Here is a 55,219-nt window from a genome sequence, read left to right as displayed (position 1 = left end):
GCCGCGCTCGACGCCCTGCCCGACGCGCGCGTCTTCGCGTTCACCGCGCACGCCGACACCACCTACACCGACGTCGAGTACCGCCGCGGCGACATCCTGCTCTTCGGCCCCGAGCCGACCGGCCTGCCCGACGAGGCGATGGACCATCCGCGCGTCACCGACCGCGTGAAGATCCCCATGCTGCCCGGTCGGCGCTCGCTCAACCTCACCAACGCCGCGTCCATCGTCGTCTACGAGGCGTGGCGGCAGGCGGGCTTCCCGGGCGCCGTCTGAGCGCGACGCGGCGCGTCTCGCGGCGCCGTCACCCGGGCAGGACGTCGATGATTCCCCGGTACTCCAGCGGCGCACGGTCGTGCACGTTCGCGCCCGGCCCGGTCATGCGTCCACGCCGACGACGCGGACGAGCTCTCCCAACCTGGCCATGACGTCGGAGCCCGGGTCGGCGTCCGTGACGACGCCCGCGACGGCGTCGAACCCGATCACCTCAAACGGCGACGCGGCCCCGACCTTCTCCGACGAGCCCAGCACGAAGGTCTCCGCGGCGCGGCCGGCCAGCGCCCGCTTCATGGCGGCCTCGTCCGGGTCGCCGGTGGTGAGCCCGGCGTCGGGGTGGATGCCCGTGACCCCGAGGAGGAAGACGTCGGCGGAGATCCGCCGCGCGGCCTCGACCGCGGCCGCGCCGCTCGCCACCGCGGAGTGCTTGAAGAGCCGGCCGCCGAGGACGAAGACCTCGGCCACGGGGTGCTCGACCAGCGCCGTCGCCACGGTCGGGCTGTGCGTGACCACGGTGCACCCCAGGTCCGGCGGGAGCGCCCTTGCCACCGCGAGCGCCGTCGTCCCGCCGTCGAGGATCACCGTGCTCCCCGGGTCGATCAGCCGCACCGCCGCCGCGGCGACGCGCTCCTTGCCCGCCACCTCGACCCGCTGCCGGCCGGCGTAGTCGACGACCGCCGGGGACACCGGCAGCGCGCCTCCGTAGACGCGCTGGCACAGCCCCTCGGCCGCCAGCTCGCGCAGGTCGCGCCGGATGCTGTCCTCCGACAGGCCGAGCTCCGCCGCAGCCGTCTTGGCCACGACCTTGCCGTCGCGACGGAGGGTCTCGAGGAGGTGGTCACGCCTCTCGGCAGCGAGCATCGCGCTTTCTCGTTTCTTCGTAGTCCTGCATGTTTATGTCTAGTCTACGGGCATGACCCGACCACTGCTCATCCTCGTCGCCGGCCCCTACCGTTCCGGCACCGACGGCGACCCCGCCGCGATGGAGGCCAACCTGCGCCGGCTCGAGGAGGCCGCCTGGCCCGTCTTCGCCGCCGGGCACGTCCCCGTGGTCGGCGAGTGGGTGGCGCTGCCGGTGCTGCGCTCGGCCGGCGCCACGCTGGACGACGACCTCGCGGACGACGTGCTCTACCCGACGGCGCAGCGGCTGCTGCAGCACTGCGACGCCGTGCTCCGGCTGCCCGGCGAGTCGACCGGGGCCGACCAGGACGTCGCGATCGCCGAGAGCCGGGGCATCCCCGTCTACTACGACGTCGCCGACGTGCCGCGTCTCGCGGACGCCGACCGGTGAGCGGCCTTCCCGGCGTCGACGTCCCCGACCACCGCGGCCGGACCGGCCTCGACCGGGCCGGACGGGACCTGCGCCGCAACCCGGACGTGGTCGTGCGCGACGTCGAGCTCACCTCCCGGGGCTGGCACGTGCTGCGCCGCACGACGTTCGACCATCGCCGGCGTGACGGGAGCTGGCGCACCCTCGAGCGGGAGACCTACGACCGCGGGGACGGCGCCACGATCCTGCTGCACGACGACGCGCGGTCCACCGTGCTGCTCACCCGCCAGTTCCGGTTCCCGGCGTACGTCAACGACCACCCGGACGGGATGCTGATCGAGACGGCCGCGGGCCTGCTCGACGACGACGACCCCGAGACCGCGATCCGCCGCGAGGTGGCCGAGGAGCTCGGTGTCGCCGTCGGCCCGGTCGCGCACGTCTTCACCGCGTACATGAGCCCCGGCTCCGTCACGGAGAAGGTCCACTTCTACGCCGCGCCCTACACGCCGGGCGACCGTGTCGGACCCGGCGGCGGGGTCGCCCACGAGGGCGAGGACATCGAGGCCGTCGAGCTCCACCGCGACGACGCCCTGGCCATGGTCCGCGACGGCCGCATCGTCGACGGCAAGACCATCATGCTGCTCCAGTGGTGGGCACTGCGGGGCTGACGACAGGATGTGCACCATGCGCAGCAGCCTCTTCCACCACACCGAGCCGCAGGGCGAGCCCGGCAGCTTCCAGCTCGTCAACCCGCGGATGCTCAAGGTCGACCTCGCCGGCTCCGGTGGGTTCTTCTACGCCAAGCAGGGGTCGATGGTCGCCTACCAGGGCGACGTCGACTTCGCCTACGAGGGCGCGGGCGGCATGACCAAGCTCTTCAAGAAGGCGTTCACCGGCGAGGGCATGTCCCTGATGAAGGTGTCCGGCAGCGGCGACGTCTTCCTCGCCCAGGACGCCGACGAGGTGTTCGTGCTGTACCTGGAGAACGAGAGCGTCACCGTCTCGGGCAGCAACATCCTCGCGTTCGAGAGCTCGCTGACCTGGGACATCAACCGCGTGCAGGGCGCGTCGGTGCTCAGCGGCGGGCTGTTCAACACCACGTTCACCGGCTCCGGCGCGCTCGCCGTCACCGCCTACGGCACCCCCGTGGTGCTCGAGGTCGACGAGCCCACCTACGTCGACATGCAGAGCGTGGTGCTCTGGTCCACGACCCTCACCAGCACCGTGCGCAAGACGGCGAAGCTCGGCGCCGCCATCGGCCGCGGCTCGGGCGAGGCGTACCAGCTCGGGCTCACCGGCCAGGGCATCGTCGTCGTGCAGGCGTCCGAGGGCCACCCGCTGCCGAACCAGAACTGACACCGGTCCCGGCGGCGCCCGGCCGTTGGCGCGTCCCGGCACGCCTGGGATGCTCGGCCCATGACGCCCCGCGACCGTGCGCTGCCGAGCGATCCCGAGCATTCCCGCGGACTGGTCCTCCGCTGGGCCGGCCCGACGGCGGCGCAGCCCGACATCGAGCTCCTCGCCGTCGACCTCGTCAACGAGGGCACCGAGCTCTGGACCCCGCGGGAGGAGGACCTCATCGTCGCGGGAGGCCTGCTGCTGTCTCCCGGGGAGGAACGCGCGTCCTTCGGCTTCGGCTTCTTCGGGAGCCAGGGGGCCGCCGTCCCCTTGGGACCCGGCGACTACGCACGCCTCCCGGTGTCGATCGGCGGCTCCGAGTGGGCGCGTGCGAAGCCCGGCCCAGCGCACGTCCGCGCCGTGCTCCCCACGCTCAGCCTCTGGACGGAGGATCTGCTCCCCGTGGACTTGACCGCCGACGTCATCGACCGACACCGCCTGGAGGACCTGCCTCTCGCGGAGCCGGAGTAGGGCGTCCTGGCCGTTCACCGGCGTCAGGCGGGCGCGAGCACCTCGACGCGGTTGCCCGCGCCGTCGCGGGTGTGGAACCTCAGGTACCCCGCGAAGGTCGTCCGCTCGGAGCGGTCGACGGCGAAGCCCGCATCCTCCAGCCGGTCCGCCGTCGCGTCGAGCGCGGCGACGTCGTCCACCACCAGGGCCGGGTGCGCCTTGCGCGCCGGGACGAACGGGTCCTCCACGCCGACGTGGATCTCCGCGACGACGGCGCCCCGCGCGTCGACCCCCCGGAACCAGCAGCCGCCGCGTCCCGCCAGCTCCGGCGGCTTCGCCACCTCGGTCAGGCCGAGCCCGGCGCCGTAGAACGCGCGTGCCGCGTCTTCGCCGCCCGGCGGGCAGGCCACCTGCACGTGATGCAGCCGCATGTCGTCTCCTCGTCTCCGAAAAGTATCTCGACGTCAAGATATCCGGTCGCGTGCGCGCTCTCGACGACGGCGCTCCGCGGCAGCCCGGACGGCCCACCCGTCGCCCATGAAGATCGGCACATCGACCAGGAACCGGCCGAACGGAGCGAGGTCGGGCGCGAGCGCCTCGATCGCGTAGACCGACGCGCCCGCAAGGGTCACGAACAGCGCAGCGACGAGGACGACTCGCACCGCCTCAGCCCTCCAGGAGCCACGTCGCGGCGCGGCGCAGGAGCTCGGCGTGGGACGGCGAGTCGTAGGCGCGGACGTCGTGCCCCAGTCCGCTGTACACGGTGCGGCCGCCGTGCGCGTCGGCGACCCACACGGCGGGGTGCCGCTCCCCGTCGTCGCCGATCACCCAGCCCAGCACCTGCGACGACGGCGCCACGCGCAGGTGGCAGTACCGCTCGTCGACCACCTCGACGGCCCCGATCCCCTCCGTGATCGCGTGCGCCCCCACGGCCAGCGGCACCGTGGTGGGACCCAGCGGCGGGTGCATCGACTCCCCTGGCACCCACCGGCCACCGAGCACCTCCTCCCACTCCGGGTGGTCGCCGAACGCGTTCGCCGCCTGGTGCACCGCGAGGATCCGTCCGCCGGCGCGCGCCCACGCGTCGAGGCGCGCGTGGAACGGCGCCCAGGCCGCGTCGTCGGGGCCGATGCCGGCCTCCCGGAGCCCCGGCCACGGCGTGCCGGCGTTGACGACGAGCAGGTCGATGTCGTCCAGGTCGTCGAGGGCGTCGGGGAACGTCGAGCGGACGACGACGTCGGGGGCGCCGCCGTCCGGGTCCAGCCCGGAGAGCACCAGCGCCAGCCGGTGCGACGTCGCCGCGTGGTCGTGCCAGGGGTCCTCGTGGCGGCCGCGGCCGGCGAGGATCAGGATGCGGGGAGGTCGGGAGTCGCGCGTCGTCGTCACGACGCCCCATCCTGCCGGTCGGGACCCGCCGGGGGCCACCGAACGATCGGGATCGATCGCGCCGTCGGGTCAGCCGACGACGAGCCGCACGAGCGCGTCGACCCGACGGTCGTCGTTGCCGGCCGACAGACGCCCCGCCCGGTGCAGCGCGACGAGGCCGTGCACGGCGCCCCACAGCACCTCGGCCGCGGTCGCCGGGTCGGAGGGCGGCGCCTCGAGCCCCGCCAGCGCCCCCTCGATCGCCGCGAAGCCCGCGCGGAGGGTCTCCGGCGTGTCGTCCGAGGCGAACGGGACCAGCACGGGCAGGAGGAACATCGCGTCGTAGGTCGCGGGGTGCCGCGCGGCGAAGTCCAGGTACGCCGTCACCAGCGCGCGCACCCGCGCGGCGTCCGTCCCTGTCTGCCCGGACGTCGCGGACGAGAGGACGTCGGCCAGCTCCTCGAACCCTGCCAGGGCGACCGCGGTGACGATCTCCGTGCGCCCCTGCGGGAAGTGCCCGTAGAGCACCGGCTGGCTGTACTCGATCGCGTCCGCGAGCCGCCGGGTCGTCACGGCCTCCCACCCCTGCTCCTCGGCGAGCGCGCGGGCGGCGGCCACGATGCGATCCCGGCGCTCGGCGACCTGGCGGGCTCGTCGTGCAGCGGCAGCGGTCGTCATGCCAGCGACTCTAGCACTGCTAGACGATCGCTGATATGTTCTCTAGCGCTGCTAGATCTAGCGGCGCTAGCCCACGGAACGGAGCAGGGCCATGGAGTGGTTGCCGATCGTCGCCGTCGTCGTCACCGGGCTGATGGTGGGGGTGGAGCTGTCCGTCGCGTTCGTGATGAACCCGATCTTCGACAGCCTGCCCGACGGCGCCGGGATCCTCGCCCGTGCCCACGGCGGCCGGATGCTGGGGCGCCTCATGCCCTTCTGGTACATCGGCTCGACTCTGCTGGTCGCCGGCACCGCGCTGGTCGTCCCCGATGCCGCGGTCGTGGCCTGGGCCGCCGTCGGCCTGCTGCTCGTCAGCGTCGTCCTGTCCGTCACCCTGCTGGTGCCGATCAACGACCGGGCCAAGACCTGGACCGCCGAGACCGCCCCCGCCGACCACCGCGAGCAGGCCACGCGCTGGGACCGGCTGCACCTGGTGCGCCTCGCGGTGATCGTCGCGGCGTTCGTCCTGGTGACGGTGGCCGCCGCCCGGTGACGGCCACCGTCCGCGCGCCTCAGGCCTCCAGGAGCACCGCGGACCCCTGGCCCCCGCCGCCGCACAGCGCGGCGGCGCCCACCGAGCCGGGCCCGAGCAGCTCCAGCCGCCGGGCGAGGTGCCCCACCACGCGCGCGCCGGACGCCCCGATCGGGTGCCCCAGCGCGATGGCGCCGCCGTGCGCGTTCACCAGCTCCGGGTCGAGGCCGAGCCTGTCCACCGACGCGAGCACGACCGCCGCGAACGCCTCGTTGATCTCGAGGGCGCCGAGGTCGCGCGGGGACAGGCCCGCCCGCTCGCAGGCGGCGGCGATCGCGTTCGCAGGCTGCGCGTGCAGGCCGACGTCGGGCCCCGCGACGAGCGCGTGGGAGCGCACGCGGACACCGGACAGCCCGCGTGCCTCCGCCACGTCGTCCGCCACGAGCACCAGGGCCGCCGCGCCGTCGGAGATCTGCGACGCGTTGCCGGCCGTGATGGTGCCGTCCTCCCGGAACGCCGGCCGCAGCCGGCCGAGACCGTCGAGCGTGGAGTCCGGGCGCACGCCGTCGTCGGCCTCCACCCGCACGGTGCCGCGCCGGCCGGGGACGTCGTAGGGCGCGATCTCCTCCGCCAGCAGGTCGGCCGCCTTGGCGGCCCGCGTGTGCGACGCGACGGCCAGCGCGTCCTGCGCCTCGCGCGTGTTCCAGGCCGCGGCGGCCATCGCCTCGCCGTGCCGCTCGGTGCTCAGCCCCATCGAGTCGTGCTCGAAGGCGTCGGTGAGCCCGTCGTGCGCCATCGTGTCGATCAGCTCGACCGGGCCGAACTTCTTCCCGGCGCGCGAGCCGACCCAGGCGTGCGGGGCCAGCGTCATCGACTCCATCCCGACCACCGCGACGATCGTCGCCTCGCCGCCCGAGATCAGCCGGTGCGCCTGCACCACCGCCTCCGCCCCGGACAGGCAGACGGCGTTGAGCGTCACGGCCGGCACGGTCATCGGCACTCCTGCGCCGACACCCGCCTGCCGGGCCGGGTTCTGCCCCGCGCCGCCCTGCAGCACCTGCCCGCCGACGACGACGTCCACCTCCCCCGGCTCCACGCCCGCCGCCGCGAGCGCCGCCGCCAGCGCGTGCGCGCCCAGCGTCGTCGCCGGCACGGACGCGAACGCCCCGTTCGAGCGCACGAACGGCGTCCGCCGGTATCCCGCGATCACGGTCATCGTCGTCCCTCCTCCACCGCCGCGGCCGAGCCGTCGCCCGTCCCGGCGTCGTCCTCCGGATCGTCCTCCAGCTCCACGACCAGCTCGGCCTCGGTCGCCTCGCGCACCTCGTCGACGGTCACGCCCGGCGCCAGCCGCCGCAGCACGAACGCGGCCTCGAGGCCGTGGTCGGTCACGTCGAGCACGGCCCGGTCGGTGACGATCCGGTCGACGACGCCCTCGCCCGTGAGCGGCAGCGTGCAGCGCCGACGCAGCTTGGGCGACCCGTCGCGGGCCACGTGGTCCATGAGCGCGACGATGCGCCGCGCCCCGACGACGAGGTCCATCGCGCCGCCCATGCCCTTGACGAGCTTGCCGGGCACGGTCCAGCTCGCCAGGTCGCCGGTGGCGGACACCTGCAGCGCGCCCAGGATCGCGATGTCGATGTGGCCGCCGCGGATCATGGCGAACGAGTCGGCGGCGTCGAAGAAGCTCGCGCCGGGCACCGCGGTGACCGTCTGCTTGCCCGCGTTGATGAGGTCCGCGTCCTCGGTGCCCTCGACCGGGAACGGCCCGATGCCGAGCAGCCCGTTCTCGCTCTGCAGCGTGATCCCCACGCCGGGCGGCAGGTGGTTCGCCACCAGCGTCGGGATGCCGATGCCGAGGTTGACGTAGTCGCCGTCCTGCAGCTCGGCGGCGGCCACGGCGGCCATCTCGTCGCGCGTCCAGGTCATGCCGCACCTCCCGCCGTCGTCGTGTCGGCCACGCTGCTCGCCGGTGCGGGGCGCACCGTGCGCTGCTCGATGTCCTTGACCCGCTCGCGCGCGAGCACCAGGCGGTGCGTGTAGATGCCCGGCGTCACGACGACGTCCGGGTCGATCGGCTCGTCGGTGATCTCCTCCGCCTCGACCACGGTGACCCGCCCGGCCGTCGCGATCACCGGGTTGAAGTTGCGCGCCGTGTACCGGTAGACGAGGTTGCCGAACCGGTCCGCACGACGCGCGTGCACCAGCGACAGGTCCGCCACGATGGCGCGCTCCAGCACGTACCGCCGGCCGTCGATCTCGTCGACCGGCTTGCCCTCGGCGACGGGCGTGCCCACCCCGGTGGGCGTGTAGAACGCGGGGATGCCCGCGCCGCCCGCGCGCAGCCGCTCGGCGAGCGTGCCCTGCGGCACGAACTCCACCTCGAGCGCGCCGTCCAGGTACTGCTGCGCGAACAGCTTGTTCTCCCCCACGTACGACGACAGCACCCGCCGCACCTGGTCGTTCTCCAGCAGGATGCCGAGCCCCTTGCCGTCCACGCCCATGTTGTTGGACACGACCGTCAGGTCCTTCACCCCGGAGTCGCGCACCGCCTCGATGAGGTCGTTCGGGTTGCCGCTCAGGCCGAACCCGCCGACGGCGATGGTCATGCCGTCGTGCAGCAGGCCGTCCAGCGCGGCCACGGCGCTGGGCTGCAGCCGGTCCACCGTCCTCGACACCGTCATCGTCGTCCCCCGTTCTCCTCGACCGTACGTCCGACGGCGGGGCCGTCGGGAGTGCCTTGCGCGCCCTGCTCCGCCTGCTCGGACCTGCGCAGCACCGCCTCGGCGTGCCGCAGCAGCGGCGCGTCGACCATCCGGCCGCCGACGGTGAGCACGCCGGAGTCGGCCGACACGCGCCGTCCGTGCTCACCGGCGTGCTCACCGGCGTGCTCACCGGCGTGCTCACCCGCGATGCCCGCGAGCGCCTCCGCCCGGCCGGACGCCGCGGCGAGCACCTCGCGTGCCCGCTCCACCTCGGCCTCGGACGGCGCGAACGCGGCGCGCACGACGGCGACGTGGCTCGGGTGCACGCACAGCGACGCGACGAACCCGCTGGCCGCGGCGTCCTGCGCCTCGGCCCGCAGGCCCGCGAGGTCGTCGAGCTCGAGGTGCACGGCGTCGATCGCGGCCTTGCCCGCCGCGCCGGCCGCGAGCAGCACCGCCGACCGGGCGTGCCGCGCGACGTCGCGGTAGCCGCCGTCGACGAACCGGCTCGAGGTGCCGTGCAGCGACGCCACCAGGTCCTCCGCGCCCCACGCGAGCGCGACGACGTCGGGCCGCGCGGCCAGGGCGGGCGCGGCGAGCACTCCCGCCGCCGTCTCGCACAGCGCGACGACGGCGTACGGGCCGCCGTCCGGCGCGAGCAGCGGGCCGACGAACCGGCCGTCCGCCTTCGGCAGCATCACCGTGCGGTACGGCGTGCGGGCCAGGGCGGCGAGGTCGGCGTCGTGCTCGGGGGTGCCGACCGCGTTGACGCGCACGATCACCCGTTCCGGGTCCAGCACCGTGTCCACCAGCGCGGCGCGGGCCGCCTCCTTGCGCCCGGGCGCGACGGCGTCCTCGAGGTCAAGGATCGCCGCGTCGGCGCGGTCCAGGGCCTTGGCGAACCGGTCGGGCCGGTCGGCCGGGCAGAACAGGAGCGCCGGCCCGAGCGTGAACGGGGCGGGGTTCACAGCACGCCCCCGCCGTGCTCGCTGGCGTTCTTGTGCTCGTGCTCCTCGTGGCCCTCGCGCGTCCACATCAGCATCGTCCGCCCCGCCTTCGCCACGACCTCGCCGTCCTGGTTGCGGCCCACGTGCTCGACGGTCACGACGCCCGTGCCGGGGCGCGAGCGCGACAGCCGCCGGTCGACGACCGTCGTCTCCCCGTACAGCGTGTCGCCGTGGAACATCGGGTGCGGGAACGCCACCTCCGTGAAGCCGAGGTTCGCCACGAGCGTCCCGCGCGTCAGGTGCGCCACCGACAGCCCCACCAGCGTGGCCAGCGTGAGCATCGAGTTCACCAGGGGGCGTCCGAACGGCTGCGTCGCCGCCCACGCCGCGTCCAGGTGCAGCCCCTGCGGGTTCATCGTGACGGACGTGAACAGCACGTCGTCCGCCTCCGTCATCGTGCGGCCCGGCCGGTGCACGTACCGCACGTCCGGGTCCAGCTCGTCGTAGTACAGCCCGCGCTGCACCTCGTCACGCATCGCGCCCTCCCTCGTCCGTGCCGAGCAGGCAGCTGCGCACGTTCTGAGCCGTCTGACGGTGCGCAGCTGCATGGTCGGCGGTCACGACGCCAGCCCCAGGTCGCGGGCGATGATCATGAGCTGCACCTCCGTGGTGCCCTCGCCCACCTCGAGGATCTTGGAGTCCCGGTAGTGCCGGGCCACCGCGTTCTCGTTGAGGAAGCCGTAGCCGCCGAAGATCTGCGACGCGTCGCGGGCGTTCGCCATCGCGGCCTCCCCGCCCACGAGCTTCGCGACGGACGCCTCCGCCTTGAACGGCTTGCCGTGCACCTGCTTGAGCGCGGCGTCCAGCCAGCACAGGCGGGCCGAGTGCACGCGCGCCTGCATGCGGGCCAGCGTGAACGCGATGTGCTGGTTGCCGCCGATCGCGTGGCCGAAGACCTCGCGCTCCTTCGCGTAGCGCAGGGCCTCCTCGAGGCAGCCCTGCGCGGCGCCCGTCGCGAGGGCGGCGAAGGCGATCCGGCCCTCGTCGAGCGCGCGCAGGAAGTTCGCGTACCCACGGCCCTGCTCGCCGAGCAGGTTCCCGGCGGGGACGCGGACCCCGTCGAGCGTCAGCGGGTGGGTGTCGGAGGTGTGCCAGCCGACCTTGTCGTAGCTGGGCTCCACCGTGAGGCCGGGCGTGCCGGACGGCACGAGGAACGACGACAGCTCGGGATGGGTCGCGCCGTCCGCGCCGGTGCGCGTCCCGGTCACCGCGGTGACGGTGATGACGCTGGTGATCGGCGTGCCGGAGTTGGTGATGAACTGCTTGGAGCCGTCGATCACCCACTCCCCCGTGGCCTCGTCCCGGCGCGCCGTGGTGCGCGTGGCGCCGGCGTCCGACCCCGCCCCCGCCTCCGTGAGGCCGAAGGCGGCGAGCGCGCGGCCGCTGACCAGGTCGGGCAGCCAGCGCTGCTTCTGCTCGTCCGTGCCGTGCCGGAAGATCGGCATGATGCCCAGCCCGACACCCGCCTCGAGCGTCACCGCGATCGACTGGTCCACCCGCGCGAGCGCCTCGACCGCGAGGCACAGGGACACGTAGTCCTTGCCCTGCCCGCCCACGTCCACCGGGAACGGCAGGCCGAACAGCCCCAGCTCGCCCATCTGCTCGATGATCTCGACCGGCAGGCGCCGCTCGGTGTCGTACCGGTAGGCAGCAGGCGCCACCACCTGGTCCGCGAACTCGCGCACCACGGCGCTGAGCTTCCGCTGCTCGTCGCTGAGCACGGTGGACTGGGTCTCGCTGATCATGACGCTCCTCGGGTGTCGGAGTGTGCTGCCGCCACGGCGGGGTCTGCCGGCGCGGGAGCGTGGTCTTCGGGGGTGTCGACGGGTGGGTCGACAGGCTGTTCGGCGGTCGGATCGACGACGGCGACCACCTGGTCGAGGCGCACCTGGTCGCCGGCGCGCACGTCGAGGCGCACGACGCCGCCGATCGGCGCGAGCAGCGGGTGCTCCATCTTCATCGCCTCGACGACGACGACGGGCTGGCCGGCGACGACGACGTCGCCGTCCACGACGGGCACGGCGGACACCGTGCCGGGCATCGCGACGCGCACCGGTGCGCGGGTCGCTCCGCCCGCCGCGCCGTCGTCGCCGAGCGCGCGCTCCGCCCGCCGTCGTGCGGCCAGCGCCGCCCGGTCGAGCACCGTGCACGACGACGTCCGCCCGTCGAGGTGCGTCCACACCACCGCCGGCGCTGCTGTGAGCGGGCGGTCGGCCCCGTCGCCCGGCGTGCCGTGGGCGTGTCTCCCGCTCACAGCGGTGACCAGGGTGCGCGTGACGCCGTCGACGGTGAGCAGGTGGCGTCCGCGGACCGGGTCGTCCCGGGTGCGCAAGGAGGCGCGCACCGGCTCGTCGTCGTCGACGGTGACGACGGCGTCCTGGGGTGTCCCGATGACGGCGACGGCGTGCTCCGCGCCCGCCGCGTCGACGAGCACCGCGCGGCGCGGCACGGGCGCGCCGTTGAGCCGCCAGCCGTCGGAGGCGGCCCACGGGCCGGTCGCCGCGGGGGCGCCGGTGTCGACGGCGAGCAGCGCCGCCGCGACCAGCGACCCGTCAGGCGTCCGCGCCACCGGGGCAACCCGAGCGTCTGACACGTTGTCGGGGGCGTGCCGCGCGTCGGACAGCTCGGCGACGAAGCGGTCGATGAGGCCGGTGTCGAGGCGGCCGGCGCGCACGTCGTCGTCGGCGAGCAGGTCGCGCAGGAAGCCGGCGTTGGTCTCGACGCCCAGCACGACGACGTCGGCCAGCAGGCCGTCGAGCCGCGCGATCGCCTCGGCGCGGGTGGGCGCCCAGGCCACGGCCTTCGCGAGCATCGGGTCGTAGTCGCCGGTCACCGCGGCGCCCGCGAGCAGGCCGCTGTCCAGCCGCAGGGGAACGGCCCCCGGGCCGGCGGGGACGCCGGCGTCGTCGTACGCGAGCACCCGCCCGGCGGCGGGCAGGAACCCCCGCGCGGGCTGCTCGGCGTACAGGCGGGCTTCCACGGCGTGCCCGTCCAGCCGGACGTCGCCCTGTGCGAGGCCGAGCGGCTCGCCCGCCGCGACGCGCAGCTGCTGCTCCACCAGGTCGAGCCCGGTGACCAGCTCGGTCACGGGGTGCTCCACCTGCAGGCGGGTGTTCATCTCGATGAACCAGAACGCGCCGGGGTCGTCGCCGGGCACGAGGAACTCGACGGTCCCCGCGCCGACGTACCCCACCGACCGCGCCACCGCGCAGGCCGCCTCCCCGAGCCGGGCCCGGGTCGCGTCGTCGACGGCGGGCGACGGCGCCTCCTCCACCACCTTCTGGTGGCGGCGCTGCAGCGTGCACTCGCGCTCGCCCAGGTGCACGACGGCGCCGTGCGTGTCGGCCAGCACCTGCACCTCGATGTGCCGCGGGCGCTCGACGAGCCGCTCGAGCAGGAGCCCGTCGTGCCCGAACGACGCCGCGGCGACCCGCCGGGCCGACGCCAACGCGCCCGGCAGCTCGTCCGCCGCTCGCACGACCTCCATGCCCTTGCCGCCGCCGCCCGCGACGGGCTTGACGAGCAGGGGGAACCCGACGCCGTCCGACGCCGCGACGAGCGCCGCGTCGTCGAGCCCGTCGTCGAGCGTGCCGGGCAGCACGGGCACCTCGTGGGACGCGACGAGGCGCTTGGCCGCGGCCTTGTCCGCCATGGTCTCGAGCGCCTCGACCGACGGCCCGACGAAGACGACGCCGGCGCGCTCGCACGCCCGCGCCAGGGCGGGGTTCTCGGACAGGAAGCCGTAGCCGGGGTGGATCGCGTCGGCGCCCGTGGCGACGGCCGCCGCCACGACCGCCTCGACGTCGAGGTAGCTCTGCGCGGCCGGTGCCGGGCCGAGGCGGACGGCCACGTCGGCCTCCCGCACGTGCCGGGCGTCCGCGTCGGCGTCGGAGTACACGGCCACGGACCGGATCCCCAGCCGCCGCAGGGTGCCGATCACGCGGCACGCGATCTCGCCGCGGTTGGCGACGAGGACGGTCGAGAGCTCTCGGGTACCCATCGCCCTCACATCCGGAAGAGCCCGAAGCGGGGCTCGTCGTCGGGGGCGGTCGGGGAGCCGCCGGGCAGCGGGGTGCGGGCGCACACGCCCAGCGCGAGGCCCAGCACGCGGCGGGTGTCGGGCGGGTCGACGATGCCGTCGTCCCACAGGCGCGACGTCGCGTGGTACGGGTCGCCGGCCACCTCGTAGCCCTCGCGGATCTCGGCGCGGAAGGACTCCTCCTCGCCCGCGTCCCACTCCTCGCCGCGGCGGGCGAGCTGGTCGCGCTTCACGGTCGCGAGCACGGACGACGCCTGCGCGCCGCCCATCACCGAGATGCGGGAGCCGGGCCACGACCACAGGAAGCGCGGCGAGTACGCCCGCCCGCACATCGCGTAGTTCCCGGCGCCGAACGAGCCGCCCACGATGACGGTCAGCTTCGGCACGCGGGTCGTCGCGACGGCGGTGACCATCTTGGCGCCGTCCTTGGCGATGCCGCCCGCCTCCGCGTCGCGGCCCACCATGAACCCGGAGATGTTCTGCAGGAACAGCAGCGGGATGCCGCGCTGGTCGCACAGCTCCACGAAGTGCGCGCCCTTGAGCGCCGACTCGCGGAACAGCACGCCCGCGTTGGCCAGCACCCCCACCGGGTGGCCGTGGATCCGCGCGAACCCCGTGACGAGCGTCGTGCCGTACTCCGGCTTGAACTCGTGCAGCTCGCTCCCGTCGACGATCCGGGCGATCACCTCGCGCGGGTCGTAGGGCTGCTGCACGTCCACCGGCACGGCCGCGTACAGGCCCTGCGGGTCGACGACGGGCTCCCGGGAGGGCGCGACGTCCCACGCTGGCTCCGGGTCCGGCGGCAGCGTGCTCACGATGTCGCGCACCAGGTCGAGCGCGTGCTCGTCGTCCTCGGCGAGGTGGTCGACGACGCCGGACCGCCGCGCGTGCAGCTCCCCGCCGCCCAGCTCCTCGGCCGTGACGTCCTCGCCGATCGCGGCCTTCACCAGCGGCGGGCCGCCCAGGAAGATCGTGCCCTGGTCGCGCACGATGACGGTCTCGTCGCTCATCGCCGGCACGTACGCGCCGCCCGCGGTGCACGAGCCCAGCACGGCCGAGATCTGCGGGACGCGCGCCGCCGACAGCCTCGCCTGGTGGTAGAAGATCCGCCCGAAGTGGTCGCGGTCGGGGAACACCTCGTCCTGCCGGGGGAGGAACGCGCCGCCCGAGTCCACGAGGTAGACGCACGGCAGCCGGTTCTCCAGCGCGATCTCCTGCGCCCGCAGGTGCTTCTTCACGGTGAGCGGGTGGTAGGTGCCGCCCTTGACGGTCGCGTCGTTGCAGACCACCATCACCTGCCGCCCGCTCACCAGCCCGACGCCGGCGATGACGCCCGCGCCCGGCCAGGCCCCGTCGTCCACGCCGAACGCCGCGAGCGGCGCCACCTCGAGGAACGGGCTGCCCTCGTCGAGGAGCCGTGCCACGCGGTCCCGTGGCAGCAGCTTGCCGCGCGAGACGTGCTGGTCGCGGGCGCGCCGGGTGCCGCCCGCCGCGGCGACGGCGGTGCGCTCGCGGAGCCGGTCCGCGAGCGCCCGCTGCGCCTCTTCGTTGGCGCGGGCCGCGTCGGCGCGGGGGTCGACGGCGGAGTCGAGGACGGTCACGCGGGCTCCTCTCCCTCGGGGGCCGGGACGGGGGTGTCCCCGCCCAGCAGCACGGTGAGCGCCGGGTCGGCGAGCACCGCCCCCAGCTCGGCGAGGAAGCGGGCGCCCTGCTCGCCGTCCACCACGCGGTGGTCGAACGTGAGGCTGAGCGTCGTCACCTGCCGCAGCGCGACCTCGCCGTCGTGCTCCCACGGCCGGCGCGCCACCTGGCCGAGGCCGAGGATCGCGGGCTCGCCCGGGTTGAGGATCGGCGTGCCCGAGTCCACCCCGAAAACGCCGATGTTCGTGATGGTCAGCGTCCCGTTCATCAGCCGCTCGGGCGTGGTCCGGCCGGCCCGCGCCGTCGTCGTGAGGTCCGTCAGGGCGGCGGCCAACCCGGTGAGCGACAGCGTGTCCGCGGCGGGGACGTGCGGCGCGACCAGCCCGCGGTCCGTCGCGACGGCGATGCCGAGGTTCACGTGCGCGGGCCGGACGATCTCCGCCTCGCCGCCCGGCAGGTCGACCCAGCGGCTCGTGAGCGACGGGTGCTGCGGCAGCAGCGCGAGGACGGCGCGCGCCACCAGCGCGAGCACCGTGATCCGCTGACCGCCCGCCATCGGGTGCGTCTTGAGCCGGGCCAGCAGCTCCATGCTCGCCGTGACGTCCACGGTGAGGAACACCGACGCCTGCGGCGCCGCCGCGCTCGCGACCATCGCCGCGGCCGTGCGCCTGCGGACGCTGCGCACCGGGGTGCGTGTCTCGCCGTCCGCCGTCCTCGCGGGGGCCGACGTCGGGCCCTGTGCCACCGGGCCCGCGGTGCCCGACGACGCCGCCTCGACGTCGTCGCGCGTGACGCGGCCGTGCGGGCCCGTGCCCGTGATGGTGGCGAGGTCGATCCCGTGCTGCCGCGCCAGCGCCCGCACGACCGGCGTCGACCGCGGCCGCTCCCCCCGCCCGTCCGGCGACGGGGACGACGCGACGCCGTTCGCGGAAGCTGTCGGGGCCGGGGTCGCCGCCGCGGCGGGAGCCGGGACGGCGACCGGGGCGTCCCGGCGCCGTCGTCGCGCCGGGCGTCCCGTGCGCGCGGGGCGCGCGCCGTACCCGACGAGGTTCGGCTCCGGGCTGTCCTCCCCCGCCGAACCCGCAGAGTTGTCAGGACCAGGAGCAGGTTCTGGTGCACCTGGTCCTGACAGGTCGAAGGTGACCAGCGGCTCGCCGACCTCGACGGTCTGCCCCTCCTCGGCGTGCAGCACCCGCACGACGCCGGCGCACGGCGACGGCAGCTCGACCAGCGCCTTGGCGGTCTCCACCTCCGCGATCACCTGGTTGAGCTCGACGGCGTCGCCCACGGCCACGCGCCACTCGACGACCTCGGACTCGGTCAGCCCCTCGCCGAGGTCGGGCAGCTTGAACTCGCGCGTCGCCATCACGCTCCCACCTCCACGCCGGCGCCCGACGCCGGCACCCGGCCGAGCACACGGTCGACGGCGACGAGCACGCGGTCGAGGTCGGGCACCTGGTTGCCCTCGAGCTTCGCGGGCGGGTACGGGATGTCGTAGCCGGTGACGCGGGCGGGCGGCGCCTCGAGGAAGTCGAAGCAGCGCTCGGTGACCGACGTCGCGATCTCGGCGCCGACGCCGGCCTGCCGCGGCCCCTCGTGCAGCACGACGAGCCGCCCGGTGCGCCGCACGGACGCCGCGATCGTGTCGTGGTCGACGGGGGACAGCGAGCGCAGGTCGATCACCTCGACCGAGACGCCCTCGTCGGACGCCGCGGTGGCGGCGTCGAGCGCCGTCGCGACGTGCGAGCCGAACGTCACGAGCGTGACGTCGTCGCCCGGCCGGACCACCCGCGCGGTGCCCATCGGCGGCGCGTCGACGAGCGGCAGGTCCGCGTCCACCTCGCCCTTGACGTGGTACAGCCGCTTGGGCTCGAAGAACACGACCGGGTCGTCGCAGGCGATCGCCTGGCGCAGCACGGTCGACGCGTCCTGCGGGTTCGACACCGACACCACGCGCAGCCCGGCCGTGTGCACGAAGTACGCCTCCGGCGACTCGGAGTGGTGCTCGGCGGCGCCGATGCCGCCGGCCACGGGGATGCGGATCGTCACGGGCAGCTTCACCTTGCCGTTCGTGCGGGCGTGCATCTTGGCGAGCTGGCTGACGATCTGGTCGAACGCCACGTAGACGAAGCCGTCGAACTGGATCTCCACCACGGGCCGGTAGCCGCGGTACGCGAGGCCGACGGCGGTGCCGAGGATGCCGGACTCCGCGAGCGGCGTGTCCACCACGCGGCGGGGGCCGAACTCCGCCTGCAGCCCGTCGGTCACGCGGTACACGCCGCCGAGGCGGCCGATGTCCTCGCCGAGCACCATGACGGTCGGGTCGTCGGTCATCGCGCGGCGCAGCCCGGCGCCGAGCGCCTTGGCGAGCGTGAGCGTCTGGGTGGTCATCGGTCGGCCCCCTCGCCGCTCGTCGTCCCGGTGGTCGTGTCGGCGAAGCCCGCCAGGTACGCCGCGTGCTCAGCCCGCTCGGCCGCCACGGTCGCGTGCGGCTCGGCGTACACGTGGTCGAAGACGCTCAGCGGCGGCGGGTCCTCGAGGGCGACGACGCCGGCCCGCAGCTCGGCGGCGACGGCGTCGGCCGCCGCGCGCACCCGCGCCTCGTCGTCGTCGGTGAGCAGGCCACCGGCCCGCAGGTACGCCGCGAGCCGCGCGACCGGGTCGCGCTCGGCCCAGGCGTCCAGCTCGGACGCGTCGCGATAGCGGGTGGGGTCGTCGGCGGTGGTGTGCGGGCCCATCCGGTACGTCACGGCCTCGACGAACGTCGGGCCTCCGCCGGTGCGCGCCCGGTGCAGCGCCTCGCGCGTCACGGCGAGGACGGCGAGCACGTCGTTGCCGTCCACGCGCACGCCCGGGACGCCGAAGCCGTCCGCCCGGCGCACCAGCGGCACGCCCGACTGCAGCGTCACCGGCTCGGAGATCGCCCACTGGTTGTTCTGGCAGAACAGCACCAGCGGCACCTGCCACGTCGCCGCGAAGACGAACGCCTCGTTGACGTCGCCCTGGCTCATCGCGCCGTCGCCGACGTACGCCACGACGGCGGCCGTGCCGTCGTCGTCCGTCCCGTCCTGGCGCGGCTCGACGACGCCGCGCTCGACGTCCGCCTGGATCCCCAGCGCGTAGCCCACGCCGTGCAGCGCCTGCGCTCCGATGATGACCTGTGGCGTCGCCATGTTCACCGCGTACGGGTCCCAGCCCGACGCCGTGATGCCGCGCCACACGCGCAGCAGGTCCACGGGGGCGACGCCGCGCTTGCGGGCGACGGCGTGCTCCCGGTAGCTGGAGAACACGAAGTCGTCGGTGCGCAGGGCGGCGGCCGAGCCCACCTGGGCGGCCTCCTGGCCCTGCAGCGGCGGCCACAGCGCGAGCTCGCCCTGCCGCTGCAGCGCCGTCGCCTCGGCGTCGATGCGCCGGGCCACGACCATCTCCTCGTACAGCGCCAGCAGCGCCGCCCGGGCGTCGCCCGTGCCCGCGTCGACGTCCGTCAGCCAGCGGTCGAGCGCCGGGTCGGGGTGCCGCACGCCCTTCTCGTCGAGCAGGCGCAGCGGGATGTCGCCCGGCCGCGCCGTGCTCGCCGTGCCGGCCGCCGTCGTGCCCGGGTTCGTGCTGCCGTTCGTGCCGTCTGTCGTCGTTCCGTCCGTCGTACCGGACGCCGTCTCCGCCCGCGCTGCACCCGCTCGTGACAGGTCGTCGCGGGACGTCGAACCCATGGTGCTGGGCATCGTCGCCTCACCTCGCGTGTCGCCGGCCGCTCCGCGTCGAGCGCCGGATACCGCGAACGTAACGCCGCTCACAGAGTGCGACCAGCACCCCACGACACGTTGAGCAGAGTGCTCAGGCCGACGCCGTTAGGCTGGTCGATGTGCGCAGCTACGACGCCGTGGACCTGAGCCTCCTGACGGCCCTCGCCGACGACCCGCGGGCCACCGTCGCCGCCCTCGCGGAGCGCCTGCGCCTGTCCCGGAACACCGTGCACGCGCGGCTGACCCGGCTCGAGGAGTCGGGCGCCTTCCTCGACTTCGACCGCCGCATCAACCCCGCTGCCCTGGGCCACCCGCTGACGGCGTTCCTCGAGGTCACCGTGCGTCAGCGCGAGCTGCCCGCCATCGTCGACCGGCTGGCGGAGATCCCGGAGGTCGTCCAGGCGTACGGGCACAGCGGCGCCGCCGACCTCCGCGTGCACGTCGTGTGCCGGGACACCGACCACCTGTTCCGCATCGACGCCGCCATCCTCGCCATCGACGGCGTCGAGCGCACCGAGACGTCGCTGTCCATGGGCGAGCTGATCCCCTACCGCATCCGCCCCCTGATCGAGGCGGCCCGGCGCTCCCTCTGACGTTCCTCCCGCGCGGCCTGCACCACCTGTCGAGCATGCGATCCGTCGCGGCAGGCCCACGGCTGCCGCGACGGATCTCCTGCTCGACGGTCAGGACCAGCGGACGACGACGTCGGCGCGGTCGCGCGTCGCCTGGATCAGCTCGGCGTTGACCTGGTCCGAGCCGCGCGCCCAGCGGCGGGCGTCGTCGCGGCTCTTGCCGAAGGCGTGGTGGCGCTCCTCCAGCCGGGCGAGGCGGACGTCGTCGGGCGCGTCGAGGTACCAGACCTCGGCCATGCGGGCCCGGGCGGCAGGCCATGCGCCGGTCGGCGCGAGCAGGTAGTTCCCCTCCGTCACGACCAGCGGCACGTCGGACGCCACGGCCACCCCCGCGGCGACGGGCTCCTCGATCTCGCGCCGGAAGACCGGCGCGAAGACGGGCGGGTCGCCGGGCCGCGCGTCGACGAGGCGGGCGACCAGCGCCGCGTACCCGGCGTCGTCGAACGTGTCGATCGCGCCCTTGCGCTCCCGCCGGCCGAGGTCCGCCAGGACGGCGTTCGACAGGTGGTAGCCGTCCATCCCGACCTCGACGGCGAGCGCCGGCCCGAGCCCGGCGACGACCGCGCGAGCGAGCGTCGACTTCCCCGCACCCGGCCCACCGACGATCCCGAGGACCCGCCGCTCGCCGGGCACCGCCAGCCGCCGGGCGCGTGCGACGAGCTCCGCCGTCGTCGCGGCGACCGCCGTCACCCCTCGTCCCGCGAGCTGTCAGACCCCGGTCGGTCCAGACCCCCGTGCGGCTCTGACAGCTCGGGGAGATGGGCGAGCCAGGCCCGCGGCCCGACCTTCCGCACGCGCACGCTCGCGACGCGCACCGCGGCGGCGCAGGCGTCCGCCAGCCCTTCCCCGCGGGCGAGGGCCACGGCCAGCGCGCCATGGAACGCGTCGCCCGCGCCGAGGGTGTCCTGCACGTCGACCGTCGGGACGGGCACGGTGCCGCGCTCGCCGACCTCGACGGCGCCGTCGTCGCGCCGGCGCGGCAGGGCCCAGGTCACCGGGTCGCTGCCGTGCGTGACCACGGCGGCTCCCGCACCGAGCACCAGCGCGCCGTGCGCCGCGTCGGTCGCGCCGGGCGCGACGTCCCGCGGGACGGTGAAGTCGGCGCTGAGGGCCGCGACGTCCGCGGCGGGCAGCAGGTCGGCGAACACGGGCCGCCACCGGCCGCCGTCCACCACGATCAGCGGCCGGGGCCGCAGGACGTCGACGTGCGCGAGCACGGCCCGGGCGATCTCGGGGTGATGGCCGTCGAAGAGGACGACGTCCGGCCGCGGCAGGCCCGCGAGCGCGTCCGGCCGCGGCGCGGGCACCTCGACGAGCGAGGCGTCGGGCGAGACCACCGACCGCTCGCCCGTCGCGGCGTCGACGAGGACCGCCGAGACGGCGAGCGGGAACTCCTCGTCCGGGCCCGCGACGTCGTGCACCTGCACCTCGCGGTCGTCGAGGTCGGCCCGCACCGCCTGGGCGATCGGCCCGGCGCCGAGCGCGCTGACGAGGATCGCGTGCGTCTCGAGGACGGCCGCCGTGACGGCGGCGTTGGCCGCCGGGCCGCCGGCCGCGACGTCCTGCCGCGACGCGGTCACCTTCTCGTTCGCGCCCGGCCGTCCCGACGCCCGGTGCACGACGTCGAGCGTCGTCAGCCCGACAAACCAGCAGACCACCATCGACCGCTCCCTTCTGGCCTATGAGCGCCGACCGCGGGTCAGCGGCCGGTGCCGTCCACGGCGTGCGGCTCGATGGCGGCGATCTCGTCGTCGGTGAGCGCCGGCGCGGACAGCGCGGCCACGTTGTCCTCGAGCTGCGCCACGGACGAGGCGCCGATGAGCGCCGACGTCACGCGCGCGTCGCGCAGCACCCACGACAGGGCGAGCTGTGCGAGCGTCTGGCCACGGCCCTCGGCGACGGCGTTCAGCGCCCGCGCCCGGTCGAGGTAGGTGTCCGTGAGGTTCGACGACGACAGGAACGGCGAGTCGCTGCGTGCGGCGCGCGAACCCTCCGGCGCCGACCCGCCCAGGTAGCGCCCGGTGAGCAGGCCCTGCGCCAGCGGGGAGAAGACGATCGTGCCGACGCCGAGGTCCTCGACGACGTCGAGCAGCGACTCGCTCTGGTGTCCGTCGTAGGCGTCGTCACGGTCGGCGATCTCCACGTGCCGGTTGAACATCGAGTAGCTGGGCTGGTGGATGAGCAGCGGCACCCCCAGGTCGGCGAGCACCTGCGCGGCCTCGCGCGTGCGCGACGGCGAGTAGTTGGAGACGCCGACGTACGTCGCCTTGCCCTGCTGGACGGCGGACGCGAGCGCGCCCATCGTCTCCTCCAGCGGCGTCGAGGGGTCGGGCCGGTGGTGGTAGAAGACGTCGACGTGGTCCAGGCCCATCCGCGTCAGGGACTGGTCGAGCGAGGCGAGCAGGTACTTGCGGGAGCCGTGGTCGCCGTACGGGCCTGGCCACATGTCGTAGCCCGCCTTCGTGGAGATGACGAGCTCGTCGCGGTACGGCGCGAGGTCCTTGGCCAGGTGGCGGCCGAAGTTCTCCTCCGCCGAGCCGTACGGCGGGCCGTAGTTGTTGGCCAGGTCGAAGTGGGTGATGCCCAGGTCGAACGCCCGGCGCAGGATGGCGCGCTGGGTGTCGAACGGGTTCACGTCGCCGAAGTTGTGCCACAGGCCCAGCGACAGGGCGGGCAGGTCCAGGCCGGAGCGACCGGTGCGGCGGTAGGTCATCGACTCGTAGCGGGCGTCGTCGGCCAGGTACCGAGGTGCGAGAGGCATGGCCCCATCCTCGCGCACCCGGCCGACGCGCCGCGCCCCCGGCTCACTCCGCCGGCCGCACCGGGAAGTTGGCGCGGAAGACGTTGTCCGGGTCCCAGTCGCGCTTCACCTCGCGCAGCCGGGTGAGGGTGGGCTCGGGGAAGGCGTCGGCGAGCCGCTCCGGCCGGGTGTCGGTGTCGAACGACAGGTAGAGCCCGTCCGTGTACGGCGCCATGACGTCGTCCCACACGGCGTCGAGCCGGGCCTGCGACGACGACATCGCGGACAGCAGGAAGTTCTGATGCCGGTGCGCGTACGCCGTCGCACCCTCGTCGACGTCGTTCGCGGCGCCGCCGGTGGCGCGCACCTGCAGGAAGTACGCCTCCCCGGACAGCGCGAGCTTCTCGAACGCGCGGGCGGTCGCGGCGTCCAGGTGCGCCACCAGCCCGGAGCGCACGGCGGGGTCCCCGCCGCCCTGGTGGTGCTTCTCCCCCGCCTGCACGACGCCCGCGTAGGGCAGCAGGTACGCCTGGTGGCCCAGCAGCGGCCCGGCGCCGGCCAGCCGCTCGAGCTGCTCGACGGCGGCGTCCGTGTCGTCGCCCGCCCACACGGTCATGAGCTGGGCGACCGGGCCCTCCCCACGACGTCCCGGCGACAGGATGAGGAAGCTCGTGAGCTCGCGCGGCGCGGACTCCACGACGGCGCCCCACCGCTCGAGGGTGCCCGCGACGTCGGACGCGTCGAGCGTCATCTGGGAGAACACGACGGCGCCCTGATCCCCGAGCGCCATCGCCTCGATCTCCACCCACGTGACGACGCCCAGGTTGCCGCCCGCGCCGCGCAGCCCCCAGAAGAGGTCCGGGTTCTCGTCGGCGGACGCCCGCACCACGCGCCCGTCCGCCGTGACCACCTCCGCCGCGACGACGTGGTCGATCGTCAGCCCGTACAGGCGGCCGAGGAAGCCGACGCCGCCGGCGGTGGCCAGCCCGCCCACCCCGACCCCGCCGGAGTCGCCGGAGCTGATCGCCCAGCCGCGCGGCGCGAGCGCCTCGGCGACGCGGCCCCACGTGGCGCCCACGCCGACGCGCACGCGCCGGGTGGCCTCGTCGACCACCTCGACCTGGTCGAGCGCGCCCAGGTCGACGACGATCCCGCCGTCGTTCGTGGACCGGCCGCTGATGCCGTGCCCGCCGGACCGGACGCCGAGCGGCACGTCCTGCGACCGCGCGAACCGGACGGCCTCGGCCACCTGCGCGGCGTCGCGGGGACGCAGGACGAGGCCGGGCGCCCCGGAGCGCAGGTAGTTGTGCCGCACCGCGTCGTACGCGCGGTCGCCGGGCTCGACGGCGGACGCGGCCAGCGCCGCGGGCACCGCGGCGTAGTCGATGCCGGGCCGGCGCAGCGCGATGGCCCGCCCGCCGCGCTGCGTCGCGGCGGGCGCCGTGCCCGACGTCGCCCGCTCGCGCGCCACCAGCTCGCGGACCGCGGGCGCGACCTCCTGGCCGTAGACCTGGATGAGGGTCGGGTCGTCGGCGGCGAGGATGACGGTGCCGATGCCGTCCTCGAGCGCGAGGGCCGCCAGCTCGTCGACCCACTGCTCCACCGGCCCCTGCAGGAAGCCCTGCGGCTGCGCGGTCACCGCGCCCTGCACGTTGAGCAGGCGCCGGATCTCGGCCGGATGGCGGCCCGCCTCCTCGGCGGCCTCGTCGATGATCGCGTGCCCGCGCTGCAGGTCGCCGTCCTCGAGGTACGCGAGCGACGGCAGCCAGCCGTCGGCCTTGCGGGCGATGAGGCGGAGCATCCGGGGCTTGAGCGCGCCGAGCCAGATCGGGACGTCGTGGGCGGGCTCGGGCCCGCGCTTGGCACCGACGACGCGGTGGTGGTCGCCCTCGACCCGCAGCGCGCGGCGCTCCCGGCCGTCCCAGAGGCCGCGGATGATGTCGAGCGCCTCCTCGAGCGCGTCGACGGACTCCCCCGGGGTCAGGCGGGTGCCGCCCATCGCGACGATCGGGTCCCAGAACCCGCCCGCGCCGAGGCCGAGCGCGGCCCGCCCGCCGGACAGCAGGTCGAGGGACGCGATGGCGCGCGCCAGCACGGCGGGCGGCCGCAGCGGCAGGTTGAGCACGTTGCCCGCGACGGTCACCCGCTCGGTCTGCGCGGCCACCCACGACAGCAGCGTCCAGGTGTCGAGGAACCCGGGCTGGTACGGGTGGTCCTGGAACGTCACCAGGTCGAGCCCGGCCGCCTCGGCGACCTGCGCGAGGCGCACCGGCTGCTGCGGGTCGCGGTTCGTGGGGGTGAGGAACGTGCCGAAGACCAGGTCGTGGCCGTAGTCCGTCATGCGGGACCTTTCGCGGGAGGACCGCTCCCGTCGTCCGGGAGATCGTCTGTCGCACAGACGATAGCAGCGGCAACTCTTCTGGCGAGCCGCGCATTCCGCTTACGATGGCACCGTGAGCACCACCGCCGACCCCACGCGCAGCACCGCGGAGACCGCCGCCGGCCCGGACGCCCCGTCCCCGCTGGGCTGGTCGCTGGCCGCGCTGCTGCGCGAGTGGAGCACCCGCGTCGCCGCCGCCTGCGCCGACGTCCCGCACGGCGGGCGCGGCTACGAGGTCCTCGCCGCCGTCACCCACGACGCGCCGCCCACCCAGGCGGCGCTCGCCGCCCGGCTCGGCATCGACCGCACCGTGATGACCTACCTGCTCGACGAGCTGGCCGGCTGCGGCCTCGTCGAGCGGCAGCCCGACCCGGCCGACCGGCGCGCCCGCCGGATCGTCGTGACGGACCACGGCCGGGCCGTGCTCGCCGACCTCGACGCCCGCGTGCGCGTCGCGGAGGACGAGCTGCTCGCCGGGCTGGACCTCGCCGAGCGCGACGCCCTGCGCCACCTGCTCGTGCGCGCCGCCACCGGCGCCGCGCCGGGCGACGACCGTTGCGCCGTCGTCGCGCGCGTCGTCGACCCGTCCGCGTGACCCTGCGAAAACCCTTCCAGAACGCGATCTGCCGCGGCATCCGAGCGGATGACGCGGCAGACCGCTTTCTCGAGGGGGAGCCGGGTCAGCCGCCGATCGCGGCGCCGACGTCCTTGAGGAACGCGTCGGCGGCCTCGTCGGGCGTCATGCGCTCGAACAGCACCTCGGTGTTGATCCGGATCATGATGTCCTGGATCTCGTTCGCGCCGTTCGGCGGCACCGCCGGGTTGTCGACGATGTCGGGCTCCAGGGCCGCCATGAAGTCCGCGACCTTCTGGTCCGCGGCCGCGAGCTCGGGCAGGATCGCCTCGCGCACCGTCAGGTTGGCCGGGAGGCCGCGGTCGGTGAGCTGCAGCTTGGCGACCTCCGGGTCGTTGAGCAGGAAGTCCACGAGCTTCGCCGACTCCTCCGGGTGCTCCGTCTTCGCGGAGATCGAGTAGTACATGGCCGGCTTGAAGTACATGCCGGTGCGCTCGAACTCGGACTCACCAGGCAGGCGCAGCAGCTCCAGCTCGTGCCCGGACGCGTCGGAGAGCGCGCCGAGCTGGTTGGACCACCACACGCCCATCGCGCCCGCGTTGGTGCCGAGCAGCGAGCCCTCGGGCCCGGCGTTCTGGTACTCCACCGACCGCGACGCGTCGGGCTGGCCGCCGTTCGCCATGAGGTCCAGCGACGTCTGGAAGAACTCCGCGACCGTCTCCTTCGAGACCCCGAGGGTGCCGTCCGCGTTGTAGAGGGTCTCGCCCTTCTGCCGGGCGAGCACGTTGAGCCCGGCCTCGTTGAAGCCGTAGTCCTGCGCGCCCCAGACGCCGTCGCCGGCACCCTTCGAGATCTTCCCCGCGATGTCGACGTACTCGTCCCAGGTCCAGGTCGTGTCGTCCGGCATCTCGACGCCGGCGTCGGCGAAGATCTGCGGGTCGGCGACCATCGCGTACGCGTTGACGCCCGTCGGGATGCCGACGAGCTTCCCGTCGACCTCGCCCGTGCTGAGGATGTCCGCAGGGATCTCGGAGGTGTCGACCCCGGTCATCTCGCCGATGACGCCGCGCGACGCGTAGTCGGAGAGGTAACGCTCCTCCTGGGTGATGACGTCCGGGGTGTCGCCGCCCGCCGTGGCGGTGGCCAGCTTGTCCCAGTAGCCGTCCCAGTCGGTGTAGTCCGGCACGACGGTGATGCCGGGGTTCTTCTCCTCGAACAGGTCGATGATCTGCTGGGTGGTCTTGTGCCGGTCGTCCGACCCCCACCACGCGAAGCGGATCTCGACGTTCCCGTCGCCGCCGCCGTCGTCGTCGGACGGCAGGGCGCCGGAGTCGCCGGAGCAGGCGGTGAGGGCGAGGGCCCCCGCCGCGGTGAGCGCGGTGAGCGCGACGCCGCGGCGTCGTGCCGCCCGGGTGGCTGTGACTCGCATGAGGTTCTCCTTCGAACGACGGGTGCGAACTACTTGATGCCGGTGGTGGCGATGCCCTTGACGAGGTACTTCTGGCCGAACAGGAAGACGAGGAACACGGGGATCAGGGACACGATCGACATCGCGAACAGCGGCCCCCACGAGCTGTTGCTCGTGGCGTCCACGAAGGTCCGCAGCGCGATGGGCACGGTGTACATGTCCGGCTTCGTCAGGAAGATGAGCTGGCTGAAGAAGTCGTTCCACGTCCAGATGAACGTGAAGATCGCGGTGGTGGCGAGGGCCGGCAGCGACAGCGGCAGCATGATCCGCAGGAAGATGCGCCCGTGCCCGCAGCCGTCGAGGCGGGCCGCCTCGTCGAGGTCCTTCGGGATGCCGCGGAAGAACTGGACCATGAGGAACACGAAGAACGCGTCCGTCGCCAGCAGCTTCGGCACGATCAGCGGCAGGAACGTGTTGATCCACGACAGCGACGAGAACAGGATGTACTGCGGCACGATGATCACGTGGATCGGCAGCATGATCGACATGAGCATGATCGCGAACCACAGGTTGCGGCCCCGGAACTTCAGCCGGGCGAACGCGTAGGCCGCCATCGAGCACGAGACCAGGTTGCCGAGCACCGAGCCGAGCACGACGATCGCCGAGTTCAGCAGGTAGTGGCTGAACGGGTCGAGCAGGGCGTTCCAGCCGTCGGTGTAGTTGCCGAAGTCCCACTCGGTGGGGATCAGCCCGGGTTCGCGGAAGATGAGCTCGGTCGGCTTGAACGAGCTCGCCAGCATCCACAGCAGCGGGTAGAGCATGACGAGCCCGAAGGCGATCAGCGCGACGTGCCGGAGCACGCGGCGGACGGCGGCCCAGGCGCGGCCGCGGGGCGGACGGCGCTCGGGGTAGGTCGCCGCCACCTCGGAGAGCGTGGGGCGGGGACCGGCGGGGTGCGACTCGGGGCGCGGCTCGGTGCGCGCGGGAGCGTCAGTCATCGTAGAAGACCCAGAACTTGGAGGCGAGGAAGTTCACGGCGGTCATGCCCGCCACGACGAGCAGCAGGAACCACGCCATCGCGGACGCGTACCCCATCTGGTAGGAGCTGAACCCCTTCTCGTAGAGGTACAGCGTGTAGAAGAGCGTGGAGTCGACCGGCCCGCCCGTGCCCCCGCTGACGATGAACGCCTGCGTGAACGACTGGAACGCCCCGATGAGCTGCAGCACCAAGTTGAAGAAGATGATCGGCGTGAGCAGGGGCACCGTGATGCTGCGGAACCGGCGCCACCGGCCCGCGCCGTCGATCGACGCGGCCTCGTAGTACATCGCCGGGATCTGCCGCAGCCCGGCCAGGAAGATGATCATCGGCGCGCCGAACGTCCAGACGTTCAGGATCATGAGGGTGCCGAGCGCGTAGTCGGGGTGCGACACCCAGCCGACGCCCTCGATCCCGAAGAACCCGAGGACCTGGTTGACGAGGCCGTCGGCCCCGAACACCTGCCGCCAGAGGATCGCGATGGCGACGCTGCCTCCGAGGAGCGACGGCAGGTAGTAGACGGACCGGTAGAACGCGAGGCCGCGCAGCCCCTTGTCGAGCACCATGGCGAGGGCGAGCGCGGCGGCGAGCTGCAGCGGCACCGAGACGAGCACGTAGGTGAAGGTCACCTTGAGCGCCTGGAAGAAGCGCGGGTCGGAGAACATCGCCGTGTAGTTCTCGAGCCCGATCCAGCCGGGGGCCTCGAGCAGGCTGTAGTCCGTGAAGGACAGGTACAGGGACGCGACGAGCGGGAACGCCGTGACGAGGACCAGCCCGACGAACCACGGGGCGAGGAAGAGCGCCGCGGCCTTGCCGTCGCCCTTGCGCCGCTCCCGGGCGGCCCCGCGGGTGCGCGCGACCTCCTGGATCACCGCCATCGCGGCACCCGGCCGTTCGTCCGGCCGCGCACGCTGCCGATCGGCGTGCTGGTGGCTGTCATCGCCGGCCTCCCGATCTTCGTCGATCTGAGGGCTTCCAGTGCTCCAGCTCCTGGAAACCGGTTGCTTCTCGGGAACGTACCACGAGAGGAACCGGTTTCCAATGGTGTACCGTCGGCTCGTGAGCCCGAGGAGGCATCGATGCCTGAGCTGAACGTCCGGCGCCCGTCCGTCACCATCGCGGACGTCGCCGCCGCGGCCGGCGTCTCGCGCGCCACGGTCTCCCGCGTGATGAACGGTCGCAGCACCGTCGACCCCGCCATCGCCGCACGCGTGCAGGAGGCGGCGATCGACCTGAACTACCGCCCCAGCAACGTCGCGCGCAGCCTGTCCCTCGGGCGCACGGAGACCGTCGCGCTCGTGGTGCCCGACCTGGGCAACCCGGTGTTCCAGCAGATCCTCCGCGGCGTGACGTCCGCCGCCGCCGAGGACGGCTACCGCGTGCTCGTCGCCGACGCCGCCGAGGACCCCTCGGAGGAGGCGGCCATCGCCCGCGAGGCGCGCATGCGCTGCGACGCGCTCATCCTGGTCGCGCCGCGCATGCCCGGCACCGCGCTCGACGCGCTGCTCCCCCTCGTGACCCCCGCGGCCGTGATCAACCGCGCCGTCGAGCACCCGGCCACCCCCAGCCTGGTCATCGACTACGAGGACGCCACGGTCCAGGTCGTCGAGCACCTGGTCGACCACGGGCACCGCCGCCTCGCCTACCTCGCCGGCCCGCGGGCCGCCGCCACCGACGTGGCACGGCGCACCGGGCTCGCCACCGCCCTCCGGCGCCACCCGGACCTCGAGATCGTCGAGCTTCCCGTGGGCGCCGACCTGGCCTCCGGCCACGCGGCCGCGGGCGAGGTGCTCGCGAGCCGGGCCACCGCCGTCGTCGCCTACAACGACCTGGTGGCGTTCGGCCTCCTGGCCGCGCTCAACGAGGCGGGCGTCGCCGTGCCCGGCGACATCTCGGTGGCCGGCTTCGACGACATCGACCTCGCCCGGTACGCGACGCCCGGCCTGACCACCGTGTCCGTGCCCCAGGCCGAGCTGGGCCGGCAGGCGTGGCGCGAGCTGCACGCCGTCATCGACGACGACGCGCACGCGGCCACCACCACCCGGTTCACCGCCCGCCTCGAGGCCCGCTCCAGCACCGGGCCGGTGCCGCGCGGCATCGCGCGGGCCGTCGTCACGGAGCCCGAGCCCGCCGCGGCGCCCGAGGCCGACGTCGTCGACCCGGGCCCCACGTGGTCCGTGGAGCCGCGCGAGATCGTGCTGCGGCACACCCGCGACCGGGTGCCGCTGGCGCGGTACGTCGACGGCGAGCGGCTGCCGGCCATCCACTCCCCACGCCCGTACCTGCACCCGGTGCACTCGCTGGCGGGCGTCGCCCTCACCGAGTCCGAGCCGGTGGACCACCGGCACCACTACGGCGTGAGCGTGGCGGTGCCCGACGTCAACGGCACGAGCTTCTGGGGCGGCCGCACGTTCGTGGCCGACGTCGGCCCCACGCTGCTGCCCAACCACGGCCGCCAGGTGAGCACGCGCGCGGAGGTCGACCCGCTCGCGCCCCACGTGCTGCACGACACCGTGCGCTGGGACGACGAGCACGGCGAGCCCCTGCTCGACGAGCAGCGTCGGCTCGGCGCCCGCCTCCTCGACGACGGCACCTGGGTGCTCGACTGGCGCACCACGCTCCACGCGTCGTACCGGCCGCTGGAGATCCGCTCGCCCGCCACCAACGGCCGGCCGGGCGCCGGGTACGGTGGCGTCTTCTGGCGCGCGCCGATGTCGCAGAGCACGGTCGTGCTGTCGCAGGCGGGCGAGGGCGAGAGCCTGGCCCACGGCAGCACGTCGCCCTGGGTCGCGTACGTCCAGCAGCACCACGACCCCTACGCCGAGGACCGCCCGACGACGCTGCTGCTCGCGCAGACGTCGCCGCCGCGGCCCTGGTTCCTGCGCGCCGCGGAGTACCCCGGCGCGGGGCCGGCGCTCGCCTGGGACACGCCGCTCGTCGTGCCCGCAGGCGGCACCGTCGAGACGGGCGTCGTGGCCGCGCTCGTGGACCGTGCGCTCGACCACGACGAGGCCGCGGCCCTCGCCGCCACGCTGCGCTGACCCTCCCGGCAACCCCGGCACGACACGGACAGGACGACGATGACCGACCCGACCTCCGACGGCTCTGCCACCCGGATCGCCCCGCAGATCGCGGTCGTGGGCCTGCACGGCCACGGCGCCTCCCACGTGCGCCGGGTCCTCGAGCTCCAGCGCGCCGGAAGGGCGCGGCTCGCCGCCGTCGTCGACCCGCGCGAGCCGGGCCCCGGCCACGACGCGCACGACACCGGGGCGCCCTGGTTCCCGACGCTCGGCGACCTCCTGTCCACCCCGCAGGCGCGGGTCGACGTCGTCGTGCTGAGCACGCCCATCCCCACGCACCTGCCGCTCGCGCGCGCCGCGATGGAGGCGGGCATCGACGTGCTGCTGGAGAAGCCGACGACGGCGTCGCTCGCCGAGCACGCCGAGCTCGTCGCGGTGACCGAGCGGACGGGCCGCCGCTGCCAGGTGGGCTTCCAGACGTTCGGCTCGCACGCCCTGCCCGCGGCCGCGGACCTCCTGGCCCGGGGCGAGATCGGCGAGGTGCAGGGCCTCGGCGCCGTCGGCACCTGGGTGCGCACCGCGTCGTACTGGCAGCGCGCCGCCTGGGCGGGCCGGCGCCGGCTCGACGGCCGCGACGTCGTCGACGGCGTGGTGACCAACCCGCTGGCGCACGCCGTCGCGACCACCCTGCGGCTCGGCGGGGCGTCCACCGCACAGGACGTCGCCTGGGTGGACACCGACCTGTACCGCGCCAACCCGATCGAGGCGGACGACACCTCCTCGGTGCGGGTCAAGGACGCCGCCGGCCGGCGGTACGGCTTCGGCCTCACCCTGTGCGCGGCGGAGCGCACGCCTGCGCGCGTGGTCGTGACCGGCTCCCGCGGCGAGCTGGTGCTCGAGTACGAGCACGACCGCCTGCTGCTGCGCACGGACTCGGTACAGATGGACAAGACCTACGGGCGTGCCTCCCTGCTGGACGACCTGCTGGCCGCCCGTGCCGACGACCGTCGCCCCCTGCTGTGCGACGTCCGCGACACCGGCGCGTTCATGCGCGTGCTGGAGGCCGTGCGCACCAGCGCGGACCCGACCCCGATCACGCCCGAGCACGTCGAGTGGCAGGGGGACGGCGACGAGCGGCGCCCCGTGGTGCGCGACGTCGAGCGCTGGTGCGCCGAGGTCGCGCGCACGCAGCGCACGTTCGCCGAGCTCGGGGCCCCCTGGGCCGGCTGACGCGCCACACCTTCCCGGCCGACACCGTCGTCGGACGGGTGACCGCCGGAACGAAGGAGTTTCGCACCATGTCCCAGCCCTCCCCTGTCCTCCCGGGCGGACGTCGTCCCCGCGCGGCCGCCGCCCTCGCCGCCGCCGCGCTGCTGGTGACGGCCGGCGCCGGCGCCGCCTCGGCCCACGGCGGGCCCGCCGGCCACGGCCATCCCCCGCGCACCGACCTCGGCCGCCAGGTCGTGACGCCGGGCGCCGACGGCTGGGCGTCGGTCGCCACGACCACCTCCCCGGAGGGCGTCACGCGCGACGCCGCGCCGGTCACCGGCGGCGCCGCGGCCGCGGCGTCCGAGGTGTACGTCGTCGACACGTGGGCCGAGCTGCGCGACGCCCTGGGCGGCCGCGCGGGCGCGGACCTCGACGACGGGCGCGGGCTCGAGGTGCCGCGCATCGTCTACGTGCGCGGCACGATCGACGCCTTCACGGGCGCCGACGGCGCGGCCCTGGGCTGCCAGGACTTCGCCGACCGGGTGCCGGTGGCGGGCACCGGCGACCCGTTCTCCATGGACGACTACGTCGCGGCGTACGACCCCGCCGTCTGGGGCACCGAGGAGCCCGGGGGGGCGCTGGAGGACGCGCGCGTCGCGGCCGCCAAGGTCCAGGCCGCGCAGACGCAGGTGCACGTCGGCTCGAACGTCACGATCGTCGGCGTGGGCGACGACGCCCGGGTCGTCGGCGCGAACCTGCGGGTCCGCGACTCGCACAACGTCATCGTGCGCAACCTGACCCTCTCCGACGGCCGCGACTGCTTCCCGCAGTGGGACCCCACCGACGGCGACCTCGGCAGCTGGAACTCCGCCTACGACAACCTGTCCGTCTGGACGTCCACCGGCGTCTGGGTGGACCACAACACCTTCGACGACGGCGACCACCCGGCGTCGTCCCTGCCGCAGGTGTTCGGCCGGCCGTTCGAGATCCACGACGGCCTGCTCGACGTCACGCACGGCGGCGACCTGGTGACCGTGTCGTGGAACCGCTTCGAGTCCCACGACAAGACGATGATCATCGGCTCGTCCGACTCGCGGCTGCAGGACCGCGGCCAGCACCGCGTGACGATCCACCACAACCGCTTCCAGGACATCGGCCAGCGCGCGCCGCGCGTGCGCTTCGGCGACGTGCACGTCTACGACAACTCCTACGAGCAGTCGAGGGCCTCGACGTTCCAGTACTTCTGGGGCGCCGGCAAGGAATCGAGCCTGGTCGTGGAGAACAACGCGCTGCGCCTCGCCCCGGGGGTCGAGCCCGCGCGGGCCGTGGGCGCCTACGGCGGCACGATGCTGCGCGAGACCGGCACGCTGGTGAACGGTCGCCCCGTCGACGCCGTCGGCGCGTTCAACGCCACGGCCGACGCGCCGCTCGCCGACGACGCCCGCTGGACGCCGTCCGACCACTACCGCTACCGGCTGCTGCCCACCCGGGCCGTGCCCGCCGTGGTGGACGCCGGTGCCGGAGCGGGCGTGCTCCGCTCCACCCCGCCGAGGTAGCACGAGCCCCGCCGAGGTAGTACGCCTCGCGCCGAGGTAGTACCTGACCACGGGCCAGGAACTCCCTCGGCACGGGCGCTGCTACCTCGGCGCAGAGGTCAGAGGTCGATGCCGAGGCCCAGGTCGTCGAGGCGCACCGGGTCGCCGGTGGCCAGCGAGCGGTTGCCGGCGTAGCCGATGCCGGACGCGCGCAGGCCGTCGCGGAAGCCGGCGGCGCGGCCCAGCGGGTCGGCCTCGGTGCGGCCGCGGAAGACGTCGGCCAGGAGCAGGGCGTCGCCGCCGCCGTGGCCGCCGTGCCCGACGGCGACGATCGGCCGCTCCTCCGCACGCTCCCAGTGCTTCTGCACGACGAGCCGCTCACCCTCGGGGCGCACCGTGTCCTCGCCGAAGGTCGCGGTGAAGCTCGGGTCCACGGTCGCCTTGCCGTCCGCGCCGAAGACGACGGACCCGCGCTCGACCACCTCGAGCTCGGCGCGGCCGCGCGAGCCGTTGACGACGACCCGGTACCCCTCCCACGGCGCGCTGGCCGTGAGCGAGTAGGTGAGCACAGGGCCGCCGGCGTACTCGACGACGAGACCGAGGGTGTCCTCGGTGGTGATGCCCGCGTCGAAGACGCTGCGGTCGCGGCGGTAGCCGTCCACGGCCTGCGCCTCGGGACCGTACAGCTCGGAGAGGTACGGGTCGGCGTCGACGTCGATGCGCCACGGGTCAACGCCCTGGTCGTTCAGCGCCTTCTCCCCCGCCGTCGGCTCGTAGCCGGACGCGTGCGCGGCGTCGTCGCCGTAGAACCGGCGGCCGCCGCTGGCGAAGACGCGCAGCGGGACGGCGTCGATCCACCAGTTGACGAGGTCGAAGTGGTGGCTGGACTTGTGCACCAGCAAGCCGCCGTTGTTGACCTTCTCGCGGTGCCAGCGGCGGAAGTAGTCCGCGCCGTGCACGGTGTCGAGGGCCCAGTCGAAGTGGACGCTCAGCACCTGCCCGATCTCCCCGGACGCGATGACCTCGCGCAGCGCGGAGTTGCGCGGCGAGTAGCGGTAGTTGAACGTCATCGTGAGGTCGCGGCCCGTCTCGGCGACGGCGTCGGCGATCTGCCGCGCCTCGTCCTCGGTGGCGGCGATCGGCTTCTCGACGACGACGTCGACGCCCGCGCGGAGCGCCCGGGAGACGAGGTCGGCGTGCGTGTTGTCGACCGACGTGACGACGAGGCGGTCGACCCGCTGCTCGTCGAGGGCCTTCTCCAGGTGGTCGGGGTGGTAGACGGGACGCTCGCCGCCCACGGCGGCGGCGACCTTCGCCTCGTGCACGGCCGCGCGCACCGGGTTGGGCTCCACCCAGGCGACGATCTCGCCGTCGGCGGCGTGGTCGCCGATCAGAGCGTTCACGTACATGCCGGCACGGTGGCCGGCGCCCGCGACGGCGTAACGGCGGCGCCCTTCGTCGGTCGAGCTGCCGGCGGGGGTGGGGACGGAGGGCATCGTCGATCTCCTTGGGTGTCGCCACGACGGCGACGTCGGGTAAGCGATTTCCGCCAGCCTACCCGAGCGCCGCCGTCCTCCCCACCCCCGCGAGGTAGTTCCCTTCGTGCCGAGGTAGTACGGATCTCGCCGAGGTAGTACGGATCTCGCCGAGGTAGTACTACCTCGGCGAGATCCGTACTACCTCGGCAGGGTTGGTACTACCTCGGCAGAGCCCGTACTACCTCGACGGGGTGATGACGACCTGGCCGGCCCAGGTGAAGCCGCCGCCGAAGCCGAAGAGCAGGGCCGGCGTGCTCGCCGGGATCCTGCCGGAGTGCCACCACTTGGACAGCCCCATCGGGATCGACGCCGCCGACGTGTTGCCGGACTCGGTGATGTCGGTGACGACGACGCGGTCCTCGAGCCCCAGCGACTTGGCGAGCGGCTCGATGATGCGCAGGTTGGCCTGGTGCGCGGCGAGGACGCCGATGTCGTCCAGCGTGAGCCCGGAGGCCTCGACGATCCGGCGGGCGCGGTCGGCGGCGCGGGTGATGGCCCACTTGAAGACGGCGCGGCCGTCCTGCGCGAACTTCTCCTGCGGCGCCTCGATCACCACCGCCGGGGTCAGCTCGGGCTCCGAGCCCCACACGACGGGCCCGACCGCCGGCGTGTCGGTGGCCTGCAGCACGGCCGCGCCCGCGCCGTCGGCGGTGAGGATGCAGCTGCTGCGGTCGGACCAGTCGGTCACGGCCGTGAGCTTCTCCGAGCCGACCACGACGGCGGTGCGCGCGGACCCGGCGCGGATCGCCTGGTCGGCGACGCCCACGGCGTACGCGAAGCCGGAGCACGCCGTGTTGACGTCGATGACGGCGGGCCCGACGACGTTGCGCAGGTCGGGCACCTCCTCGCCCTCGGGGGTGCTCGCCCCGGGCTGGACGCCGGTGCGCAGCGCGTAGGCGACGCGGCCCGCCGTGTTGGGCGACCGGTCGAACGCGGTGGTGGTCGCGACGACCACGAGGTCGACGTCGGAGGCCGCGACGCCGGCGTCGTCGAGCGCGTGCCGGGCGGCCCCCGTGGCCATGTCCGCGACGGTGACGTGGTCGGCCGCGACGTGGCGGGTGACGATGCCGGTCCGGGAGCGGATCCACTCGTCGTTGGTCTCGACGAGCTTCGCGACGTCGTCGTTGGTCATGACCCTCTCGGGCTGGTGGTGCCCGAGGCCGACGATGCGGGACCCGGCGGCGCCCGCCGGCAGCGTCAGGGCGGGTGCGGTGGACTCACTCATGGGAGCGATCATCCCACCGCACCCGCCCTGGTCTCACCCGTGCTCGCGGGGCGGGCGGCTCAGCGGCCGACCTTCTCCCCCGGCCGCGCCGGCGTCGTGTACGCCAGGGCCGGGGCGGCCGGCGTCGTCATCCCCTCGCCGAGGAAGTACGACGTGTGCGGCGGCTGGTTGTAGGCGGTGTTCTGCCAGGCGACGCCGAGCCGGTAGACCGGGTCGGACATCAGGGTGCGCAGCCGGTGCTCCGTCGGGATGACGGTCGTGGCGATCCGCAGCGCCGTCGAGTCCTCGGTGCGGGTGACGATCTCCTCGCGCCAGTCGCCGAACAGGTCCGCCTGCAGGGCGGGGTTGCCCTTGGTGTCGTTGTTCGACAGCGTGCCGGTCGCGCGGTAGAGCTCGACCTGCTCGCCGTTCTCGTAGTCCCACTTCGAGATCGTGGGCACGCCGGTGCGGGGGCCGTCGTCGAACTCGTGGTCGCCGATCTCCGCGAGCAGGTCGCCGTCCCAGTAGGTGAGGAAGTTGGCGGCGGGGATGGTGCTCCCGATCAGCTCGCCGGACGCGGCGTGCAGCTCGCCCACGCGGGAGTTCCATGCGGCGTCGCCCCCGACGGCCCAGCCCTCGGCGCCCGCGTACCGCGGGTCGATGTCGCCGGCGGCGGCGCGCCCGGTGTCGCGCGTGGCAGGGATCGACCAGAGCACCTCGCCGGTCGCAGCGTCGCGGAACGTCGCCCCGCGGTTCCCGGAGGCGCTCATCGACTCCTGGGCCGCGAAGACCTCGAGACCCGGCCGGGACGGGTCCAGGTCGCCCACGTGCAGCGCGTCCCCGTGGCCCAGCCCGGTGTTGTAGAGCGCGGAGCCGTCGTCGTCGATCGTCATCGAGCCGAAGACGATCTCGTCCCTCGCGTCCCCGTCCACGTCGGCGACGGACAGGTTGTGGTTGCCCTGGCCCTCGTACTGGTCGCCTGCCTCGTCGGAGTCGAACACCCAGCGTCGCGTCAGGTGTTCGCCGTCGAAGTCGTAGGCCGCGATCACGGCCCGCGTGTAGTAGCCGCGAGAGAAGATCGCGCTCGGGTGCTCGCCGTCGAGGTAGGCGGTGCCGGCGAGGAACCGGTCGACCCGGTTGCCGTAACCGTCGCCCCAGTCGGTGACCGTGCCGCGCGCCGGCGTGTAGTCGACCGTGTCGACCGCGGCGCCGGTCTCGCCGTCGAAGACGGAGAGGAACTCGGGCCCGGCCAGCACGTAACCGCTCGCGTTGCGGTGGTCCGCGTCCGCGTCGCCGATCACCGTGCCCGCGCCGTCGACGGTGCCGTCGGCGGTCTTGGCCATGACCTCGGCGCGGCCGTCGCCGTCGTAGTCGAAGACCTGGAACTGGGTGTAGTGGGCGCCCGCCCGGACGTTCCGCCCCAGGTCGATCCGCCACAGCTGCGTGCCGTCCAGCTCGTAGGCGTCGAGGTACACGTTGCCCGTGTACCCGCCCTTGGAGTTGTCCTGCGAGTTGGTCGGGTCCCACTTGAGCACGATCTCGTACTGCCCGTCGCCGTCGACGTCGCCCACGGAGGCGTCATTGGCGCGGTAGGAGTACGCCTTGCCGTCGGGCGTCGTGCCGTCGGCCGGCTTGTCGAGCGGGACGTCGAGGGTCTGGCCGTCCCAGACCCTGAACTCGTCCGTGGCCCACCGCTCGTTGCCCTTGCCCTTGCCGTTGCCGTTGACGGTGCTCACCCGGTACGTCGACGACGCCGTCCCGTCGGGGTCGACGAAGTTGGTCGAGTCCCTGACCGGACGGTCCGTGAGGCGCTTGCCGTCGCGGTAGACGTGGAAGCCGATCGCCTCGGGGTCGTCGCCGAGCATGCGCCAGCCGACGTACACGCCGTCGTCGGTGGACACCGCGACCGGGGAGCGGTCGAGGCGCTCGGCCTGCCGCTTCGGCGTCGTCGTGCTCGACGACGTCACGACGCCGTCCGACGCCGTGGCGGGCGCGGCCGACGCCGCGCAGACGACGGGCAGGACCAGGCCCAGCGCCAGCGCCCCGGCGGCCAGGGGGCGGCCCTTCCTTCGCGGTGATGCGGTGGGGTGGTGCAGGGGTGTCGTCATCGGTTCCCTCCGGTGGTCGTGGCCTCGTCGTCGAGGCGCGTGATGGTCAGTCCGTTGAGCCAGCCCGACGCGACGACGTCGAGCCGGCCGTCGGTCACCTCGACCGGCGCGAGCACGCGCGTCGAGGTGGTGCCGCGCCCGGCGTTGGCCGAGCCGCGGTCCTCGCCCTCGAGCGTCACGGCGAGGCCGGCGGTGCCGAGCATGTCGCCCCACTCGACGGCGACGGAGTAGGTGCCGTCCTCGACGTCGACGGCGATCGGCGTGCTCGCCGACGGCAGCAGGAAGTCGCGCTGCAGCGCCGTCGGCACCGGGTCGAAGCCCGTGCCGCGGTCGCGCCCGCCCGGGCCGGTCGCCGAGGTGAAGCCGTACCCCAGGCCCTGCGCGTAGAGCGTCGCGCCGTCGAGCGGGAGGTAGCCGTCCATCGTCACGGCGCCCGCGGGCTGCACGTCGAACCGGTAGAGCGGCTCCTTCGTGGTCAGCCGCAGGGCCTCGGACGGCGCGGAGTCGCCGCGGCCGTTCACCGCGACGACGCGCACGTCGTAGGAGGCGCCCGACTCGAGGCCGGTGAGGTCGACGCGTCCGATGGTGGACGTCGTCCGCAGGGCGTAGGCGTCGTCGCCGGCGTCCGCGTCCTTGAGCAGCACGCGGTAGATGTCCGCGCCGTCGACCGCGTCCCAGGTCAGCGTGGCGCCCGCGCCCGACACCGCGGAGGCGGCGAGCCCCGTGGGCGCGGCCGGCACCTCGGCGGGCGGCTCGGCCTCGACGACCTCGTCGGCCAGCGGGACGTCGAGGCCGGCGGTGTCCTGCGCGACCAGGCGCGCCATCTGGATCGCGCCGTACTCCTGGAAGTGGGTGTCGTCCTGCGTGCCGTCCGGACGGGCCGGGTAGACGCCCGCGGGCACCCACAGGAACACCGACGTGGCGGCCTCGGGCCCGATCTCGTCCAGGTAGGCGCGGCTGGAGGCGGACAGGTCGACCAGCGGGGTGCCGGTCTCCTCGGCGAGCGCCCGCGCCTGCTCGACGTACTGCGGGAACGAGACGTTCGCGTGCCCGGATGCGTCGAAGCTGCGTCGCGACACGGGGGTGACGAGGATCGGCGTCGCGCCGCGCTGCGTCGCGCCCTCGACGAAGGTGCGCAGGTAGTTGCGGTAGTCCGCCGGCGCCGCGTAGCGGTCGTCGACGCCGTAGCTGTTGTCGTTGTGCCCGAACTGCACGTAGAGGTAGTCGCCCGGGCGGATCTGGCGCAGCACCTCGTCGAGGCGGCCCTGGCTGATGAAGTTCTTGGACGACCGGCCGCCGATCGCGTGGTTGTCGACGGTCACCCCGTCGGACAGGAACCGCCCCAGCATCTGGCCCCAGCCGGCCTGCGGCGCCCAGTAGTCGGTGTAGGTCTGGACGGTCGAGTCGCCGGTGACGTAGACGGTGGGCTCGGCGCCCGCCTCGCGAGGCGCCTGCGGGGTGATCGTGAGGGCGGCGAGGTTCGCCGCCGCGCCCGCGAAGTCGAGGTTGAGCTGGCCGTCGACCAGCGCGATGTCGAACTCGGTCTCGAGGAACTCCCCCGCGGCCCTCTCGGTGGCGGGCACCTTGGCCATCTGCTCGGCGGTGATCGCGATGTCGGTGGCGGCCTCGGGATCGCCCGCGACGACGCCCACGGTGTAGTCGCCGTCGGGGAGGTCGACCACCAGCTCGGTGTCGCCCACGCGGACCAGGTCGGAGCGCAGCGGGTCGTCGCCGTCGCGCCGGACCGGGGTCACCTGGGCGGGGTCGACGAAGCCGACGCGGTGCGCCTTCGAGTACGCGGGACCCGCGACGATCCGCGTCGCTCCCGCCGCCGTCGCGCCGTTGCCGAAGTCGAGGGTGAGCCCGCCCTCGGGGATCTCCGGGTCCGCGACCCCGTCGCCCACCAGCGTGCCGACGGCGACCGCGGACGGCGCGGACAGGGTGCCGTCGGCGCCGATCGCCTGCGCCCGGTAGTAGTGCACGGCGGTGGTGCCGACGTCGTCGGTCGCGTAGACCGTGCGCTCGTCCGTGCGCGCGACCTCGGCGTACTCCCCGTCGACGGCGTCGCTGCGGGACAGCACGTAGCCGGCGGCGCCCTCCACCGCGTTCCAGCGCATCGACAGCGCGCCGTCGACGGCGCGGGCGACGCGGACGGCGGTGGGAGCGGGGACGTCGGCGGCCGCCGCGCCCGATGCGGCGCCGGCGGTGGCGGACAGGCCCGCGAGGACCAGGCCGACGGTCGTCGCGCCCGCGGCGAGGGCCCTGCGGGCGGGCCGAGCCGCCGGGCGACGGGGCGACTGGTGAGCGCTTTCCATCGATGGACGCGCTGGGCGGTTCTGTGCTGGCACTGGTGCTCACCTCGAGGTCTCGTCGTCGAGCCACCCTCGGCGGCCGTCGTCGGTCGTCGAGGTTGAATGGATTCAAGCAGGTGGTGCGCGACCATGATGCCCGTCGACCCGGGCAAGCACAACCCCAGGTCAGGGCAGCGTGCCGACCGCGTCGGCGGCGCGTCCGGTCCGCACGACTTCGCGCGGACCGCCGGTCAGGGGCGTTCCACCAGGCCGAACGGCACCGTGAGCACCGACCTGCCGACCTGCAGGTGGAACCGCGTCCGCCCGCGCTTCAGCAGCGTGCCGACGACGCCGTCGTACCGGCCCGGCGCGACCACCCGCAGCCGCTCCCCCGGCCGGACACCGGCCGGGTCCACCCGCGACGGCGCCTCCGCGGGCGCCGAGGTCCCGCTGGTCCGAGGCGCCCCGCCACCCGTCGCCGCGGGCGGGCCGAGCTCGGGCACCGGCCGGCCGCGGTACGTCCAGGTGAGCAGGAAGCGCCGGTCGAACACCGGCGAGCAGCGGGCGCACGCCTGCGGGCGCTGCGGCCGGCGGAAGCGCGTCACCCGGTGCCCGGCCGGGCACCGGCCGACCCAGTCGCCCTCCACCTCGGGGCTGTCGTCGCGCACCACGCGCCGGCCCGTGGAGCCGATCGACCGCGCCGTCGCGCGCCAGACGGCGTCGTGCCCGTGCCGCGCGCCGGCCAGCGCGTGCGCGATCTCGTGCAGCACCACCTCGCGCACGTCCGCCTCGTCGTACAGCTCCGTCAGCGGCCCCGACAGGCTGATCTCGCGGCGGTCGTACCGGCACAGGCCCGCGCGCCGCCGCGCCCGGTCGAACCGGAACGTCCAGCCGGACAGCCCGTGCTCGGCCATCAGGCCGCGCGCCAGCCGGGCGGCGTCCTCCCGCTCCATCCGTCACCCCCCCGCCGTCCGGGCCCGTCGCGTCCGGCCGCCGAGCCGCGGCCACCCGCAGGACGCTAGCGGCCCCCGCGGACACCCCCTGCCCGTCGTCCACAGGTCGCGCGTGCCACCGTGCGAGCGTCAGACCCCGGCCTCGCGGGAGAAGCCCTCGATGTGCGCCTTCACCGCGGCGGAGGCGGCCTCGGCATCCCCGGCGGCGACGGCGTCGAGCACGGCGCGGTGCTCGGCACGCAGCCGCGTGGCGGTGCGCGGCCACGACGGCAGCCGCTCGATCCCGACGGCGACGTACCCGCCGATCGCGCCTCGCAGCCCGGTCATCACGGCCTCGACCAGCACGTTCCCGGCCATGCGCACGAACTCCAGGTGGAACGCCTGGTCGAGCTCGAGGAACTCCGCCGGCTGGACGTCGTCGTCCTCCATCCGGCCCAGGAGCCGGCGCGCCTCCTCGAGGTGGGCGGCCGCGCCGGGCGCGAGGTCCGTCGCCCGCTCCGCCGCCTGGGCCACGGCCCAGGACTCGAGCAGCACGCGGGTCGCGACGACGTCCCGCACCGGCAGCGTGCCGGTGGCCACGTGCAGCCGCACCGCGGCGCCCAGGCCGGCGGCCGGGCGGTCGATGACGACGGCGCCCGCGGTCGGCCCGGAGCCGACGCCGGGGCGCACGATGCCGAGCGCGTCGAGCACGCGGATCGCCTCCCGCACGGAGGGCCGGGACACGCCCAGGTCCTCCGCGAGCGCCCGCTCGCCGGGCAGCCGCTCGCCGAGGCCCCACCGGCCGGCGGCGATGCCCTCCTCGAGGTGGGCGAGAACTCGTTCGTGGGTGCGCACGGGCTCAGCGTAACGACCGCACGGAGCAATGGTCTGACCACATCCGCTACAGTGGCCGCTCGGCGCCGCCGCCGTGGCGCCCCCGACCCGCCCGGGTCATGCTGGACCGAGCCGAACGGTGGCTGACCACAGCCGTACCGCAGCGGCCTGGCGCCGGCACCGCACGAGCACGACCGCACGAAGCACAGAGGAGTCGCATGCGCATCGCCCTCGCCGCCACCTGTCTCGCCGACACCCTGTTCCCCGGGGCGCCGCGCGCGACCGTGCGGCTGCTGGAACGCCTCGGCCACGAGGTCGTCTTCCCCGCCGACCAGGCGTGCTGCGGGCAGATGCACGTCAACACCGGCTACTTCCGCGAGGCGGTGCCCGTCATCCGCAACCACGTGGAGACGTTCGCGCCCGTGGCGGACGGCGAGTGGGACGCCGTCGTCATGCCGTCCGGCTCGTGCACGGGGTCGGTGCGCCACCAGCAGGCGATGGTCTGCCGCCGCGCGGGCCTCGAGGACCTCGCCGCGACGGCGGAGGCGGTGTCCGCCAAGACGTACGAGCTGAGCGAGCTGCTCGTCGACGTGCTCGGCCTCACCGACGTCGGCGCCTGGTTCCCGCACCGCGTCACCTACCACCCCACCTGCCACTCGCTGCGGATGCTGCACGTGGGCGACAAGCCCCTGCGGCTGCTGCGCGCCGTCGAGGCCATCGACCTGGTGGAGCTCCCGGCGGCCGACTCGTGCTGCGGGTTCGGCGGCACGTTCGCGCTGAAGAACGCGGACACGTCGGCCGCGATGCTCGAGGACAAGACGGCGAACGTGCGGGGCACCGGCGCCGAGGTGCTGACCGCCGGCGACATGTCGTGCCTCATGCACATCGGCGGCGGGCTCTCCCGCCAGGGCACCGGCGTCCGCGCGCTGCACCTGGCGGAGGTGCTCGCCTCGACCCGGGAGGAGCCCACGCCCCTGCCCGAGACGACGTTCACGCGCCCGGAACGCCGGCGCCCGGCGCGGACGGAGGCCACCCGATGAGCCGCACGTTCCTCGGCCTGCCGCGCACGCTGCGCCGCCCCGACGACGCGGGGGCCGACCAGCCGTTCGGCCCGGTCCCCCACCCGCAGGAGCCGCTGCGCTGGGGCGACGACTTCCCCGCCGCCGCCAAGCAGACCCTGAAGAACGACCAGCTGCGGCGCAACCTCGGCCACGCCACGCAGGTCATCCGCACCAAGCGGGCCGCCGTCGTCGGGGAGGTGCCCGACTGGGAGGCGCTGCGCGACGCCGGCTCCGCCGTCAAGCAGCAGGTGATGGCGCAGCTGCCCGACCTGCTGCAGCAGCTCGAGGAGAACGTCGTCGCGCGCGGCGGCGTCGTGCACTGGGCGCGCGACGCGGCGGAGGCCAACCGGATCGTCGCCGACATCGCGAAGGCCAAGGGCGCCGACGAGGTGGTCAAGGTCAAGTCGATGGCCACGCAGGAGATCGGGCTCAACGAGGCGCTGGCCGACGAGGGCATCGCCGCCATCGAGACCGACCTGGCCGAGCTCATCGTGCAGCTCGCCGACGACATGCCCTCGCACATCCTCGTCCCGGCCATCCACCGCAACCGGTCGGAGATCCGCGACATCTTCCTCGCCCGCATGGGCGACGCCCCGCCCGACCTGTCGGACGTGCCGCGCGAGCTCGCCATGGCGGCCCGCGCGCACCTGCGTCGCAAGTTCCTGTCCGCCAAGGTCGCGGTGAGCGGCGCCAACTTCGCCGTCGCGGACACGGGCACGCTCGCCGTCGTCGAGTCGGAGGGCAACGGCCGCATGTGCCTCACGCTGCCCGAGACGCTCGTGACGGTGATGGGCATCGAGAAGCTCGTGCCCACCTTCGACGACCTCGAGGTGTTCCTGCAGCTGCTCCCCCGCTCGTCGACCGGCGAGCGGATGAACCCGTACACGTCGATGTGGTCGGGCGTGACGCCGGGCGACGGGCCGCAGGAGTTCCACCTGGTGCTGCTCGACAACGGCCGCACCGACGTGCTCGCCGACGAGGTCGGCCGGTCCGCGCTGCACTGCATCCGCTGCTCCGCGTGCCTCAACGTCTGCCCCGTCTACGAGCGGGTGGGCGGTCACGCCTACGGCTCCGTGTACCCCGGGCCGATCGGCGCCATCCTCACGCCGCAGCTCACCGCGTCGACGGGCGGCGTGTCCGGGCACCACGACCCGAACGCCTCGCTGCCCTACGCGTCGACGCTGTGCGGCGCCTGCTACGAGGTGTGCCCCGTGAAGATCGACATCCCGTCGATCCTCGTCGACCTGCGCGCCCGCGAGGTCGACGCCGACCGGTCGTCGCGCGGTGTCGACCCCTGGAAGACGGCCATGAAGGCGGCGTCCTGGGTCATGGCCGACGGCGACCGGTTCGCCCTCGCCGGCCGTGCCGCCACGCTGGGCAGCGGGCTCGGCGGGCGGGATCACGCCGTCTCGGTGGCGCCGCCACCCGCGTCGGCGTGGACGAAGGCGCGCGACCTGCCCGCGCCGCCCCAGCAGACGTTCCGGCAGTGGTGGCAGGCCGAGCACGAGAACGAGGAGGGCGCCCGATGAGCGGGGCACGCACCGAGGTCCTGGCGCGCGTGCGGGCGGCGCTGGGGCAGACCGGCTCCGGCACGACGCCGTCGGGCAAGGTCGGCACCGCGCCGCACCCGGAGCCCGTGCCGCGCGCCTACCGTGCCGCCGGAGAGCACGCCGTCGGCTCGCCCGAGGTGCTGGAGCAGCTCGTCGACCGGCTGGTGGACTACAAGGCCCATGTGCACCAGGTCGCCACCGACGCCCTGCCCGCCACCGTCGCCGCCCTCGTCGCCGAGCTGTCAGGACCAGCGCGGGACGTTCCCGGCGCCCGCCCTGACAGGTCCGTGCGGGTGGTGGTCCCCGACGGGCTGGACGACGCGTGGCTGGCGGCGCTGCCGGCGGACGTCGACGTCGTGCGGGACTCGCGCGAGCGCCCGCTCGCCGCGACGGAGCTCGACGCCGTCGCGGCTGTCGTCACCGCGGCGCGGGTCGCGATCTCCGAGACGGGCACGATCGTGCTCGACGGCGAGCCCGACCAGGGCCGGCGCGCGATCTCGCTGGTGCCCGACGTGCACCTGTGCGTCGTGCGGGCGGACCAGGTCGTGCAGACCGTGCCGGAGGCGGTCCGGCTGCTCGGCGAGCACCCGGACCGCCCTCTGACCTGGATCTCCGGTCCCAGCGCCACGTCGGACATCGAGCTGGACCGCGTGGAGGGCGTGCACGGCCCGCGGACCCTGCACGTCCTCCTGGTGGGCTGACCCCGCCGGCCCGAGCCGTACGGGTCAGCCGAGGATCGCGGCCGAGCCGAACAACGCCCAGTCGTTGAGCACGTGCGCGGTGGCGGAGGCGGTGAGGTTCTTGGTGACCAGGTAGGGGATCAGGAGGATCACCCGCGCGGTGCCGATGACCAGCACGCACTGCAGCACGTTCCAGCCGTAGGTGGGCAGGTGCAGCGCCGCGAACAGGAGCGTCGAGACGACCACCGCGAGCACCAGGCTCGACCGGCGCGACAGGTGCAGCACCGACATGCCGAGCGTGAGGACGGCGAGCAGCGGCAGGACCGTGAAGACCTCCTCGCCGACCAGCTGCGGGATCATCGCGAGGAACGTGAGCACCTTGTCGAGGCCGCCCTGGGCGGCGATCGTGCCGCCCATCGGGTTGGGCTGGGCCCCGACGAGGACCGAGACGAGCGCCCCCACGAGGAACGACGCCAGGACGTTCGCGACGGCGATGCCGACGGCGAGCAGCCCGGCCCGCGGCCGCAGCCGCTGGAAGAGCCGGCCGACCGTCCCCGGCGCGACCAGGTGCAGCGTCAGCAGCGGGATGCCGGCGAACAGGGTGCCGCGCAGCGCGAGCGCCAGCCAGGCCGGCCCGGGGACGGCGACGAGCAGGTCGCACGCGGCGGCCACGACGACGGACGCCATCAGCACCGCCCACCGGCGGCCGGACAGCCGCACCGGGTCCCCGGCGTAGAGGGGGAAGTCCGGGGCCTGGCCCCTCGTGGGCACCTCGTGGGTGGTGACGCTCCTGCTGGTCATGGTGGTCATCGTGCGCTCCTGGCGTGCGGGTTGCTCGGTGAGGCCCCGCCCCTCGACCGATGCCTGCTGCATCGATGACCCCAGGGTGCGCGCCGGGCACCCCCGCGGTCGTCGTGCTGGCGGGTGGACCTGCGCGTACTCCCCAGGGAGTACGCCCGACGACGGAGCGGCGGGCACCAGCGCGGCTCAGCGCGGCTCGACCAGCCCCGACCGGTAGGCGATGACGACGAGCTGGGCGCGGTCGCGGGCGCCGGTCTTCGCCAGCGCCCGGCTGACGTGCGTCTTCGCCGTGAACGGGGACACGACGAGCTCCTCGGCGATCTCGTCGTTCGACAGCCCCTGGCCCACGAGGGCCACGACCTCGCGCTCCCGTTCGGTGAGGTGCGCGACGAGACCGGGGTCGATGCCGCGCGCGGCGTGCGGGCCGCTGCCCAGGTGCGCGACGACGGCGCGCGTCGCCGCGGGCGACAGCAGCGCCTCGCCGGCCGCGACCGTCCGCACGGCGGCGACGAGGTCGGCGGGCGCCACGCCCTTGCCGAGGAATCCGCTGGCGCCGGCGCGCAGCGCGCCGAGCACCTCGGCGTCGCCCTCGAACGTCGTGAGGACGACGACGCGGACGGCCGCGAGGTCCGGGTCGTCCGCGATGCGCGCGGTGGCGGTGAGCCCGTCGGTACCCGGCATGCGCAGGTCCATGAGGACGACGTCGGGACGCAGCTCGCGCGTCAGCCGCACCCCCTGGTCGCCGTCGCCGGCCTCCCCCACGACCTCGACGCCGTCGGCGTGCCGCAGCAGGGCGACGAAGCCGCCGCGGATGAGCTCCTGGTCGTCGACGACGAGCACGCGGACGGTCATGCCGGTCCCTCCTCGGAGCGGGTGGGGGTCGGGGCGGGGGCAGGCAGCTCCGCCCGCACGACGAACTCGCCGCCGCGGGGGCCGACCTCGAGAGCCCCGCCCACCGCCGCGACGCGCTCGCGCATGCCGAGCAGCCCGTGCCCCGTCGACGGGGCCGCCGCGACGCCGCCCGCCGCGGCGCGGGTCACCGGGTTGACGACCTCGACACCGAGGCCGTCCGGCGTCCACGCGAGCGTGAGGCGGGCGCTGCCGGCGCCGTGCTTGTGCGCGTTGGTGAGCGCCTCCTGCACCACGCGGTAGGCGGCGAGGTCGACGACGGGGACGAGCGGCCGGGCGTCGCCCTCGACCCGCACGTCCACCCGCAGCCCGGTGGCGCGCACGGCGTCGAGCAGCGCGTCGAGGCGGGCGAGCGACGGCGCCGGCGCGGCCCGCTCGGGTGCCTCCTCGTCGCCGCGTCGCAGCAGGTCGAGCAGGGTCGCAAGCTCCCGCAGCGCGTCGGCGGACGCGGTGCGCACGTGCACGAGCGCCTCCCGCGCGGCGTCGGGGTCGTCGACCAGCAGGGTCTCGGCGACCCCGGACTGCACGCCCACGACGGCGACCTGGTGCGCCAGCACGTCGTGCAGCTCGCGGGCGATCCGCAGCCGCTCCTCCGCGACGGCGCGGCTCGCCTCGGCCTCGCGCGTCGCCTCGGCGCGCGAGGCCCGGTCCCGCGCCGTCGTCAGCTCCGCCCGCCGGGCCGCGACGACGAGCCCGACCACGGCCGCGAGCGCCAGCAGGAGCGGCACGGCCGCGACCACGCCCGAGCCCGGGCTCGCGCCCCGCAGCAGGAGCACGCCGTCGAGCACGACGGCGGAGCCCGCCGCGGCCAGGAGCCCGAGCCGGCGCTCGCCGAGGGAGACGACGGTGTAGACGGCGATCGCCAGCGGCAGCAGCAGCGCCCCGCCCGGTGCGGCGGCCGCGGTCTCCGCGACGCCGAGCACCGCGGTGACGGCGAGGACGACGGTCGGGTGGCTGCGGCGCCAGAAGAGCGCCGCGCAGGAGATCACGGTGGCGGCGGCGCCCCACGGGACGAACGGCATCGCCCCCGTGGCCCACAGCGAGACCGGGAGGGCGAGCACGACGACGGCGACCGACGCGTCGAGCGCGACGCCGGCGGCCGGCCGGGGCGCGCGGTCCTGCACGTCCGCAACGTACCCGCGGGCGGGGCGGCGCGCCCGCCGGTCGGGTCCCGGTTTCGACAAGCATGACCGCCGCCGCCGAGAATGGGTGCCCGTGACCGACAGCGCGCCGCCGACCGACGACCCGGCGAACGAGTCCGACGCCCTCTTCGAGGTGCCCCCCGGCGCCCGGCGCCCCGCGCGGCGGATCGTGCTGCTCACGGGGCCCTCGGGGTCGGGGAAGACCGCGCTCACCCGGCGGCTCGGCCTACCGGTGATGAACCTCGACGACTTCTACCACGACGCCGACTTCCCGGGGATGCCCATGCGGTACGGCATCGTCGACTGGGACGACCCCCGCAGCTGGGACTCCGCCGCCGCCCTCGACGCGCTGCGCGCCGTGGTGCGCGCCGGCCGCGCGGACGTGCCCGTGTACGACATCCCCACCTCGCGCCGCACGGGCGGCACGGTGCTCGAGGCGGGCGACGCGCCCGTCGTCGTCGCCGAGGGGATCTTCGCCGCCGAGCTCGTGTCCGCGTGCCGGGCCGACGGCATCCTCGCCGACGCGATCTGCCTCAGCCAGCCGCGCGTCATGAACTTCTGGTTCCGCTTCCTGCGCGACGTCGCCGAGTCGCGCAAGCCGCTGCCCACGCTGGTGCGCCGGGGATGGGGGCTGCTGCGCGCCGAGCCCGCGCTGGTGCGGCGGTGGACGGACCTCGGCTGCCGCCTCGTCACGCCCGCGCAGGCGGAGCGGGACATCCGCGCGCTGCTCGCCCCCTGATGTCCTTTCGGTGCCGGCCACCTCGGCGCCTACGGTGGGCGCATGGCAACGGTGCGGAAGTTCCAGGTGACCTTCGACTGCGCGGAACCGGAGCGGGTCGCCCGGTTCTGGTGCACGGTGCTCGGCTACGTCATGCCCGACGGCGTCGACTGCGTCGCGCAGGACCCCACCGGCGAGGGCCCGCGGCTGTACTTCCAGCGCGTGCCCGAGGGCAAGGTCGTCAAGAACCGGGTGCACCTCGACGTCCGCGTCGGCACCGGGCTGGTCGGCGACGAGCGACTGGCCGCGCTGCGGGCCGAGCAGGCCCGCCTCGAGCCGCTGGGCGCGGTCTACCTCTACACGCAGTACGCCGACGGCGAGGAGGAGTCCTGCATCACGATGCAGGACGTCGAGGGCAACGAGTTCTGCATCGACTGAGACCCGCTACGCGGGCAGCGGCTCGTCGAGCAGCGCGAGGAGGCGCGTCGTCGTCCGCCAGGTCCGCACGGTCATCTGCCGGAACGCGGGCATGCCCATGAGCCGGGTGATCCGGGTGCGCCGTGCCTCGGCGGCGACCCGGGAGAAGTAGACGACGCCCGGCCCGGGCGCGACGGCGTCGACGCCCTCGCGCAGCTCGGGCATCTGCGCCAGCACCTCCCGGGCGGTGAGCGGGTGCTTGAGGAAGAAGACCTCGCTGCGCAGCGCGCCGGAGGAGTGGTCGGGCGGCGCGGCCGCGACGGTGGCCGCGAGCTCGTCGCGGGAGCGGACGAGCGTCGGGACGGCGAAGCCGAGGCGGGCGGCGAGCATCCGCTCGATCGCGTCCTCGAGCTCGGGACCGCTCGCCGGATCGGCGGCCAGCAGCACGTTGCCGCTCTGCAGCACGGTGCGGACCTCCCCGTGGCCGCCGTCGCGGAAGCACGCCACGAGGTCGGTCATGGCGACCCGGTGGTGGCCGCCCACGTTGATCCCCCGCAGCAGCGCCACGGACGTCGGGGGGCGCGGGGACGTGGCCATGGGGACACGATGGCACGCGCCCCCGACGTGACGGCGGGCCGCGATGCCCAAGACCTGCCCATCCCCGGGCCACGACGCGTCATGAGAATGTCACACGCCGGTCATCCGCCTTACACCATCGCCGCTCACGCTGGGGGCAGGAGGTGGTCCCCATGGCCGAGCAGGACGTCCAGCGCACGATCGAACGGCGCGACGAGCACGGAGCGGTCCGCGTGCTCTCTCTCTACGAAGGCTTCTTCAGCGGCGGCGCGCGCGTGCTGCACTCGTCGGTCGTGGCCGGCCTGCACGCCCAGGGCCGCCAGCGGCACGCGGCGCTGAGCGTGCACGACGAGGTGCGGCGGGACGCCGCACTGCAGCGGATGGTCGACGACCGCCGGTACCGGCAGCTCAAGGCCGCGGGGGTCCGCGTGACGTCGCTCGGCCGGTCCTCGGAGCTGCCCCACGACCCGGAGGCCCTCACGGACGCCGAGGCCGAGGTGCTGACCCGCGAGCTGCGGCGCACCGACGTGGTGCTCTCGCTCAAGGAGCAGCCGCTGCGCCTGCTCTCCCGGCCCGACGTGCTGCCCGACCGGCCGGTGGTCGCCTGCCTGCACCGCTCCGACCCGGAGCACCAGGGGTCGGGCCTGGGGCACCTGCTGCGCGCGGCGGACGACGGCCGGCTCGCCGCCGTCGTCTGCTGCGCCGAGTCCACGCGAGCCGCCTACGAGGCCGCCGGCGTGCCCGCGCACCTGCTGCGCGTGATCCCCAACGGGGTCGACCTCACCCGGTTCCGCCCGGCCCGCACCGCGCGACGCCTCGCGTTCCGCGGGGCGCACCGGCTCCCCGCGGACGGGACGGTCGTCGCGTACGCCGCGCGCTACGACGCGATGAAGAACCCCCGGCTGTTCGTCGCCGCGGCCCGCGAGCTGCTGGCGGGCGACGCCGACGCGCACGTCGTGATGTGCGGGTCCGGCATGAGCGCCGCCAACCCGGACCTCGCGGCCGACCTGGACGACGCCTTCGCCGACCGGCCCGACCTGCGGGGCCGCGTCCACCTGCTCGGCGTGCGCCACGACATGGAGCAGGTGCTCGCGGCCTCCGACGTCGTCGCGCTGACCTCCGCGTTCGGCGAGGCCGCGCCGCTGTGCCTCATCGAGGGCGCCATGTGCGGGGCGGTGCCGGTCACCACGCCGGTGGGCGACAGCGCGCGGATCGTGGACGGCATCGGCCTCGTCACCGGCTTCGACCCGGCGGAGATCGCCGCGGCGTGGCGCGAGGCGGCGGCGCGTCGGGACGCCCTCACCGGGGCGCTCGTCGCGGCGCGGCCGCGGTTCAGCCACGTGCGCATGCTGTCCGCCTACGCGGCGACGATCGAGCGCGCCCACCGCGGGCTGGGGCTGACACTCGCGCGCGCCTGACGCCGGTCAGCGCGTCGAGTCGCGGAGCTGCACCTCGAAGTCGACCTCGGTGACGGCGCCGGGCGCGGCGTCGCCGACGGCGGCGCGGACGGCGAGGCTGCCCATCTCCTCCAGCGGGATGCGCACGGTGGACAGCGCCGGCGCGTGGTCGCGCAGGGTCGGGACGTCGTCGAACCCGGCGACGCGCACGTCGCGCGGCACCTCGACCCCGAGCTCGCGGAGGCGGGCGATGAGCCCGATCGCCATGACGTCGGTGACGGCGAAGACCGTCAGCGGCTTCTCGGCCGCGCGCTCGCGCACCAGCTCGGCGACGTCGTCGCCGGCCGCGTACCCGCCGTCGCGGGAGAACTCGGTGACCAGCACCTCCGCGACGTCGCCGCCACCCGCACGGGCGGCGGCGGTGAACGCGTCGGTCCGCTCGCGCGACGTCACGACGCGCGCCGGCCCGCCGAGGACGACGAACCGCCGCTGCCCCTGCGCCAGCAGCGCCTCCGCGAGGGCGCGGGCGCCGGTCGCGTTGGGCGGGCGCACCACGGAGCCGTCGCCCACCGGCTGGCCGACGATGACGGACCGGCCGCCCGCGGCGACGAAGGCGTCGAGCTCGGCCGCGAGCGCGGCGTCGTCGTCGGGGGTCCACCGGGTCCCGGCGACGACGACGGCGTCCACGCGCTGGGCGGCGAACGCGGCCACGGCCTCCCGCTCCGCCACGGGGTCGCGGCCGGTCGACGCGAGCAGCACGAGCCGCCCGCTGGCCCGGGCCGCGGCCTGCGCGCCGGCGGCGATCGAGGAGAAGTAGGGGTCGGAGATGTCCTGCACGACCAGCCCGAGCAGCCCCGACCGGGCGCGCGCCAGGGCCTGCGCCTGCGCGTTCACGACGTAGCCCAGGTCGGCGGCCGCGGCCTTGACCCGCGCGACCAGCTCGGCCCCGGGCTGCCGCGCCGAGCCGTTGAGCACCCGCGACGCCGTGGCGAGGGAGACCCCCGCACGGTCGGCGACGTCCTGCAGCCTCGCTCGGGCCACGAGCACACCTCCATCTCCGGGGCGGCCGGTACCCGCCCGACGCGGGCACTCCGGACGTGCTCGCCGGTGCACAGCCTATCGGCGCACGGAAAACGTCTTCCGTCGACGCCCGGGACCCGACCGAGGCGGTCGCCCGGGGTGCGGCGCCGCGAGGGCCGCCGAGGCCCGCACCGATAGAATCGGCCCGTGCCCAGGACCAGCAGCTCGACCGCGCGCCCCGTCCCGCGGCGGGCGCTCGCCGACCACGTGTTCGACGAGCTGCTCTCGTGGCTCATGGACGGCACCCTGGCGGCGGGCAGCAGCCTCAACATCGACGGCATCGCCCGCGACCTCGACGTCTCGCCGACCCCCGTGCGCGAGGCGCTCGCCCGGCTCGAGGCCACCGGCATGGTGCGGCGGGTCGCCCTGCGCGGCTACTTCGTCACCCCGGCGCCGACCACCAAGGAGCTGACGGACCTCATGGACGCCCGGCTCGCCGTCGAGCCGGCGAACGCGTACTTCGCGTGCGAGCGCGGCGACGAGGAGTTCCTTGCCGGGCTCGAGGAGGCCGTCGCGGAGCTCGAGAGCTCGCCCAACGGCCCCACCTACCAGGAGTTCCGCGACTACTGGGAGGCCGACGAGCGCTTCCACGCCCTGGTCGCCCAGGCGGCGGACAACTCCTACCTGCAGGCCGCCTTCGCCGCCCTCGGCGGGCTCGCGCAGCGCTTCCGGCAGTTCTCGGGCAAGGGGGTCACCGACAAGGCCGTGGCGGTCGAGGAGCACCGGGCGATCCTCGACGCCATGCGGTCGGGGGTGCCCGAGCGGGCGCAGGAGCTCATGCGCCGGCACATCGAGGGGGTCCGGACGCGGTCCCTGTCGGAACGCGAGGAGCCGGCACCCCCGCCGAGCGCGTAGCTCTGCGGGGGTGCCGGCTCCCAGCGGCAGGGGTCAGACCCGCGCGGCACCCCGGCCCTCGGTGCCCGGCACGTCGGCACCGGGCTCGACGGCGTCGTCCGCCCGCTGCATCCGCACGACGGCACGCCGCGCGACGAACGTCCCGGCCGCGCCGAGCAGCAGCACCACCATGAGGAAGTACATGCCCGCCTCGGTGCTCCCGGTCGCCTGGGTGAAGAGGCCCACGACGTACGGCCCGATGAAGCCGCCGAGGTTGCCGAACGAGTTGATCGCCGCGATCGCCACCGCGGCCGTGGCACCGGCGAGCACGCCGCTCGGCAGGGACCAGAAGACGCCCGCGATGGAGTACACGCAGAACGCCGCGAGGGACAGGGCGGCGAGCTGGAGCACCGGCGACGCGACGGCGGCGCTCACCCCCATGCCGATCGCGGACCCGACGAACAGGCAGGCGAGCGGCACCCAGTTGTCCCGGAAGTGCCGGGCCGCCCAGCGGGACGTCACCAGCACGCCCACGAGCGCGAACAGGTACGGGACGTCGGTGAGGATCCCGGTCTGCAGGGTGGAGGTGGAGAACTGGTTCACCACCTGCGGGAGCCAGAACGACAGCCCGTACACGCCGACCGTCGAGGGGAAGAACAGCAGCGCGAAGACCAGCACCCGCTTGTCGATCAGCGTGCGCAGCGGGTTCTTGCCGTCCTCCTGCTTGCGCTCCGCCTTGTCCTTCTCCAGCTCGCGGGCGATCCAGTCGGACTCGTCCTTCGACAGCCACTTCACCCGGTTCGGCGACTCGGGGAGGAGCTTCCACGTCGGGATCGCCATGAGCACCGCGGCCGCGCCCACGACGAGGAACAGCCACTGCCAGCCGGACATGCCGAGGCCCGACACCCCGAGCAGCCAGCCCGCCAGCGGCGACATGATGATGAAGGCGAGCGGCGCCGAGATCACGAAGGTGCCCGTCGCCTTGGTGCGGTGCCGGTGCGGGAACCAGGTGGTGAGGTAGAAGATCACGCCGGGGTAGAACCCGGCCTCCGCGACGCCGAGGAGGAAGCGCAGCACGTAGAAGCTGATCGGTCCCTGCGTGAGGGCCATCGCGGCCGTGATGATGCCCCAGGTGACGAGGATGCGCACGAACCACATCCGCGGCCCGTACTTCTGCATCAGCACGTTGCTCGGCACCTCGAACAGGAAGTACGCGATGAAGAACAGCCCGGCGCCGAGGCCGAACGCCGCGTCGCCGATGCCGACGTCCGCGCCCATGCTGAGCTGCGCGAAGCCGACGGCGGAGCGGTCGATGTAGGCCACCGTGTAGAGGGCCACCAGCAGCGGCAGCAGCCGCAGCGTGACCTTCCGGACGAGGGCGGGCTCGTTGACCTGTGTCACGTTCGAGGACTCCTGTGTCTCGTGCGGGGGCACGGCTCGACGACGAGCCGTGCACGGGGGCCGGGATGGTCGAGGTGTTCGAGCCGATGATCGCGTCCTCGCGCGCCGCGGCCGAGATGCGGCCCAGCACGT

General features: G+C 74.6%; 53 protein-coding genes (1 of these 53 only partly in view). 18 read left to right on the top strand and 35 right to left on the bottom strand.

Annotated features, from left to right (window positions below; all coding sequences use genetic code 11):
- On the top strand, positions 1–273 hold the 3' portion of the coding sequence (locus ACFCZN_RS15070) for a tRNA (cytidine(34)-2'-O)-methyltransferase (protein WP_430557267.1). The gene continues 228 nt to the left of window position 1, outside the view; only the last 273 of its 501 coding nucleotides appear in the window; its start codon lies off the left edge, out of view; it ends in the stop codon at positions 271–273.
- 102 nt (positions 274–375) lie between these two features.
- Here the strand turns inward: ACFCZN_RS15070 and ACFCZN_RS15065 are convergent, their stop codons facing one another.
- A complete protein-coding gene (locus ACFCZN_RS15065; RefSeq protein ID WP_430557266.1) occupies positions 376–1,134 on the bottom strand; it encodes a DeoR/GlpR family DNA-binding transcription regulator in 759 nt (252 codons plus the stop codon).
- 52 nt (positions 1,135–1,186) lie between these two features.
- On the opposite strand from ACFCZN_RS15065, the gene ACFCZN_RS15060 reads away from it, so the two are divergent.
- The 4 genes from ACFCZN_RS15060 to ACFCZN_RS15045 are packed head-to-tail and all read left to right on the top strand — an operon-like array spanning position 1,187 to position 3,412.
- Complete coding sequence (locus ACFCZN_RS15060) at positions 1,187–1,564, top strand: DUF4406 domain-containing protein (RefSeq protein ID WP_430557265.1); 378 nt, start codon at positions 1,187–1,189, stop codon at positions 1,562–1,564.
- Positions 1,561–2,211 carry an NUDIX domain-containing protein gene (locus ACFCZN_RS15055; RefSeq protein WP_429765027.1) on the top strand — a complete coding sequence of 217 codons (651 nt, stop codon included), beginning with the start codon at positions 1,561–1,563 and terminating at the stop codon, positions 2,209–2,211. Before ACFCZN_RS15060 ends, ACFCZN_RS15055 begins: the two co-directional genes overlap by 4 nt.
- A 16-nt stretch (positions 2,212–2,227) precedes the next feature.
- Entirely contained in the window at positions 2,228–2,899 is a 672-nt protein-coding gene (locus tag ACFCZN_RS15050; protein WP_429765029.1) for an AIM24 family protein, read from the top strand.
- A gap of 60 nt (positions 2,900–2,959) precedes the next feature.
- On the top strand, positions 2,960–3,412 hold the full coding sequence (locus tag ACFCZN_RS15045) for a hypothetical protein (protein ID WP_430557264.1): 453 nt from the start codon (positions 2,960–2,962) through the stop codon (positions 3,410–3,412).
- Positions 3,413–3,435: 23 nt separating this feature from the next.
- Here the strand turns inward: ACFCZN_RS15045 and ACFCZN_RS15040 are convergent, their stop codons facing one another.
- From ACFCZN_RS15040 to ACFCZN_RS15025, 4 genes are all read right to left on the bottom strand, one after another.
- On the bottom strand, positions 3,436–3,822 hold the full coding sequence (locus ACFCZN_RS15040) for a VOC family protein (RefSeq protein WP_429765031.1): 387 nt from the start codon (positions 3,820–3,822) through the stop codon (positions 3,436–3,438).
- Positions 3,823–3,855: 33 nt separating this feature from the next.
- Entirely contained in the window at positions 3,856–4,053 is a 198-nt protein-coding gene (locus tag ACFCZN_RS15035) for a hypothetical protein (RefSeq protein ID WP_430557263.1), read from the bottom strand.
- Between the two features lie 4 nt (positions 4,054–4,057).
- Positions 4,058–4,777, bottom strand: a complete 720-nt coding sequence (locus ACFCZN_RS15030) for a ThuA domain-containing protein (RefSeq protein ID WP_429765035.1) — start codon at positions 4,775–4,777, stop codon at positions 4,058–4,060.
- A gap of 69 nt (positions 4,778–4,846) precedes the next feature.
- Positions 4,847–5,434, bottom strand: coding sequence for a TetR/AcrR family transcriptional regulator (locus ACFCZN_RS15025; protein WP_430557262.1), 588 nt, complete (start codon positions 5,432–5,434; stop codon positions 4,847–4,849).
- Positions 5,435–5,525: 91 nt separating this feature from the next.
- Here ACFCZN_RS15025 and ACFCZN_RS15020 point away from each other — a divergent pair, with 91 nt between their 5' ends.
- A complete protein-coding gene (locus ACFCZN_RS15020) occupies positions 5,526–5,966 on the top strand; it encodes an anthrone oxygenase family protein (RefSeq protein ID WP_429765039.1) in 441 nt (146 codons plus the stop codon).
- Positions 5,967–5,985: 19 nt separating this feature from the next.
- On the opposite strand, the gene ACFCZN_RS15015 is transcribed toward ACFCZN_RS15020, so the two are convergent.
- The 11 genes from ACFCZN_RS15015 to ACFCZN_RS14965 form a co-directional block, all read right to left on the bottom strand.
- Positions 5,986–7,161 (bottom strand): acetyl-CoA C-acyltransferase, encoded by a 1,176-nt coding sequence (locus ACFCZN_RS15015; RefSeq protein WP_430557261.1) that lies wholly within the window; start codon positions 7,159–7,161, stop codon positions 5,986–5,988.
- Positions 7,158–7,874: a CoA transferase subunit B gene (locus ACFCZN_RS15010; protein WP_429765042.1), complete on the bottom strand. Its 717-nt coding sequence runs from the start codon at positions 7,872–7,874 to the stop codon at positions 7,158–7,160. Before ACFCZN_RS15010 ends, ACFCZN_RS15015 begins: the two co-directional genes overlap by 4 nt.
- Positions 7,871–8,629, bottom strand: a complete 759-nt coding sequence (locus ACFCZN_RS15005) for a CoA transferase subunit A (RefSeq protein WP_429765044.1) — start codon at positions 8,627–8,629, stop codon at positions 7,871–7,873. Before ACFCZN_RS15005 ends, ACFCZN_RS15010 begins: the two co-directional genes overlap by 4 nt.
- Entirely contained in the window at positions 8,626–9,618 is a 993-nt protein-coding gene (locus ACFCZN_RS15000; protein ID WP_429765046.1) for an HpcH/HpaI aldolase/citrate lyase family protein, read from the bottom strand. The genes ACFCZN_RS15005 and ACFCZN_RS15000 overlap by 4 nt, the downstream gene beginning before the upstream one ends.
- Complete coding sequence (locus ACFCZN_RS14995) at positions 9,615–10,133, bottom strand: MaoC family dehydratase (protein WP_429765048.1); 519 nt, start codon at positions 10,131–10,133, stop codon at positions 9,615–9,617. Before ACFCZN_RS14995 ends, ACFCZN_RS15000 begins: the two co-directional genes overlap by 4 nt.
- Before the next feature lie 81 nt (positions 10,134–10,214).
- Positions 10,215–11,402 (bottom strand): acyl-CoA dehydrogenase family protein, encoded by a 1,188-nt coding sequence (locus ACFCZN_RS14990; protein ID WP_429765049.1) that lies wholly within the window; start codon positions 11,400–11,402, stop codon positions 10,215–10,217.
- Entirely contained in the window at positions 11,399–13,657 is a 2,259-nt protein-coding gene (locus ACFCZN_RS14985; protein ID WP_430557260.1) for a biotin carboxylase N-terminal domain-containing protein, read from the bottom strand. Before ACFCZN_RS14985 ends, ACFCZN_RS14990 begins: the two co-directional genes overlap by 4 nt.
- 5 nt (positions 13,658–13,662) lie before the next feature.
- Positions 13,663–15,297, bottom strand: coding sequence for a carboxyl transferase domain-containing protein (locus ACFCZN_RS14980; protein WP_430557259.1), 1,635 nt, complete (start codon positions 15,295–15,297; stop codon positions 13,663–13,665).
- Entirely contained in the window at positions 15,294–16,703 is a 1,410-nt protein-coding gene (locus ACFCZN_RS14975) for a dihydrolipoamide acetyltransferase family protein (protein ID WP_430557284.1), read from the bottom strand. Before ACFCZN_RS14975 ends, ACFCZN_RS14980 begins: the two co-directional genes overlap by 4 nt.
- On the bottom strand, positions 16,703–17,728 hold the full coding sequence (locus ACFCZN_RS14970; protein WP_430557258.1) for an alpha-ketoacid dehydrogenase subunit beta: 1,026 nt from the start codon (positions 17,726–17,728) through the stop codon (positions 16,703–16,705). Before ACFCZN_RS14970 ends, ACFCZN_RS14975 begins: the two co-directional genes overlap by 1 nt.
- Complete coding sequence (locus ACFCZN_RS14965; RefSeq protein ID WP_430557257.1) at positions 17,725–19,059, bottom strand: thiamine pyrophosphate-dependent dehydrogenase E1 component subunit alpha; 1,335 nt, start codon at positions 19,057–19,059, stop codon at positions 17,725–17,727. Before ACFCZN_RS14965 ends, ACFCZN_RS14970 begins: the two co-directional genes overlap by 4 nt.
- 140 nt (positions 19,060–19,199) lie before the next feature.
- On the opposite strand from ACFCZN_RS14965, the gene ACFCZN_RS14960 reads away from it, so the two are divergent.
- Positions 19,200–19,673 carry an Lrp/AsnC family transcriptional regulator gene (locus ACFCZN_RS14960; RefSeq protein WP_430547689.1) on the top strand — a complete coding sequence of 158 codons (474 nt, stop codon included), beginning with the start codon at positions 19,200–19,202 and terminating at the stop codon, positions 19,671–19,673.
- Between the two features lie 90 nt (positions 19,674–19,763).
- On the opposite strand, the gene ACFCZN_RS14955 is transcribed toward ACFCZN_RS14960, so the two are convergent.
- Genes ACFCZN_RS14955 through ACFCZN_RS14940 form a run of 4 tightly spaced genes read right to left on the bottom strand, consistent with a single transcriptional unit; the run spans position 19,764 to position 24,793 of the window.
- Entirely contained in the window at positions 19,764–20,402 is a 639-nt protein-coding gene (locus ACFCZN_RS14955) for a nucleoside/nucleotide kinase family protein (protein ID WP_430557256.1), read from the bottom strand.
- Positions 20,399–21,373, bottom strand: coding sequence for a PfkB family carbohydrate kinase (locus ACFCZN_RS14950; RefSeq protein ID WP_430557255.1), 975 nt, complete (start codon positions 21,371–21,373; stop codon positions 20,399–20,401). Before ACFCZN_RS14950 ends, ACFCZN_RS14955 begins: the two co-directional genes overlap by 4 nt.
- A 38-nt stretch (positions 21,374–21,411) precedes the next feature.
- Positions 21,412–22,473 carry an L-glyceraldehyde 3-phosphate reductase gene (gene mgrA, locus ACFCZN_RS14945; protein WP_429765066.1) on the bottom strand — a complete coding sequence of 354 codons (1,062 nt, stop codon included), beginning with the start codon at positions 22,471–22,473 and terminating at the stop codon, positions 21,412–21,414.
- 43 nt (positions 22,474–22,516) lie between these two features.
- Positions 22,517–24,793: an LLM class flavin-dependent oxidoreductase gene (locus ACFCZN_RS14940; RefSeq protein ID WP_430557254.1), complete on the bottom strand. Its 2,277-nt coding sequence runs from the start codon at positions 24,791–24,793 to the stop codon at positions 22,517–22,519.
- 112 nt (positions 24,794–24,905) lie between these two features.
- Here ACFCZN_RS14940 and ACFCZN_RS14935 point away from each other — a divergent pair, with 112 nt between their 5' ends.
- On the top strand, positions 24,906–25,427 hold the full coding sequence (locus ACFCZN_RS14935; RefSeq protein WP_429765070.1) for a MarR family winged helix-turn-helix transcriptional regulator: 522 nt from the start codon (positions 24,906–24,908) through the stop codon (positions 25,425–25,427).
- An 85-nt stretch (positions 25,428–25,512) separates the two neighbouring features.
- Here the strand turns inward: ACFCZN_RS14935 and ACFCZN_RS14930 are convergent, their stop codons facing one another.
- Genes ACFCZN_RS14930 through ACFCZN_RS14920 form a run of 3 tightly spaced genes read right to left on the bottom strand, consistent with a single transcriptional unit; the run spans position 25,513 to position 28,728 of the window.
- The gene (locus ACFCZN_RS14930) at positions 25,513–26,835 is read right to left on the bottom strand and encodes an ABC transporter substrate-binding protein (RefSeq protein ID WP_429765071.1); all 1,323 of its coding nucleotides are present in this window, start codon (positions 26,833–26,835) and stop codon (positions 25,513–25,515) included.
- Between the two features lie 29 nt (positions 26,836–26,864).
- Positions 26,865–27,812, bottom strand: coding sequence for a carbohydrate ABC transporter permease (locus ACFCZN_RS14925; RefSeq protein ID WP_429765072.1), 948 nt, complete (start codon positions 27,810–27,812; stop codon positions 26,865–26,867).
- Positions 27,805–28,728, bottom strand: a complete 924-nt coding sequence (locus tag ACFCZN_RS14920; protein WP_429765074.1) for a carbohydrate ABC transporter permease — start codon at positions 28,726–28,728, stop codon at positions 27,805–27,807. Before ACFCZN_RS14920 ends, ACFCZN_RS14925 begins: the two co-directional genes overlap by 8 nt.
- A 201-nt stretch (positions 28,729–28,929) precedes the next feature.
- Between ACFCZN_RS14920 and ACFCZN_RS14915 the strand changes: the two genes are divergently transcribed.
- The 3 genes from ACFCZN_RS14915 (at position 28,930) to ACFCZN_RS14905 (ending at position 33,635) form a co-directional block, all read left to right on the top strand.
- The gene (locus ACFCZN_RS14915; protein WP_429765075.1) at positions 28,930–30,891 is read left to right on the top strand and encodes a DUF6807 family protein; all 1,962 of its coding nucleotides are present in this window, start codon (positions 28,930–28,932) and stop codon (positions 30,889–30,891) included.
- A gap of 39 nt (positions 30,892–30,930) precedes the next feature.
- A complete protein-coding gene (locus ACFCZN_RS14910) occupies positions 30,931–32,100 on the top strand; it encodes a Gfo/Idh/MocA family protein (RefSeq protein ID WP_430557253.1) in 1,170 nt (389 codons plus the stop codon).
- Between the two features lie 68 nt (positions 32,101–32,168).
- Positions 32,169–33,635: a polysaccharide lyase family 1 protein gene (locus ACFCZN_RS14905; protein WP_430557252.1), complete on the top strand. Its 1,467-nt coding sequence runs from the start codon at positions 32,169–32,171 to the stop codon at positions 33,633–33,635.
- Positions 33,636–33,733: 98 nt separating this feature from the next.
- Here the strand turns inward: ACFCZN_RS14905 and ACFCZN_RS14900 are convergent, their stop codons facing one another.
- From ACFCZN_RS14900 to ACFCZN_RS14875, 6 genes are all read right to left on the bottom strand, one after another.
- The gene (locus ACFCZN_RS14900) at positions 33,734–35,110 is read right to left on the bottom strand and encodes a Gfo/Idh/MocA family protein (RefSeq protein WP_430557251.1); all 1,377 of its coding nucleotides are present in this window, start codon (positions 35,108–35,110) and stop codon (positions 33,734–33,736) included.
- Positions 35,111–35,330: 220 nt separating this feature from the next.
- Positions 35,331–36,377, bottom strand: a complete 1,047-nt coding sequence (locus ACFCZN_RS14895) for a beta-ketoacyl-ACP synthase III (protein ID WP_430557250.1) — start codon at positions 36,375–36,377, stop codon at positions 35,331–35,333.
- Positions 36,378–36,436: 59 nt separating this feature from the next.
- Positions 36,437–38,464 (bottom strand): rhamnogalacturonan lyase, encoded by a 2,028-nt coding sequence (locus ACFCZN_RS14890; protein ID WP_430557249.1) that lies wholly within the window; start codon positions 38,462–38,464, stop codon positions 36,437–36,439.
- Entirely contained in the window at positions 38,461–40,779 is a 2,319-nt protein-coding gene (locus tag ACFCZN_RS14885) for a GDSL-type esterase/lipase family protein (protein ID WP_430557248.1), read from the bottom strand. The genes ACFCZN_RS14890 and ACFCZN_RS14885 overlap by 4 nt, the downstream gene beginning before the upstream one ends.
- Before the next feature lie 227 nt (positions 40,780–41,006).
- Positions 41,007–41,708, bottom strand: a complete 702-nt coding sequence (locus tag ACFCZN_RS14880) for a SprT-like domain-containing protein (RefSeq protein ID WP_429765086.1) — start codon at positions 41,706–41,708, stop codon at positions 41,007–41,009.
- A 129-nt stretch (positions 41,709–41,837) separates the two neighbouring features.
- Positions 41,838–42,542, bottom strand: a complete 705-nt coding sequence (locus tag ACFCZN_RS14875; protein WP_429765087.1) for a FadR/GntR family transcriptional regulator — start codon at positions 42,540–42,542, stop codon at positions 41,838–41,840.
- Positions 42,543–42,739: 197 nt separating this feature from the next.
- Here ACFCZN_RS14875 and ACFCZN_RS14870 point away from each other — a divergent pair, with 197 nt between their 5' ends.
- From ACFCZN_RS14870 to ACFCZN_RS14860, 3 genes are read left to right on the top strand one after another with little or no spacing between them, the layout of a single operon-like run.
- Complete coding sequence (locus ACFCZN_RS14870) at positions 42,740–43,561, top strand: (Fe-S)-binding protein (protein WP_429765088.1); 822 nt, start codon at positions 42,740–42,742, stop codon at positions 43,559–43,561.
- A complete protein-coding gene (locus tag ACFCZN_RS14865) occupies positions 43,558–45,111 on the top strand; it encodes a LutB/LldF family L-lactate oxidation iron-sulfur protein (protein WP_430557247.1) in 1,554 nt (517 codons plus the stop codon). The genes ACFCZN_RS14870 and ACFCZN_RS14865 overlap by 4 nt, the downstream gene beginning before the upstream one ends.
- Positions 45,108–45,833: a LutC/YkgG family protein gene (locus ACFCZN_RS14860; protein WP_429765091.1), complete on the top strand. Its 726-nt coding sequence runs from the start codon at positions 45,108–45,110 to the stop codon at positions 45,831–45,833. The genes ACFCZN_RS14865 and ACFCZN_RS14860 overlap by 4 nt, the downstream gene beginning before the upstream one ends.
- A 24-nt stretch (positions 45,834–45,857) precedes the next feature.
- Here ACFCZN_RS14860 and ACFCZN_RS14855 read toward each other — a convergent pair whose 3' ends face one another.
- From ACFCZN_RS14855 to ACFCZN_RS14845, 3 genes are all read right to left on the bottom strand, one after another.
- Complete coding sequence (locus ACFCZN_RS14855) at positions 45,858–46,622, bottom strand: CPBP family intramembrane glutamic endopeptidase (protein WP_430557246.1); 765 nt, start codon at positions 46,620–46,622, stop codon at positions 45,858–45,860.
- Between the two features lie 177 nt (positions 46,623–46,799).
- Positions 46,800–47,465, bottom strand: coding sequence for a response regulator (locus ACFCZN_RS14850; protein ID WP_430557245.1), 666 nt, complete (start codon positions 47,463–47,465; stop codon positions 46,800–46,802).
- On the bottom strand, positions 47,462–48,646 hold the full coding sequence (locus ACFCZN_RS14845; RefSeq protein ID WP_430557244.1) for a sensor histidine kinase: 1,185 nt from the start codon (positions 48,644–48,646) through the stop codon (positions 47,462–47,464). The genes ACFCZN_RS14850 and ACFCZN_RS14845 overlap by 4 nt, the downstream gene beginning before the upstream one ends.
- A gap of 91 nt (positions 48,647–48,737) precedes the next feature.
- Here ACFCZN_RS14845 and ACFCZN_RS14840 point away from each other — a divergent pair, with 91 nt between their 5' ends.
- Together ACFCZN_RS14840 and ACFCZN_RS14835 are read left to right on the top strand one after the other, a co-directional pair.
- Positions 48,738–49,403, top strand: a complete 666-nt coding sequence (locus ACFCZN_RS14840) for a uridine kinase (protein ID WP_430557243.1) — start codon at positions 48,738–48,740, stop codon at positions 49,401–49,403.
- A 42-nt stretch (positions 49,404–49,445) separates the two neighbouring features.
- Positions 49,446–49,820 (top strand): VOC family protein, encoded by a 375-nt coding sequence (locus ACFCZN_RS14835; protein ID WP_430557242.1) that lies wholly within the window; start codon positions 49,446–49,448, stop codon positions 49,818–49,820.
- Between the two features lie 6 nt (positions 49,821–49,826).
- Here ACFCZN_RS14835 and ACFCZN_RS14830 read toward each other — a convergent pair whose 3' ends face one another.
- The gene (locus tag ACFCZN_RS14830; protein WP_430557241.1) at positions 49,827–50,396 is read right to left on the bottom strand and encodes a DUF1697 domain-containing protein; all 570 of its coding nucleotides are present in this window, start codon (positions 50,394–50,396) and stop codon (positions 49,827–49,829) included.
- A gap of 152 nt (positions 50,397–50,548) precedes the next feature.
- On the opposite strand from ACFCZN_RS14830, the gene ACFCZN_RS14825 reads away from it, so the two are divergent.
- A complete protein-coding gene (locus ACFCZN_RS14825; protein WP_430557240.1) occupies positions 50,549–51,793 on the top strand; it encodes a glycosyltransferase in 1,245 nt (414 codons plus the stop codon).
- A 6-nt stretch (positions 51,794–51,799) separates the two neighbouring features.
- Here ACFCZN_RS14825 and ACFCZN_RS14820 read toward each other — a convergent pair whose 3' ends face one another.
- A complete protein-coding gene (locus ACFCZN_RS14820; protein WP_429765103.1) occupies positions 51,800–52,813 on the bottom strand; it encodes a LacI family DNA-binding transcriptional regulator in 1,014 nt (337 codons plus the stop codon).
- Positions 52,814–52,999: 186 nt separating this feature from the next.
- Here ACFCZN_RS14820 and ACFCZN_RS14815 point away from each other — a divergent pair, with 186 nt between their 5' ends.
- Entirely contained in the window at positions 53,000–53,707 is a 708-nt protein-coding gene (locus tag ACFCZN_RS14815; protein WP_430557239.1) for a GntR family transcriptional regulator, read from the top strand.
- A 33-nt stretch (positions 53,708–53,740) separates the two neighbouring features.
- Here the strand turns inward: ACFCZN_RS14815 and ACFCZN_RS14810 are convergent, their stop codons facing one another.
- On the bottom strand, positions 53,741–55,087 hold the full coding sequence (locus ACFCZN_RS14810; protein WP_429765105.1) for an MFS transporter: 1,347 nt from the start codon (positions 55,085–55,087) through the stop codon (positions 53,741–53,743).
- Positions 55,088–55,219: the final 132 nt, after the last annotated feature.

Origin of the sequence: Isoptericola sp. NPDC056134 (genome assembly GCF_042264825.1) — a bacterium.
Taxonomy (GTDB): Bacteria; Actinomycetota; Actinomycetes; order Actinomycetales; family Cellulomonadaceae; genus Isoptericola; species Isoptericola nanjingensis.
The sequence above is the reverse complement of the archived record's forward strand: the minus strand, read 5'-3'. Positions and strand labels throughout refer to the sequence as shown.

Coding starts and splice junctions, on each gene's coding strand:
- ACFCZN_RS15065 (WP_430557266.1), bottom strand. CDS start 1,134: ATGCTCGCTGCCGAGAGGCGTGACCACCTCCTCGAGACCCTCCGTCGC.
- ACFCZN_RS15060 (WP_430557265.1), top strand. CDS start 1,187: ATGACCCGACCACTGCTCATCCTCGTCGCCGGCCCCTACCGTTCCGGC.
- ACFCZN_RS15050 (WP_429765029.1), top strand. CDS start 2,228: ATGCGCAGCAGCCTCTTCCACCACACCGAGCCGCAGGGCGAGCCCGGC.
- ACFCZN_RS15045 (WP_430557264.1), top strand. CDS start 2,960: ATGACGCCCCGCGACCGTGCGCTGCCGAGCGATCCCGAGCATTCCCGC.
- ACFCZN_RS15040 (WP_429765031.1), bottom strand. CDS start 3,822: ATGCGGCTGCATCACGTGCAGGTGGCCTGCCCGCCGGGCGGCGAAGAC.
- ACFCZN_RS15025 (WP_430557262.1), bottom strand. CDS start 5,434: ATGACGACCGCTGCCGCTGCACGACGAGCCCGCCAGGTCGCCGAGCGC.
- ACFCZN_RS15020 (WP_429765039.1), top strand. CDS start 5,526: ATGGAGTGGTTGCCGATCGTCGCCGTCGTCGTCACCGGGCTGATGGTG.
- ACFCZN_RS15015 (WP_430557261.1), bottom strand. CDS start 7,161: ATGACCGTGATCGCGGGATACCGGCGGACGCCGTTCGTGCGCTCGAAC.
- ACFCZN_RS15010 (WP_429765042.1), bottom strand. CDS start 7,874: ATGACCTGGACGCGCGACGAGATGGCCGCCGTGGCCGCCGCCGAGCTG.
- ACFCZN_RS15005 (WP_429765044.1), bottom strand. CDS start 8,629: ATGACGGTGTCGAGGACGGTGGACCGGCTGCAGCCCAGCGCCGTGGCC.
- ACFCZN_RS14995 (WP_429765048.1), bottom strand. CDS start 10,133: ATGCGTGACGAGGTGCAGCGCGGGCTGTACTACGACGAGCTGGACCCG.
- ACFCZN_RS14990 (WP_429765049.1), bottom strand. CDS start 11,402: ATGATCAGCGAGACCCAGTCCACCGTGCTCAGCGACGAGCAGCGGAAG.
- ACFCZN_RS14985 (WP_430557260.1), bottom strand. CDS start 13,657: ATGGGTACCCGAGAGCTCTCGACCGTCCTCGTCGCCAACCGCGGCGAG.
- ACFCZN_RS14975 (WP_430557284.1), bottom strand. CDS start 16,703: ATGGCGACGCGCGAGTTCAAGCTGCCCGACCTCGGCGAGGGGCTGACC.
- ACFCZN_RS14970 (WP_430557258.1), bottom strand. CDS start 17,728: ATGACCACCCAGACGCTCACGCTCGCCAAGGCGCTCGGCGCCGGGCTG.
- ACFCZN_RS14965 (WP_430557257.1), bottom strand. CDS start 19,059: ATGCCCAGCACCATGGGTTCGACGTCCCGCGACGACCTGTCACGAGCG.
- ACFCZN_RS14950 (WP_430557255.1), bottom strand. CDS start 21,373: ATGGTGGTCTGCTGGTTTGTCGGGCTGACGACGCTCGACGTCGTGCAC.
- mgrA (WP_429765066.1), bottom strand. CDS start 22,473: ATGCCTCTCGCACCTCGGTACCTGGCCGACGACGCCCGCTACGAGTCG.
- ACFCZN_RS14940 (WP_430557254.1), bottom strand. CDS start 24,793: ATGACGGACTACGGCCACGACCTGGTCTTCGGCACGTTCCTCACCCCC.
- ACFCZN_RS14930 (WP_429765071.1), bottom strand. CDS start 26,835: ATGCGAGTCACAGCCACCCGGGCGGCACGACGCCGCGGCGTCGCGCTC.
- ACFCZN_RS14925 (WP_429765072.1), bottom strand. CDS start 27,812: ATGACTGACGCTCCCGCGCGCACCGAGCCGCGCCCCGAGTCGCACCCC.
- ACFCZN_RS14920 (WP_429765074.1), bottom strand. CDS start 28,728: ATGGCGGTGATCCAGGAGGTCGCGCGCACCCGCGGGGCCGCCCGGGAG.
- ACFCZN_RS14915 (WP_429765075.1), top strand. CDS start 28,930: ATGCCTGAGCTGAACGTCCGGCGCCCGTCCGTCACCATCGCGGACGTC.
- ACFCZN_RS14910 (WP_430557253.1), top strand. CDS start 30,931: ATGACCGACCCGACCTCCGACGGCTCTGCCACCCGGATCGCCCCGCAG.
- ACFCZN_RS14905 (WP_430557252.1), top strand. CDS start 32,169: ATGTCCCAGCCCTCCCCTGTCCTCCCGGGCGGACGTCGTCCCCGCGCG.
- ACFCZN_RS14900 (WP_430557251.1), bottom strand. CDS start 35,110: ATGCCCTCCGTCCCCACCCCCGCCGGCAGCTCGACCGACGAAGGGCGC.
- ACFCZN_RS14895 (WP_430557250.1), bottom strand. CDS start 36,377: ATGAGTGAGTCCACCGCACCCGCCCTGACGCTGCCGGCGGGCGCCGCC.
- ACFCZN_RS14890 (WP_430557249.1), bottom strand. CDS start 38,464: ATGACGACACCCCTGCACCACCCCACCGCATCACCGCGAAGGAAGGGC.
- ACFCZN_RS14885 (WP_430557248.1), bottom strand. CDS start 40,779: ATGGAAAGCGCTCACCAGTCGCCCCGTCGCCCGGCGGCTCGGCCCGCC.
- ACFCZN_RS14880 (WP_429765086.1), bottom strand. CDS start 41,708: ATGGAGCGGGAGGACGCCGCCCGGCTGGCGCGCGGCCTGATGGCCGAG.
- ACFCZN_RS14870 (WP_429765088.1), top strand. CDS start 42,740: ATGCGCATCGCCCTCGCCGCCACCTGTCTCGCCGACACCCTGTTCCCC.
- ACFCZN_RS14865 (WP_430557247.1), top strand. CDS start 43,558: ATGAGCCGCACGTTCCTCGGCCTGCCGCGCACGCTGCGCCGCCCCGAC.
- ACFCZN_RS14860 (WP_429765091.1), top strand. CDS start 45,108: ATGAGCGGGGCACGCACCGAGGTCCTGGCGCGCGTGCGGGCGGCGCTG.
- ACFCZN_RS14855 (WP_430557246.1), bottom strand. CDS start 46,622: ATGACCACCATGACCAGCAGGAGCGTCACCACCCACGAGGTGCCCACG.
- ACFCZN_RS14850 (WP_430557245.1), bottom strand. CDS start 47,465: ATGACCGTCCGCGTGCTCGTCGTCGACGACCAGGAGCTCATCCGCGGC.
- ACFCZN_RS14835 (WP_430557242.1), top strand. CDS start 49,446: ATGGCAACGGTGCGGAAGTTCCAGGTGACCTTCGACTGCGCGGAACCG.
- ACFCZN_RS14830 (WP_430557241.1), bottom strand. CDS start 50,396: ATGGCCACGTCCCCGCGCCCCCCGACGTCCGTGGCGCTGCTGCGGGGG.
- ACFCZN_RS14825 (WP_430557240.1), top strand. CDS start 50,549: ATGGCCGAGCAGGACGTCCAGCGCACGATCGAACGGCGCGACGAGCAC.